We start from the raw sequence: 47,475 nt of genomic DNA on the forward strand, positions 1-47,475 counted from the left end.
CGAGCGCCTCCGCCACTTCGCCGCCCAGTCCGGCGATGACACCCTCCAGCCCGCCCCCCTCCTGCTCCGCCTCGCCGAGCAACGCTCCTCCTTCGCCTCCCTCGATGCAAAGGCCCAGGAGGCGTGAGCGCCGCCCCGGTGTTCGATCCCGCGGCCGCTGGCTGGTCGCTCCGTCCCCCAGCTGGGTTCTCTGGCCATACCGGCCCGCTCTGGATGCGGGCCGAGGGGGATGGCTGGGCTTATGGCGTGCTGACCGACGCCCACCACGCCAACGGGCACGGCATGATCCATGGGGGCATGATCATGACCCTGCTCGACAACTCGCTGGGCATGACAGTCTGGCGTGCCGTCGCGCCGCGGCGCTGCGTCACCATGCAACTCAACACGCATTTCCTTTCCGCCGCCCTGCCGGGGGAGTTCCTGGAGGCGCGGGGTGAGGTCGTGCGCCTGGCCAACTCGGTCGTCTTCGTCCGTGGTACCGTCACGGTTGGCGAGCGCATGGTCGCCACCGCGGACGGAATCTGGAAGATCCTGTCCGCCAAGGCTGGCACGCCGCAGAGTGATCCGGCCTGACAGGCCGCCCGGTCGCACCCGGTGCCGGAAGGCTCCGCATATCGCAGCCTTCCGTCCGAGGCGGGTTTTCAGCGGATCGGCGTGCCGCCGCTGTTCGGATCGGCCTCCTGCTCCCGTCGCGCCTCCTCCACATCCTCCTTCGAGACGACCCCAAGGGTGTGCAGGTCCGGGTCGCCTCCATCGGCGGCTTCGACATGACTCTTGATGCTGCGCAGCGCGCTGGCGGCATTGGTCGTGGGGTCGTTCGGGCTCTCATCCCCGTGCGGCTCATCCCTCTCCTCGGCGCTTCCGGCAAAGGTGAGGGAGAGGTCAGCCACGTCGCCCTTGCCGATCACCGCCATCTCCCCGGCGGGGGAGGCCGTCCAGCGAATGATGCGGGCGCCCGGATCGGCGCTCAGCCCGGGATCGGGCAGTCCATCCGCCTCATGGCGGAGATGGGCGAACCAGTGGCGGGCATTTCCCGGTTCCGACAGCCAGGCGAAGAGGCGGTCCGGGCTGGCGTGAACGGTGATCCTGGTGTGCATGGGTCCCTCCGGGTCTGCCACCCTATCGCCCGGCGGAGGGCCGGGTTTCGCAAAGGCCCAGCCAGGAAGAGAACGAGGCGCCTGTTATCCACCGTGGAACGTCCAGGGTCTTGATCACGCCCGGCAAGGATGGGCATTGCTGTGAGGGTCCGGCTTGCGGCCGGACCGCTGACGACGAGGTGAAGGTGAACCACCCCGCGACTGGCCCCGGCGTGCAGCGTCCTGTCTGGCGGATGCCCACATGGCCGTGACACCCGGGCCTGCTTCCGGACCTGATCATGGCTCCTCCCTGGCGGAGCTGCGCCGGCTTGCCGGCCCCCTTTTCGGAGCCATCGAGCGCTCCGGCATGGCCATGGTGGTCACCGACCCGCGGCGGGAAGACAATCCCATCGTCTATGCCAATGCGGCCTTCACCCGGCTGACTGGCTACCTGGCCGAGGAGGCGATCGGGCGTAACTGCCGCTTCCTCCAGGGGCCAGATGCCGACAAGGCCACCATCGCCACCCTCTCCGCAGCGATCAGGGCTGGCCAGCCTGTCGAGGTGGAGATCCTGAACCGCCGGCGTGACGGCGTGGCCTTCTGGAATGCCCTGACCATCACGCCCGTCGCCGATGGCGCGACGCCCATCTTCTTCCTGGGAACCCAGGCCGATGTGACGGCGGCCCGGCAGGCACCGGCGGCGGAGGCCGCGCTGCGCGCCCGCCGGGACGAACTGGGCGAGGTAAATGAGCGCCTGCGCCACACCCTCTCCAGCTCCGGTTTCGTGGCTGCCTGGGACTGGGACGTGGCGATGCGCAGGATCACCGGCGACGCCCGTTTCGCTGCCCTCTACGGCATCAGCCCGGAGGAGGCGGCGCGTGGCATCGCGCCCAGCGTTTTCTTCTCCATTATCCATCCGGAGGACCGGCCCCGCATCCGCCTGGCCGTCGGTGCCATCCTTCGCGGCGCGGATCTCTTCTCGAAGGAGTACCGCGTCCTCCTGCCCGGCGGCGCCATCCGCTGGGTCCAGGCGCGCGGCCGCTGCTATGCGGACGAGCTGGGCCGGCCGGAGCGGTTCCTCGGTACGCTGGTGGACATCACCGACCAGAAGCGGGTGGAGGAGCGGCTCCGCATCGCCCAGACCGCGGGTGGTATCGGCACCTTCGAATATGTCGCCGGCTACGCCACCGTTTCCGTCTCCACCCAATTCTGCCAGCTGCTCGGCCTCCAGCCCGCCGCCGACCTGCCGGTGCGCACCGTTAACGCAGTGGTGCAGGAGGGCGACCCCTACATCATCGACGTGGCGGCCCTGCCAGCCGCCGGCACGGTGTCCCAGGCCGAGTTCCGGATCACACGGCCCGACACGGGCGAGACGCGCTGGCTGAAGCGACGCGGCGAATATCTGCGTGATACGGAAACGGCCGATCTGCGGCTCAGCGGCGTGATCTACGACATCACCGCCACCAAGCGGACCGAGGAGCGCCTCCGCACCCTGAATGACCGGCTGGAGGCGGAGGTGGCCGAGCGCACGGCAGACCGCAACCGCCTCTGGCGCCTCTCTGCCGATATCATGCTCGTCCTACGCCTCGACGGCACGATCGCCGCGGTGAACCCGGCCTGGACCACGCTGCTCGGCTGGGCGGAGGAGGAGCTGGTCGGGCGGCGCGTCCTGGATTTCGTCCACCCCGAGGATGTCGAAGGCGGGCACCAGCGGCTGGCACTGCTGAGGAGCGGCGGTTCGCTGGACCGCTCGGAGGACCGCTATCGCCACAAGGATGGCAGCTATCGCTGGATCAGCTGGTCCGCCAGCCCCGGCGAAGGGCTGATCAGCGCCGTCGGCCGGGACGTGACCGCGGAGCGCGAGCAGGCCGAGATCCTGCGCCAGACCGAGGAGGCGTTGCGGCAATCGCAGAAGATGGAGGCGGTCGGGCAGCTTACTGGCGGCATCGCCCACGACTTCAACAACCTGCTCACCGGGATCGTCGGCAGCCTGGAGCTGCTGCGCACCCGCGTGGCACAGGGGCGCCTGGCGCAGGTGGAGCGCTACATCACCGCTGCCGAAGGCGCCGCCAACCGCGCCGCCGCGCTGACGCACCGCCTGCTCGCCTTCTCCCGCCGGCAGACTCTCGATCCGAAGCCGACCCAGCCCAACCGGCTGATCCAGGGCATGGAGGATCTGATCCAGCGCACCATGGGGCCGGCAATTCATGTGGATACGGTGCTTGCGGCCGATCTCTGGCCGACCCTTTGCGATCCGAACCAGCTCGAGAATGCGCTGCTGAATCTCTGCATCAATGCGCGGGACGCCATGCCCGAAGGCGGCCGCCTGACCATCGAGACGGCCAATTCCTGGGTCGACGACCGGGCGGCACGGGAGCGGGACATGCAGCCCGGCCAGTATGTCGCGATCTGTGTCACCGATACTGGTACGGGCATGCCGCCCGAGGTGGTGGCACGCGCCTTTGACCCCTTCTTCACCACCAAGCCGATCGGCCAGGGCACCGGCCTTGGCCTGTCCATGATCTACGGCTTTGCCCGCCAGTCTGGTGGCCATGTCCGCATCCGTTCCGAGGTCGGGCAGGGGACGACCATGCGCCTCTACCTACCCCGTCACTGGGGTGAGGCGGAGGAGCCCGACGGGGCTGAAGGTAGCGCCGAGGCGCTGCGCGCCCGCGAGGGTGAGACGGTTCTGGTGGTGGATGACGAGCCGACCGTGCGGATGCTCGTCACCGAGGTATTGGAGGAGCTGGGCTATGCCGCGATCGAGGCGGCGGACGGCCCCGCTGCCCTGAGAATCCTGCGTACCGGCGCACGCATCGACCTGATGATCACCGATGTGGGCCTGCCCGGCGGCATGAATGGCCGCCAGGTGGCCGATGCGGCACGGCAGGCGCGACCAGGGCTGAGGGTATTGTTCATCACCGGTTATGCCGAGAACGCCGCCATCGGCAGCGGCGATCTGGAGCCTGGCATGCATGTGCTGACCAAGCCCTTCGCGATGGAGGTCCTGGCGGCCCGCGTCAAAGCGATCTTCGAGGGCGGCTGAACCCGCAGCCGGACCGGTTGCCGCGGCACCGCACCGCTGCCGCGCGGCCGGGCGTGGCCTTCGGCTATGGTGGCTGACAACGCCGAAGCTGGACGGGTCATGAAATGACCGACACCTCCGCCGCATCCACGCCTTTATCCCTTGTTAAGATTAGGGCGCGATTTCCAAGTGGAGCGGCATCGCCCGGCATGGCGGTGGCTCCGGGCAAGGTGGAAGCATGTCGCTCTCGAAGATGTTCAACGCCGCGTCCAGCCGCGTGGCGCATGCCACGGGCCGGCCGATAACCTTCGTGATCTGCGTTGGCGTCGTGCTCGTCTGGGCCATTTCCGGCCCCTTCTTTGGCTTTTCCGACACTTGGCAGCTCATTATCAACACCGGCACGACCATCGTGACCTTCCTGATGGTCTTCCTGATCCAGAATACCCAGAACCGGGATGGCGCCGCCATTCAGGCCAAGCTGGACGAGCTCATCCGCACCAGCGCCGCCGGTAATGCCTTCATTGGCATCGAGCATCTGACCGAGGAGGAGCTGGACGAGATCCGCAGCACCTGCGAGCAGCGTGCCCGCATGGCGGAGGCTGCCGATTCCGCCGAGGACCAGGCCAACCGCCGCGCTGCCCGGGCCGCGGACCTCGCCACCCGCTGAATTTTCCGGGGCGAACGCCCTGCGCATACCGCGCGGCGGTCCGTCCCATGCGCTTGACGCGTGGTATGCGGGGCGCGACCTCCGCCCGCATGTCGTGCCCCCGTCCGATCCAGGTCCTTCTCGGCGCCGCCATCCTGTTGGGCACCTTCGCGCCCGCCCGCGCACAGGGCGCCGCCGAGGACTGGACCGCCTGCCGCCGCGCCATCGCCGCCGTGGAGCCTGGCTCCGGAATTCCGCCCGGGCTTCTTGGTGCCATCGGCCTGGTCGAGGCTGGCCGAGCGGCCCCCAATGGCCGCCCGGAGCCCTGGCCCTGGACCTGGAATGCCGAGGGTGAGGGCCATACCGCCCCAACCAAGGCCGCCGCCATTGCGGCCGTCGCCGCCCTCCAGGCCCGCGGGATCCGCTCCATCGACATTGGCTGCATGCAGGTGAATCTGTTTCACCATCCCGACGCCTTCGCCAACCTCGACCAGGCCTTCGATCCCCAGGCCAATGTCCGTTACGCCGCCCGCTTCCTGACTCGCCTGCGCGCCGCCGCGCCTGATTGGGGCGAGGCCATCGGCCGGTATCATTCCGGCGAGCCCGAGCGTGGTGCTGCCTATAATCGCCGCGTCGCCCTGGCCCGCCTTGGTGCCGCCTGGGGCCGGGGCGGGACTGTACCGCTGCCGCCTATGCGCAGCCTGGCCGGGCTCTGTGCCCCCGGCCGCCAGCCCGCCCTGCTGATCGGCGGCCCGGCCGATGCCCGGCGCTTCATGCGGCCCGGAGTGAAGCGCCCGGTGCCTGTGCCACGGTCGACGCGGCCGCGGATGGCCTGCCTGCGGCGGTGAGGATGCCCGGATGGCCGCGGGGTGGCGCAGCCTCCCGGGATCAGTCGCACGAGGCTTGCCGCCTCATTCCCAGGACCACCGCTCCCGCCAGCAGCAGCCAGGCCAGCCGCGCCCCGTAGCGGTCGTGCGGCCCGCTCAGGGCTCCCGTGGCAAAGGCGTTGGCGAGAATGGCGATCCCGATTCCCACCGCCACGCCCAGCACCAGCCGGTCCCGCCACCCCAGCCAGGCGAGCAGCGCCAGCGCCACGGCCCCCAGCACCAGTGCCGGCGCCTGCACCCAGAGAAAGGGCGCGACCAGCACCGGCAACTTCCCCTGCCAATGCGCGCCCGCCTGGAAGCGCGCGGTCTCGGCAGGGCCGAAGGCCTGGATCATCGGCAGTACGCCCTCGCCGATATTGTGCCGGCCCAGCGTGTCCCCCACGCGGTTCGCAATTAGCTGCTCCAGCGTGTCCCGCACCGCCTGCCAAGCCACGGTGAGGGGTTCGCGCCGGATCGTCTCGCCGATGATGGCCGATGCCTCCGGAGCCAGCCTCATGCCGCCGAAGGACCGGGGACGGCCGGTTTCGTCCTGGTTCACGGGGCTGGTAGGCTCCCAGAGGAAGATGTCGCTCGGCAGCAGCTCGGGCGGGCAGGGGCGCATTGTGCAGGCCCGGGGACCGTAGGGCTCCAGCCGGCCCTTGAAGGCACAGAGCGCCCAGCCGGCCTCGGGGCAGCGGGCCTCGATGGTGCGGATCGCGGGGCCGTTCGCCACCATCCGCGCCAGCAGGAAGGTCGAGCCATAAGGCGAAAGCGCGAGTCGCCCGTGGCCAACGAAATTCGTTGCCAGCAGTAGGAGGACGGCCCCGGCCAGCGGCACCGCCACGCGCACAGCCCCGCGCCATCCGGCCAGCAGCGCCACCAGGATCAACGCGCCGAACATCGGAAGGTGGGACAGATGCGCCGCCGTTCCGATCGCCCCCAGCAGGAAGAGCCAGATCGACTCACCCCGCGACAGCGAGCTCCAGCCGAAGCCCAGCAGCAACGCGCAGAGGACCACTGCCGGCGTGAGCACGTCCGGCATGACCAGCGCGACGGAGAAGGGTGCCGCCGTCAGCGCGGCCACCACGGCGCAGAGCAGCAGGTGCCGCCCCGGCCCGGCGCCGCCGCCGAAGGCGCGCAGCGCCAGCCAGAGCAGGTGGGACAGCATCACGCCCTGGGCGATCACCACGGGCCAGAGTGTGCGGTGCCAGTGGAAGGGGAAGATCAGTGGCCCGTAGATCCAGGGCTTGTCCCAGATCATCAGCGGCCCGAGGGTCTGGTTCAGGAAGGCCGCGGTGTCGCTGAACAGCAGCGGATAACCGGCCAGGAAGGCCGGCCAAGCCAGCAACAGCCCACCCGCCAGAACCGGCAGGACAGCCCTCAACCGGCTGCGTCCCACCCCTGCGTCCGGGCCTCATCCTCCGCACGCGCCTCGACCCAGCGCTCGGCGCCGCCGGCAAACTCCTCGCGCTTCCAGAAGGGCGCGCCTGTCTTCAGCCAGTCGATCAGGAAGGCGCAGGCCTCCAGCGCGGCCACACGGTGGCGGCTGGCGGCCAGCACCAGCACGATTCCCTCGCCCGGCAGGATGCGGCCGACACGGTGGATCACCGTGCAGCCCGTCAGCGGCCAGCGTTCGCAGGCCTGTTCGGCGATACGGGTGATCGCGCGCTCGGTCATGCCGGGATAGTGCTCGAGCACCAGCGCATCCAACCCGTCATCGGCGCGGCAGAGGCCGATGAAGCTGGCGACGCCGCCCACATCCACCCGCCCGGCGGAAAGCGCCGCCGTCTCGGCCGCTACGTCGAAACCGGCCTCCTGAACGCGGATGGTGGGCGCGATGTTCATCCCGCCCTCAGCCACCGGTTACCGGAGGGAAGAAGGCCACCTCGTCGCCGGGAGCGACGGGATGGTCAGGGCCGCAGAATTCCTGGTTCACCGCCATCCGCACCTGGGCAGGGTCAGCGAAAGCGGCGGCATGGCCAGGCGAGCGGGTCGCCAGCCAGCGCACCAGTCCGCCCATGTCGCGCACCTCCGGCGGCGGCGAGACGGATTCCTCACCCGTTCCGACACGCTGCCGCAGCCAGGCGAAATAGAGGATCTTCATCTGGGCGTCGGCACCGTCTGCACACTGCCATCCGGCCCGATCAGCGTCGTGGTGTTGCCATCACGAATCGCCGTGCCCGTGCCAATGCCAGGCTGCGTGTAGGTCTGGATATTGCCGGCCCCGCCGGTGATCGTCGCGGGCGGCCCGCCCGGCACGGGCATAACCTGCCCCTCGACCCGCGGCGGAGGCGGATAGGCGGGCTCGCCGCGCGGCACGCCCGCGCGCGGCACGGGGGGCGGCTCGAGCGGCGGCAGCGCCTCCGAGCTGCCCCGGCGGCGCGGGGTGACCGTGCCGGGCGCCGGGGCACGCGGATTCGGTGCGGCCTGGGGCGGCACGTCGGGGCCGGGCTGGAACGTGTCCCGCAGCCGCGGCTGCGGCGCCGGGCCGCGCTCCTGCCGGGCCCGCTCCAGCGCCTCGGAGGGCGCGCGCTCCTGCGGGGGCACGATCGCGGCATCCGGGTTCTGCAGCGTGGCGCGCGGCGCCTCCTCGGCCGGCCAGACATTGCCGGGCTCGGGGGCCAGCACCTCGGGCTCGGTGGAGGTGCCCATGACGCGCTGCACGGTCAGGCTGTCCGGCACGCCGATTGGATCCCTGCGGCCGAAGGGCGCGATGTCGATGTCGCCGCAGCTCACCAGCAACAGGGCGAGCGGCAGGCCGGCCAGCAGCCCCGGTCGAAGGCGGTCCATCCTGAAGTCCTCTTTCGCTCAGCCTGCCCTTGAGCAGGCCTGACGTGATTCGCAATCCGCTGCGGCGCAGGATGCGCCAGTCAGCCCTCTTTTTGCTACCCGGCCTGCTCGCCGGCCTGATCGCCTCGACGCAACCCATCCTCAGCCGCCGCATGCCGCATGCCAGCTGTCATGTAGTCCCAGCCCGTCCAAAGTGTCAGGACCGCCGCCACCCAGAGCCCGGCCTCGCCGAGCCAGGACACCGGCAGGAAGCCCAACCCGATGACCGAGGCGCCGCTATCCCCCGCGATGATGGTGCCGATCGAGCCCATCTGGAATCCAGTCTTCCACTTGGCCAGCCGGGTGACCGGCAGCCCGATGCGCAGCCCCGCCAGGTATTCCCGCAGGCCGGAGACTAAAATTTCGCGCAACAGAACAACAATGGCCGGCAGCAGGCCCCAGGGCGAGAGGCGGCCCATCCCCGCCAGCAGCATCAGCGCCGCGCCGACCAGCAACTTGTCCGCGATGGGGTCCAGCATGCGCCCGAAAGCGGTCAGCACGCCGCGTTCCCGCGCGATCTTGCCGTCGAAATAGTCGGTGATCGCCGCCGCCGAGAAGACGGCGCAGGACAGGATATCCCCCACAGGGCTGCGGAGGAACATCAGCCCGACCAGCAGCGGGATGGCCGCGATGCGGGAGAGCGTCAACAGGTTCGGCAGGTCGGTGGGCATCCGAGGCTCCTTGTCGGCACCCCTAGCCCAGAACGGCGCGAGGGGAAACGCGGGCCCTGATCAACCCTCCACCTCATGCCCTGCCGCATCGGCGGCCAGGGGAGCGGTGAGCGCCTGCGCCCCCTCCTGCGTTTCGTCCTGCGTTCCGCCTTCATCCGGGGCTTCGGCAATCGCGTCCACCGCGGCGGCCTTCGCCCGCCTTCCCCCACGCGGCCGCACCGGCTCCAGCGGGCCGGTGGTGCCGGGGTGGAAATGCTCATAGACGCGCTTCGCGACGGCAGGGCCGATTCCCGGACAGTTCCGGAGGTCCTCCAGCGCCGCGTTCCGCACCCCGCGCGCCGAGCCGAAATGGTTCAGCAGCGCCCGCTTGATCGCGGTGCCGACGCCGGGGATCTCGTCCAGCTCGCTCTTCACCAGGGACTTGGACCGGCCGGCGCGGTGGGTGGTGATGGCGAATCGATGCGCCTCGTCCCGCAGCCGTTGCAGGTAGTAGAGCACGGGGTCGCGCGGCGGCAGTTGGATCGGGTCATGGCCGATCCGGTGGAACCATTCCCGCCCGGCATCCCGGTCCGGTCCCTTGGCGACGGCCACCAGCGGCACGTCGTGGATGCCCATTTCGGTCAGGATCTCCCGCGCGGCATTGAGCTGGCCGATGCCGCCATCGATCAGTACGAGGTCAGGCCATGTGCCGCTCTCGCGCTCCGGGTCCTCTTTCAGGGCGCGGCCGAATCGGCGCTCGAACACCTCCCGCATCATCGCGAAGTCGTCGCCGCCGCGTGGACCGCCGGTGGATTTCAGCGCGGTGCGGCCAGCTGCATCATGCGCCAATGCCGTCACATCCTCTTGCGCCAGGGGCTCGGTGCCGGTGGCGTCTGCTGGGGCCGGGCCGTGGTCGGCGCCCTTGCGTCCCTTCGGCGCGATCGCCCCTTCACCCCGGATCGAGAACTTCCGGTAGGCGTTCTTGATGAAGCCGGAGGGGCCAGCCACGACCATCACGCCATAGGCATTGGTGCCCTGGATATGGCTGTTATCGTAGATCTCGATCCGCTCGGGCACGGAGGGCAGGTCAAAGAGCTGCGCCACGCCCTGCAGCAGCTCGCCCTGCGCGGCGCCCTCGGCCAGTTTCCGTTCCAGCGCCTCCCGCGCGTTGGTCTGGGCATGCTCCACCGCCGCGCGCTTGTCTCCGCGCCTGGGGTGGTGGACCTCCACCTTGCGGTCGGCCTTGATCGCAAGTGCCTCGGCCACCAGCGCCGCTTCCGGCAAATCGTGGGAGACGAGCACGAGGGGCGGGGGCGGCAGATCGTCATAAAGCTGGCCCAGGAAGGCGGTGATCACCTCCGCCGGCTCCGCATCCGCCCGGATACCCGAGAGGAAGAAGGGCCGGTTGCCGTTGTTGCGCCCGCCGCGGAAGAAAAAGACCTGCACGCAGGCCTGGCCCGCCGCCTGGTGCAGCGCGACGACATCGGCGTCGCCCACATTCTCCATGTTGATGCGGTCGCGGCCCTGCACATGGGTCAGGCCGCGGATGCGGTCCCGGATCGCCGCCGCCCGCTCGAATTCCAGCCGCTCCGCGGCCTCCTCCATCTCCCGCGCGAGGCGCTTCTGGATGGAGGGCGTCTCGCCGGAGAGGAATTGCGTCGCCTCGCGTACCAGCTCCGCATAGTCCTCCTGCGAGACGCGGCCGACGCAGGGGGCGGAGCAGCGGCGGATCTGGTGCAGCAGGCAGGGGCGGGAGCGGCTGTCGAACACCGTGTCCCGGCAGGAGCGCAGCAAGAAGACGCGCTGGAGCGCCGTGAGAGTCTGGTTCACCGCCCAGGCGCTGGCGAAGGGGCCCCAGTAGGAAGCGCCTTTGCGCCGCTCCCCCCGGTGCTTGGCGATCTGTGGATAAGGATGATCTTCCGTGATCACCAGCCACGGATAGGACTTATCATCGCGCAGGACGATGTTGTAGCGCGGCCGCAGCCGCTTGATCAGATTCGCCTCCAGCAGCAGCGCTTCGGCCTCGGAGGCGGTGGTGATCACCTCCAGATGCCGGGTCTCGAAGACCATGCGCTTCAGCCGGTCAGGCAGCTTATGGACCTGGGTATAGGCGTAGACGCGCTTCCGCAGGCTCCGTGCCTTGCCGACATAGAGTGCGTCCCCCTTGGCATCGAGCATCCGATAGACGCCCGGTGAGTAGGGAAGGGTGGCCAGCGCCGTCTCGATCACCTCGCGCCCCTCCATGGGGGGCAGGGGGGTCGTCTGCTCGTTGGAAAAGGCCATCAGGCTTGTTTCCGCTGGGTTTCTCGATGGCCCTCCGGGGTTGTCCCCGGAAGCTGTGGATAAGCTTGTGGAAAGGAACGCGCCACACTGCGCCGAGTACAGGCCCGCAAGGCTTCGCAACGCGCCTGCCCAATTCTTAGGCAAGAAACTAAGTTATTGTTTTCCAAACCCTTTGCCCGGCCTCTGGCTTTCATGCTTCGTTCACATTGACCTTCGGGCCGCATTCCGCAAACCCGGCGAGGCCGGCCGTTACGTCGGGGGATGAAGTTTCTCACTTCAGTGCGACAGGTGTTGACAAAGTCAGAATTGTTGCAGGCTTGCGTCAGCCGCGCCGTCGCTCCACGCTGACTCCGACTGCTCCGACATCCGCTACGATGTCCGGCTTCTCCACGGTCACCCGCACCGCCTCCACCCGCTCATCCTCCAGACAGGCGACGGCGATTCGCTCGGCCAGGGTTTCGGCCAGCTTGGTATGGCCGGCAGTCGCCACCGCCCGCGCGCGGTTGGCCACGGCGCCGTAATCCACCACGCGCTCCAGCCGGTCCGGCCCGACACCCGAGGGGGCGGCGTCGTCGCGCACCAGCAACTCGATTCCGATCACCACCCGCTGCGGCGCCTGCTCCTTCGGATAGATGCCGAGCCGTGCCTGCACCGTCAGGTCCCGCACGAAAACCCGGCGCAAGCCGCGCACCGCGTCCGGAACATAGGTCGTCATTCCTCGGGTTCCCCATGGTCGCGCGCCGGGGACCATTGCAGGTGCTGCCCCCCGTCGAGCGCGATCATCTGCCCGGTCATTGCTGGCAGTGAAAGGATGGCCAGCACCGTCTGCACCACCTCCTCAGGGCTCGACCCGCGGCGGAGCGGCGTGCTCTCGCATTGCGCATGGAACTGCGCCTCGCTCTGGCGCGCGCTGGGCAGGGTGGGGCCGGGGCCGATCCCGTTCACCCGGATGCGCGGCGCGAGGGCCAGGGCCAGGGACTGCGTCATCGCCCAGAGCCCGGCCTTGGAAATGGTGTAGCTAACGAAATGTGGCGTCAGCGACAGCACGCGCTGGTCCAGCATGTTCACCACCGCGCCCTCGGCTCCATCGGGAAGGGCGAGGGCCATGGCCTGGGTCAGCACGAAGGGCGCGCGGAGATTCGGCTCCAGATGCATGTCCCAACTCTCGCGGGTCGCGTCGTCCCATTCGTCGCGTTCGAAGCGGGAGGCGTTGTTCACCAGCACGCCGATCGGCCCCAGCTTCGCCGTCGCGTCGGGGATCAGCGCCTCCACCTCCGCCTCCCGCGCCAGATCGGCGCGCAGCGCCACGGCGTTCCGGCCCATGGCACGGATTGCCTCCACGACCTCGTCCGCCTCCGCCGCGCTGTGCCCATGATGCACGGCCACGTCGAAGCCTGCCTCTGCCAGGCCAAGCGCGATGGCACGGCCAATTCGTTTCGCGGCGCCTGTGACGAGGGCCGCCCGGGGGATGCTGGGAGCGATTTTCATGAGCGGCCTGAAATAGGGGCGGAGCTGGCCGGGCGGGAGGGGGGATCGGGGCGGTCGATGCCCGGCCCCCGGGGTCGCTCCACCCCGGACGAAGCCGCCGGCGCTGCGGGAAGTCGTTTCGTCAGCCGGTGCGGTGCGATGGTCAAGGGCGAAGCTGGTCCGGATTGTGCCGATACCATGCCTGAATCGGTTGGGGTTCCAGTTGCCCAGGCAGGGCGGCGGTGTCATCGGGGAAATATGGGCGACACGCAGCGCAACATCGGCACGGGCCAGACCCGTAGCGACCTGTCCCAGACGGGACTGGCGGGGAAACGCGCCTTGGTCACCGGCCACCGGAGCGGCATCGGCGCAGCTATCGTGGCCGTGCTGGAGTCCTCGGGTGTCAGGGTGGAGGGGCTCGATCGCCCCGAGCATGACCTGCTCGACATTCCCGCCATCGCCCCCGCTGTGGAGGCCGCTGTCGCGCGGCTGGGTGGGCTGGAGCTGGTGGTGAACAATGCCGGCGACACGATCCTCGGCACTCTGCTCGACACGCCGCTCGCCGAGGCGGAACGCATCATGCGGATCAACTGGCTGGCGCCCTTCGCGGTGATGCAGGCGGCCTTGCCGCATCTGCTGAAGCGGGGCGGGGCGGTGGTGAACATCGCCTCCGACCAGGCGCTGATCGGCAAGCCGGCCTCGGCCGCCTATGGCGCATCCAAGGCTGCGCTGGCGCAGATGACGCGCTCCGCCGCCCTCGACTTCGCGACGCAGGGCATCCGCTTCAACGCGGTGGCCCCGGGCAGCACGGATACTCCGATGCTGCGCGCCGTGATCGCCGACCTCGCCGCCCGTAACCCCGATCGCGTGCCGGGGGACGCCGCCTACACCGCGGCCGTGCCCCAACACCGCTTCGCCCATCCAAAGGAGATCGCTGCCGTGGTCGCCTTCCTTCTCTCTGACCATGCGAGCTTCGTCACGGGCGTCGTGATGCCCGTCGATGGTGGAACGACTGCAGCATGAGCGCGATTCTGATCACCGGCGGCACGCGCGGCATCGGCCTGGCCTGCGCGCGCGTCCTGGCCAAGCAGCAGCACGAGATCATCGTTGCCGCCCGCGGCGCGCCGGATGAGATCCTGCCGGATGGCGTGCGTCACATTCCCTGCGACGTAACCGACCCGACCTCCGTCCGTACCCTGTTCGGCGCGGCCGGGCCCATCCGGGCTGTCATCCTGGCGGCAGGCAGCGCGGGTGGCGATCCAGCCACGCCGGATGAGGGCTTCTGGCGCCGCATCATGTCCGTGAACCTCGACGGCGCCTGGCGCTGCGCGGAGGCAGCCGCCTCTCGCCTGCCGGATGGGGAAGGGCGGATCATCTTCCTCGCCTCCGTCCTCGGCCTGCGGGCCGTGCCGGACCAGGTCGCCTATACCGCGGCCAAGCACGGTGTGATCGGGCTGATGCGGGCGATGGCACTGCGCCTTGCCCCGCGCGGGATCATGGTGAACGCCCTCTGCCCGGGCTGGGTGGATACGGCGATGGCCCGGTCCCGTTGGAACGAGTTGGGCATCACGGCGGAGGATGCCGCGGCTGGCACCCCCACCCGGCGCATCACCACAGCCGATGAGGTGGCGCGCACGGCGGCCTTCCTCCTTTCCCCCGCTGGGTCGAACATCACCGGGCAGGCTCTGGCGTTGGACGGCGGCGCCGCCCTGTAAGGAATCTTCGCGGCTCGCTTGCGCAGGAAGGGCCTGCTCCGGCGCAACGGAGCAGGCCCTTTTCAATACGGTCTGTTCAGGTTTCGGGCCAGATGGCGATCACACGGCGATCACTGGGAGCCGGAGCCGCCCTGGCCGGACGGGTTCGCGATGCCGGGCTCGCCGGCCTGCGGGTTCGGTGGAGCCCCGGCCATGGTGCTCGGGGCGGCAGGGACAGCGGCGGCCCCGGGCGAGCCGGCACCCCGATCAACCGTTACGCCCTGCGGATTCTGCGGCGTTGGGGCGGTGGTCACGGCGCCCGGGGCACCGGGGGACTGGGCGAGCGCCGGGCCGCCGATCAGGCCGGCTGCGAGAGCAAGTGGAAGTCCAAGTTTCCTCATCATGCATTGCTCCTCTGGCTGCGTGCTCTGCCAACGCGGCTTTCTGGGGAGCGGTTACGCCCTGTAAAGGATCCTTAACCCAGCCCCGCTCATCCCTCATTGGTTTCCCTGACCTGCTGTGATCGCAGCTTGGCCATGATTGCTTGACAGGCCGGGCTGGCAGGGACGAGGGTGCGCCCTTCACCAGGGGTGTCCCGACAAGGGGCTGAGATACGGCTGGCTTCGGCAGCGCCGTGACCCGATGAACCTGATCCAGTTCATGCTGGCGTAGGGACGGTGCGGATGCCTGCGGCCCCTCATGGGCTGGCTGTCATGGCCTTGGCGGGTGATCCATTTCCTCCTTCGCATTGGGGCTGGATCGCTGCCGCGAAGGGAGCTCCGGCTCATGCCTCTTGATACTCCGCAGGTCACCACTGCACCGCTGCCGGCCTCAAGGAAGGTGTTCCGGCCAGGCCAGCTGCATCCGGCCATCCGCGTGCCCATGCGCGAGATCACGCTGCACCCGAGCGCTGGCGAGCCGCCGGTCATGGTCTATGACTCTTCCGGCCCCTATACCGATCCGGACGCCGACATCTCCATTGACCGCGGCCTGCCCCGTATCCGTACGGGCTGGATCGAGGCGCGTGGCGATGTCGAGGTCCATGAGGGGCGCGAGGTTCGCCCCGAGGACAACGGCAATGTCTCCGCCGACCACCTCACCCCGGCCTTCCCGGTTCGTCACCGCCCGCTGAAAGCCAAGCCTGGCAAGGCGGTCACGCAGCTTGCCTATGCCCGCGCCGGCATCATCACGCCGGAGATGGAATATGTCGCCATCCGAGAGAATCTCGGCCGCGCGCAGGTGAAGGCGGCGCTGGAGCGCGACGGCGAGGATTTCGGTGCCTCCATCCCCGATTTCGTCACGCCGGAATTCGTGCGGGATGAGGTGGCACGTGGCCGTGCCATCATCCCCGCCAACATCAACCACCCGGAACTTGAGCCGATGGCGATCGGCCGCAACTTCCTGGTGAAGATCAACGCCAATATCGGCAACTCCGCCGTCACCTCCTCCATGGCGGAGGAGGTGGAAAAGATGGTCTGGGCCATCCGCTGGGGCGCGGACACGGTGATGGACCTCTCCACCGGCCGCAACATCCACAACATCCGCGACTGGATCATCCGCAACGCGCCCGTGCCCATCGGCACCGTGCCGCTCTACCAGGCGCTGGAGAAGGTCGGCGGCATCGCGGAGAACCTGACCTGGGAGGTGTTCCGCGATACGCTGATCGAGCAGGCCGAGCAGGGCGTCGACTATTTCACCATCCATGCCGGCGTGCGCCTCGCCCATGTGCCGCTTACCGCGGGCCGCGTGACAGGCATCGTCTCACGCGGCGGTTCCATCATGGCGAAGTGGTGCCTGCACCATCACCGCGAGAGCTTCCTCTACGAGCATTTCGAAGAGATCTGCGACATCTGCCGCGCCTATGACGTGTCCTTCTCGCTTGGCGACGGGCTGCGCCCCGGCTCTATCGCCGATGCGAATGACGCGGCGCAGTTCGCGGAGCTGGAGACGCTGGGCGAGCTGACGAAGATCGCCTGGGCGAAGGACTGTCAGGTCATGATCGAGGGGCCGGGCCATGTGCCCATGCACAAGATCAAGGCCAATATGGACAAGCAGCTCAAGCTCTGCGGCGAAGCGCCCTTCTACACCCTCGGGCCGCTGACCACCGACATCGCGCCGGGCTACGACCACATCACCTCGGGCATCGGCGCTGCGATGATTGGTTGGTTCGGCACGGCGATGCTCTGCTATGTCACGCCGAAAGAGCATCTCGGCCTGCCCGACCGCAACGATGTGAAAGTGGGGGTGATCACCTACAAGATCGCGGCCCATGCCGCCGATCTCGCCAAGGGCCATCCCGCCGCGCGTATTCGCGACGACGCGCTCTCCCGCGCACGCTTCGAGTTCCGCTGGGAGGATCAGTTCAATCTCTCGCTGGATCCCGATACCGCGCGCAGCTTCCACGACGAGACGTTGCCGAAGGAGGCGCACAAGGTCGCGCATTTCTGCTCCATGTGCGGGCCGAAATTCTGCTCCATGCGGATCTCCCATGACATCCGTGCCGAGGCGCAGAAGGAGGGCATGGAGGCCATGGCGAAGAAGTACCGCGAAGGCGGCAGTCTCTACATGCCGGTGAACCCGGGCGAATAGGGCAGTGACGGGGAGGGCGGCCGCGAGACGGCCGCCCTTGCGCCCCGGCACGCCCTCCGCTTCCTTCCCGGCCAGAGGTCACGTCCGGGACTCCCCAACCCATGCGCCTGCCGCGCCGCTCGCTATTGGCCGCTTTCGCGGCGCCGTTGCTTGTTCCCTCGCTTGCCTGGGCCCAGGGCAGCATCCCGCCTGGCTGGCCCGACCGGCCCTTGCGCCTCATCCTGCCCTACACGCCTGGCGGCGGCACGGACGCGGTGGCCCGCGCCCTGGGCGCGCATCTCACCAACGCGCTTGGCCAGCCGGTCGTGGTGGAGAACCGCCCGGGGGCTGGCGGCAATCTCGCCACCGAGCTGGTTGCGGGCGCGCGCCCGGATGGGCTGACCCTGCTCATGGGCAATCAGGGCCCGATTTCGGTGAACCCCACGCTGTTCGGCCGGAACCTGAAGGTGAACCCGCTGACCGCCCTGGACCCGGTCGCAATGGTAGCCGAGACGCCGCTGGTTCTCGTGGTCGGCCCCGCTACCCGGTCGGGTAGCCTCGCGGAGCTGATCGCGGAGGCGCGGGCGAAGAGGGGGCAGATGAACTATGCCTCCCCCGGCAATGGTGCGGCGGGGCATCTGGCCATGGCACTCCTCCTCCAGCAGGCCGGGGTGGAAGCGACCCATGTTCCCTTCCGCGGCGCCGCCCCGGGGCTGACGGATGTGGCTGCCGGGCATGTCGCCGCCATGATCAGCACGCTGCCTTCCGTGGCCGGGCTGGTGCAGGGCGGCGCACTGCGTGCGCTGGCCGTGACCGGAGACCGCCGTGTGGAATCCCTGCCGGATGTTCCGACCGTGGCCGAAACGCTGCCGGGTTACCGCGTCACCGCCTGGTACGGGATCCTGGTTCCCCATGGCACGCCGGAGCCGATCCGGGCCCGGCTGGAAGCCGCGATCCTCGAGGGCCTGGAGAGACCGGAACTGCTGGCCAGCCTCCGCCGCGAGGGGGCAGTTCCGTATCCGATGACCGCCCAGGTCTTTGGGCGCTTCATCGCGGCGGAGCACGACCGCTGGGCGCCGGTGATCCGGGCGGCGGGCATCACGGCCGACTGACACCATCCGTCGCGGGCATGCCGGCGAGGATTTTTGCATCGCAGCACGCGTAGAATGCCCCTCCTGCACCCCAAAAAAGTTCAGTCTGCCAACTGCGACAAACCCTTAGCGCCCATTGATCAAACGGCACTTTCAGTACAGTTCTGCATCGTAATTCGTGAATTAATGCGATTCTCAAAGTTGCGAGGGGTCAGGAAACCGGGCTAGACCGGCCGCCGATGGACGGGACCACCACTGCACCGGCCGCTGCGCCCGCCGTAACGGCGGACCCTTCGGAAGGGCCACTCCCTCTTTACCGCGCCCGCGTGGCCGCGGGGGCGCTGCGCGCCGACCCCGCCCAGGCCCGCGCGGCCGAGACGCTGCAGGATCTCTGGCGCCGTCTGCGTGGCTATGACCCGCGCCCTGAGCCAACGAAGGAGGAGCCTGGCCTTTTCGCCCGCTTCTTCCGCCGCAAGCCGGTGGACGAGCAGCCGGACGGCCCGCCTCTTGGCCTCTACCTCGTCGGCGAGGTCGGGCGCGGCAAGTCCATGCTGATGGACCTCTTCTTCGAAACGGCGGATGTGCCGCGCAAGAAGCGCGAACACTTCCACGCCTTCATGCAGAAGTGCCACCGCCGCATCCACGAGTACCGCAAGGCCCACGGCGACGCTTCGGACCCGATCCCGCCGCTGGCCGACAGCATCGTGGCCGAGGCCGCGCTGCTCTGCTTCGACGAGTTCCAGGTCCATGACATCACCGATGCCATGATCCTGGGCCGCCTCTTCGAGGCGCTCTTTGCCCGGGGCGTGGTGGTGGTGGCCACCTCCAACACGGCCCCGGCCGATCTCTTCAAGGGCAAGCCGGGCCGCGACGCCTTCCTGCCCTTCATCGCCATGATCCAGAAGCGGCTGGAGGTTCTGCACCTCGCATCCCTTCAGGATTATCGGCGCGACCGCATCCGGGGGCTGCCGACCTGGCACAGCCCGGTGAACGGCCGCGCCGAGCGCGCGCTCGACGCGGCTTTCCTCGAGCTCTCGGGTGTTGCCCATGGCACGCCCTGCTCCCTGACGGTGCTCGGCCGCAAGGTCGAGGTGCCGCAGGCCCATCGTGGCGTCGCCCGCGCGGATTTCGAGACGCTCTGTGGAGCGTTCCTCGGCGCGGCGGACTACCTCGCCATTGCCACCCATTTCCACACGCTCGTGCTGGACGGCGTGCCGCGGCTGGGCCCGGAGAACTTCGACCGGGCCCGTCGCTTCGTGACGCTCATCGACACGCTCTATGAGCACCGTTGCAAGCTGGTCGTCTCGGCCGAGGCCGAGCCCGACCAGCTCTACGAGAAAGGGGAGGGAGCGGCCATGTTCCAGCGCACCGCCTCCCGCCTCATGGAAATGCAGAGTCAGGATTATCTGGCCCTGCCGCATCTGACGTAACGCGTTCCGGCACCGGAATTGCTTGGCATAGCCTGAGGGGGCAGGTGCCAGGCGTCAGTTCCGGTCCGGACATTTGGGGGAGATTCACATGCTGCGTTCCCTGGCTATCGCCGCTGCGGCGATCGTCGCGCTTGGCGCCGCTCAGCCTTCCGAGGCCGCCAGCACCCGCCGTACGGAGGCGCGTTCCGCCGGAAAGGCCACCCGTGCGGTCGCCCGCCCGGTGGCCAGCCGCGCTGAGCCGAGCCGCCGCGTGGTGGCGGGCACTCCGGCCCGGGCCCGCGCCACGGCGCGCGTGGCCTCCCGCGGCGGCCGTTCCCAGGCCCGCGTCGCCAGCCGCCGCCAGGTGGCGGTCCAGAGCGGCCGCTCCAATATCCGCCTGGTAAGCCTGTTCTCCGGCTCCGCCCATGCCTCCACCCTGTCCGCCCGTGGCGGCAAGGTCGGCAAGGCCGCGCGCGCGCAGCGAAGCCAGGGCCGCATGGGCGTCTGGCATGCCGGCCTGCCCGCCGCCGATGGCGAGCAGATGGATTGCCCCTCCGGCACCATGGCGGTGCTGGCCCGCGGGCATTCCGACACTTTCCGCTGCATGCCCATGTGATTCGGATACGATCGGGACCGGCCGCGCCGGCTCCCTGATCGGATGAGAAGGGGCGGGATGCCAGGGGGGCGTCCCGCCCCTTTTCCATTCGGGGCGGGGCCCCGCCTTGCCGGGTCCTTCATCCGGGGCTAATCCACCCGCGTCCAGTTCGCAGTTGCCGCACGGCACCGCCAAGACGTCCCCATAAAGGCTCACAGGCAAGGACTCCCCCATGGCCCGCAACAAGATCGCGCTCATTGGCGCCGGCAACATCGGCGGCACGCTCGCCCACCTGATCGGCCTCAAGGAGCTCGGCGACGTCGTGCTCTTCGACGTCTTCGGTGGCGTGGCTGCCGGCAAGGCGCTGGACATCATGCAGTCCAGCCCGGTCGATGACTTCGACAGCAACATGACCGGCGGTTCTGATTACGCCGCGATCGAGGGCGCGGACGTGGTCATCGTCACCGCCGGCTTCCCGCGCATGCCCGGCATGAGCCGCGACGACCTGCTGACCAAGAATGCCGGCGTGATGGGCCAGGTGGCCGAGGGCATCAAGAAGTACGCCCCGAACGCCTTCGTCATCTGCATCACCAACCCGCTCGACGTCATGGTCTGGGCGCTGCAGCAGAAGTCCGGCCTGCCCGCGAACAAGGTGGTGGGCATGGCGGGCGTGCTCGACTCCGCCCGCTTCCGCCTCTTCCTGGCGCAGGAGTTCAACGTCTCGGTGGAGGACGTGACAGCCTTCGTGCTGGGCGGCCATGGCGACACCATGGTGCCGCTGACCCGCTACTCCACCGTCGCCGGCGTCCCCGTGCCCGACCTGATCAAGATGGGCTGGACCACCCAGGAGCGGATCGACGCGATCGTGCAGCGCACCGCCAATGGCGGCGGCGAAATCGTGAAGCTGCTGGAGAAGGGCTCGGCCTTCTACGCTCCGGCTGCCTCGGCCATCGCGATGGCCGAGTCCTACCTGAAGGACAAGAAGCGCGTCCTGCCCTGCGCCGTGATGCTGAACGGCGAGTATGGCCAGAAGGACTTCTATGTCGGCGTGCCCGTGGTGATCGGCGCCGGCGGCGTGGAGCGCGTTGTCGAGGTCGAGTTCCTGCCCGAGGAGAAGGCCGCCTTCGAGAAGTCCTGCGACGCGGTGAAGAAGCTCGTCGAGGACTTCAAGAAGCTCGGTGTTTGAGACCAATGGGCCAGGAGTGATCCTGGCCCTTTCCGCATCAGGAAAGCGGTGACCGAATGAACATCCATGAATACCAGGGCAAGGAGCTGCTGAAGCGCTACGGCGTTGCAGTGCTCGACGGCTATGTGGCGAAGACCCCCGAGGAGGCTGAGGCGGCGGCGAAGAAGCTTCCCGGCCCTGTCGTGGTGGTGAAGAGCCAGATCCATGCGGGCGGCCGCGGCGCAGGCCGCTTCAAGGACGATCCGAACGGCAAGGGTGGCGTGCGCGTCGTCAAGCCCGAGGCCGCCAAGGAAGCCGCCGCCGCCATGATCGGCCACACGCTGGTCACGAAGCAGACGGGCCCCGAGGGCAAGGTCGTCAATCAGGTCTATGTTGAGGCTGGCTGCGACATCAAGCGCGAGCTGTACCTCTCTCTTCTGGTGGACCGCGAGACCTCGCGCATCACCATCATGGCGTCCACCGAGGGCGGCATGGAGATCGAGGAGGTCGCCGAGCACAACCCCGAGAAGATCCTGAAGGTCGCGGTCGACCCGGCCGCCGGCATTTCCGGCTGGCACGCCCGCAAGCTTGCCTTCGGGCTGGGCCTGGAAGGCAAGCAGGTCGGCGTGTTCACGAAGTTCGTGACGGCGATGTACAACGCCTTCACCGACCTCGACATGGCGATCGTCGAGATCAACCCGCTGGTCGTGACCGGCGCCGGTGAGATCATCGCGCTCGACGCCAAGGTGTCCTTCGACGACAACGCGCTGTTCCGCCACAAGGACCTCGAGGCCCTTCGCGACGACAGCGAGATGGACCCGAAGGAGCTGGACGCGGTCAAGAACGACCTGAACTACGTCGCGCTCGACGGCGAGATCGGCTGCATGGTGAACGGCGCCGGCCTGGCGATGGCCACCATGGACATCATCAAGCTCTACGGCTCCTCGCCCGCGAACTTCCTCGATGTCGGCGGCACCGCGAATGCGGCGCGCGTGACCGAGGCCTTCCGGATCATCACGTCCGACTCCAATGTGAAGGCGATCCTGGTCAACATCTTCGGCGGTATCGCCAAGTGCGACATGATCGCCGAAGGCATCGTAGCGGCGAGCAAGAACCTCTCCCTCTCGGTCCCGCTGGTGGTTCGCCTTGAGGGCACGAATGTCGAGCTCGGCAAGAAGATCCTCGCCGAGTCCGGCCTCGCCATCATCCCCGCGGACAACCTGGCCGACGCCGCCCAAAAGGTGGTCGATGCCGTGAAGAAGGCCGCCTGAACCATGGCGATCCTCGTCGACAAGCACACCAAGGTCATGACCCAGGGCTTCACCGGAGCCCAGGGCACCTTCCACGCCGAGCAGGGCATCGCCTACGGCACCAACTATGTCGGTGGCGTGACCCCCGGTAAGGGTGGCCAGACCCACCTGAACCTGCCGGTCTTCGACACGGTTGAGGAATGCGTCGAGAAGACGGGCGCCGATGCCTCCGTCATCTACGTGCCGCCGCCCTTTGCGGCCGACTCCATTCTGGAGGCAATCGCGGCCGAGGTCCCGCTCATCATCTGCATCACCGAGGGTATCCCGGTGCTGGACATGGTGAAGGTCAAGCGCGCCCTCTCCGGCAGCAAGTCTCGCCTGATCGGGCCGAACTGCCCGGGCGTGATCACGCCGGAAGCCTGCAAGATCGGCATCATGCCCGGCCACATCCACAAGCGCGGCTCGGTCGGCATCGTGTCCCGCTCGGGCACGCTGACCTATGAGGCGGTGGCGCAGACCACGGCGGCCGGCCTCGGCCAGACCACCTGCGTCGGCATCGGCGGCGACCCGGTGAAGGGCACGGACTTCCAGGAAGTGCTGGAGATGTTCCTGGCTGACCCCGAGACCAAGCAGATCGTCATGATCGGCGAGATCGGCGGCCAGTCCGAGATCATCGCGGCCGAGTTCCTGGGCCGCGAAAACAAGCCGGGCTCCAAGAACTACAAGCCCGTGGTCGGCTTCATCGCCGGTGCGACCGCCCCTCCGGGCCGCCGCATGGGCCATGCCGGCGCCGTCATCTCCGGCGGCAAGGATACGGCCGAGGCGAAAATGGACGCCATGCGCTCCGCGGGCATCCATGTGGCCGACAGCCCGGCTGCATTGGGCTCGACCATGGTAAAGGCCATCGCGGCCTGATCATCCGCCCCTGGGTGGATTGAAGAATACGGCACGCCGCCGGGGCCTCCCCGGCGGCGTGTTGCATTTTGTGTTGCGTCGCAGCATCAAACGGGCCAGAAGGGGAGCGATGAACGGCACCTCCTCGTCGCGGATCACTCCGCCCTGACGCATGGCGTCGCGGCCCAGCCGCGGCATCCGGCCCTGTGCGGCCGCCCATCGTCCTGCCTGTTCAATGCCCGGCGCCTCTGCGTCCCCCGGACCCGTGCCGGGCGTGGCACCTGCTTGCTGAAAGTCTTTCCATGACCGCTGCCCGACGCGCACTCTCCGAGTGGTCGCCCAACATCACGCGTGACCTCCTGGCTGGTACCGTCGTCGCCTTGGCCCTGATTCCGGAGGCGATCGCTTTCTCGATCATCGCCGGCGTTGACCCAAAGGTCGGCCTCTACGCCTCTTTCTGCATCGCCGTGATCTCCGCCTTCGCCGGCGGCCGTCCGGCCATGATCTCGGCGGCCACCGGCGCCATGGCCCTGGTCATGGTGGATCTCGTGCGCCAGCACGGGCTGGACTACCTGCTTGCCGCCACCCTGCTCACCGGCGTGATCCAGATTGCCGCCGGCTATCTGCGCCTGGGCGACCTGATGCGCTTCGTCTCCGGCTCGGTCATCACCGGCTTCGTCAACGCGCTGGCCATCCTGATCTTCATGGCGCAGCTGCCTGAATTCGTCGGCGCCGGCCCGGTCTTCTACGCCATGGTCGCGGGCGGCCTGGCCATTATCTTCCTGCTGCCGCGCCTGACCACCGCGATCCCGTCCCCGCTGGTCACCATCGTGGTCGGGACGGCGCTGGCCATGGGGCTGGGCCTGGATCTCCGGACAGTCGGCGATATGGGCCAACTGCCCACCGAACTGCCCAGCTTTCTTCTCCCGAACGTGCCGCTGACCCTCGATACGCTCTGGACCCTGCTTCCCTACTCCCTGACCCTCGCCACGGTCGGGCTGCTGGAATCCATGATGACCGCCTCCATCGTGGATGAGATGACGGACACGACCAGCGACAAGAACCGCGAATGCCGGGGGCAGGGCATCGCCAACATCGTCGCGGGCCTGTTCGGCGGTATGGCCGGCTGCGCCATGATCGGCCAATCCGTGATCAACGTGACCTCCGGCGGGCGCGGGCGCCTTTCCACCCTCTGGGCGGGGCTTTTTCTGCTCTTCCTCATCCTCGTGCTGGCGGAATGGGTGCGGCAGATTCCCATGGCGGCGCTGGTGGCCGTGATGATCATGGTCTCCATCAAGACCTTCCGCTGGTCCTCGCTCACCGCCCTCCGCACCAACCCACGCCATTCCAGCATCGTGATGGTGGCAACCGTCGCGGTGGTGGTGGCCACCCATAACCTGGCCCAGGGCGTGCTGGTGGGCGTGCTGCTCAGCGGCATCTTCTTTGCCCACAAGGTCACCCGCGCCTTCTCCGTCACCTCCTCACTGGACGAGGCCGGCACCACCCGCACCTACCGGGTCACCGGCCAGATCTTCTTCGCCACGGCCAATGCCTTCCACGACGCATTCGACTTCCGCGAGGGGGTGGAGCGCGTGGTGATCAATGTCAGCGCAGCCCATTTCTGGGACATCACGGCGATTGGCGCGCTGGACCGGGTGGTGCTGAAGCTGCGCCATAACGGGGTGGAGGTGGATGTAGAGGGCCTCAACGCCGCCTCCGCCACCATGGTGGAGCGCCTCGGCACCCATCACCGCGAGGGTGCCGCCCTGACCGTCGGGCACTGACGGCCCGGTTAGGTCAACAACCCTGACGCTCGCACATGGGAGGGATGTGTGGGCGTGCTATCCGTCGGCGTTCGCGTTGCGTTAGAATGACAGCCTAAGCAACATTATTGCGGACGTTGGCGCGATGACCATGGAAATCAGCTTCACCCGGACGCAGACGCCGCTGTCGCGCCCCGACGATTCCTCCCTTTCCTTCGGTAAGGTTCTGACGGACCACATGTTCGTCATGAACTACGAGGAGGGGCGAGGCTGGCATGACCCGCGGGTCGTTCCCTACGGTTCCTTCCCGATGGATCCGGCGACCTCGGTCCTGCATTACGGCCAGGCCGTGTTCGACGGTCTGAAGGCCTTCCGCCAGGCGGATGGCTCCATCAAGCTCTTCCGCGCGCAGCGCCATGCGGCCCGCCTGAACAAGTCCTGCCGCGCCCTCTGCATCCCGGAGATGGATGAGGATCTCATCCGCCGCTCCTTCGAGGCGATTGTCTCGGCCGACCATGAGTGGGTGCCCCGCGCCCCCGGCACCTCGCTCTATATCCGCCCGACGGTGGTCGCGACGGAGGTGATGCTCGGCGTCCACCCGGCCTCGCGCTACACCTATTTCGTCATCTGCTCCCCGGTCGGCTCCTACTACAAGGAGGGCGTGAAGCCGGTCCGCATCCTGGCGACCGACACCCATGTCCGCGCCGTGCAGGGTGGCCTGGGCGAGGCGAAGACGGCGGCCAACTACGCCGCTTCCCTTTCCGCCCAGCAGGAGGCGGAGCGGCTCGGCTACACCCAGGTGCTCTGGCTGGATGGCGTCGAGCGCAAGTGGATCGACGAGGTCGGCACCATGAACATCATGATGAAGATCGGCGACGAGGTGATCACCCCGCCGCTCGCCGGCACCATCCTCGATGGCGTGACGCGCAACTCGACCCTGACACTGATGCGCGACTGGGGCCTGAAGGTCTCCGAGCGGAAGATCTCGATCGATGAGGTGATGCAGGCGGGCCGCGACGGCACGCTGCAGGAGATGTGGGGCACCGGCACCGCCGCCGTCGTCTCCCCGGTTGGCGAGCTCGGCTACAAGGGTGAAACCATCAAGATTGGCGATGGCCAGACCGGCCCGCTGACCCAGAAGCTCTATGACTCCATTGTCGCCATCCAGTATGGCCGGGCCCCCGACCCGCATGGCTGGATGACCGATGTGAAGGTCCCGGTCGCGGCCTGAGCCCGGCCAGTCGCCGGCCCGGGTGCCTGCGCCGGGCCGCGATCCCTCTTCGGCCGTGGATGAGGCTGGTCTAGGCTCGCCTCATGCGCCTTCAGCACCTTCAGCCCGGCCGGCCTTCGGCTCTGCTCGCGGCGGCGGTCATGGCCCTGGTTTCCGGCGCGGCACAGGCGCAGGACGCGCCACCGCCCGGACAGCCGCCCGCCACCGAACCGCCCGCTTCGGGGGCGCAGGCCGGCCCGCCGTCCCAGCCCGCCGCCGCTCCGGCCGCGGCGCCCACGGCGCCGGCGGCTCCGGCGGCGCGCGAGGAACTTCCGCGCGAGGCCTCCCAGCGCATCGTCGGGCGGGAAGTCACCGGGCCCTCCGGCGAGGTGGTTGGCCGGATCGTCAATGTATTGCTGGACGATAACGGCCAGCCCCGGGCCGCCGTGCTGGACTATGGCGGCTTCCTCGGCGTCGGCCGCCGCCGGGTGGCCGTCGCCTGGCGGACACTGCGCTTCTCGCCCGAGACTGTCCGGCTCGACTTCACCCGGGACCAGATGCGTGCCTTCCCCGACTACAAGGAGGGTGACACGGTCGTCGTGGCCGCGCCGCCGGAGCCTCCGCCGGCATCCTCCACGGCCACCCCGCCGGCCCCCGAACCCGCGCAACCCTCCGCGGGGCCGGGCGCCGCACCCGCGCAGGCAGACTAAGGCCAGGGTCACGTGAGAGGTCGGAGTGGTCGGGGCCTCGACTGGCTGAACTTCTTCATGGCCAATGTTCAGACCGGTTTCGGCCCTTTCATCGCCGTCTATTTGACGGCCCAGGCCTGGACCGAACTGGAAATCGGCCTCGTCCTCAGCCTCGGCACCTTCGTCACCATGGTGATGCAGGTTCCGGCCGGCGCGCTGGTCGATTCCACCCCGAACAAGCGCTTCGCCGCCGCGGCGGCCCTGATCGCCATCGCCATCTCGGCGCTGCTCCTGGCCCTGATGCCGGAATTCCTGCCGGTCATGCTTTCAGAGGTGCTGCACGGCTTCGCCTCCTGCGTGCTCGGCCCCTCCATCGCGGCCATTAGCCTGGCACTGGTCGGCCGCAGGGCCCTCGGCGAGCGCCTCGGCCGCAACGCGCGCTACGCCGCGGTGGGAAGCGGGGTCGCCGCGGGGCTGCTCGGTGCAGCCGGCACCTGGCTGTCGGGTGCCTCCGTCTTCTGGCTGACCGCCGCGCTCTGCCTACCCAGCCTCATCGCGCTCGCGGCCATCCGCCCCGGCGATCTCCATCCTCCGGAACCCAAGGAGCGGGAAGGGGGCGCGCTCCGGGGCCTGGGTGTTCTGTTGCGGAACCGGGGGGTGGCGATCTTCGCCCTCTGCTGCGGCCTTTTCACGCTCTCCAACGCCGCCATGCTGCCCCTGGCCGGCACGCAGGTGACGCGCAATGCGGGGGAGGAGGCGAATCTTATCATCGCCGCCTGCATCATCGCGCCGCAGCTCATCATGGCGCTCATCGCCCCCTGGGTCGGGCGACTGGCTGAGCGGCGCGGGCGGCGCATCGCGCTGCTGCTCGGCTTCGCCGCCCTGCCGGTGCGCGGGTTGTTGCTGATGCTGGTGGAGGGACCGGCCTGGCTCATCCTGGTGCAGGCGCTGGATGGGCTGAGCGCGGCCGGGCTCGGCGTCCTGCTGCCCCTGCTGGCGGCGGACCTCACGCGCGGTACCAACCGCTTCAACCTGTGCATCGGCATCTTTGGCCTGGCGATCGGCATTGGCGGCACGCTCAGCACCACCCTGGCGGGCCTGGCCACGGATTGGTTCGGGCCGGCCGCCGCTTTCGCCATGTTGGCCGGGGTTGGGCTGCTCTCCGTGCTGGTGGTCTGGGCGGCGATGCCGGAAACCCGGCCTGCCGGGGAGGCGATGCGGGCCTGAGCCGGGCGGAAAGCCTTGCCCCCGGCCCCCACCCCCGCTACATCCCGCCCGCGCCGGCACCCCTGGAGGCCGGCGAGCTTTCGCGCGCCTGCACGGCAGCACGAAAAGATTCAACCCAACGTGCGAAGGAATGACGGCAATGGTCCAGACCATCCGGATCGAGGCCGCGGCGCGCGAGCGGGCCGGTAAGGGGGCGGCGCGCGCGACCCGGCGTGGGGGCATGGTCCCCGCAGTGATCTATGGGGCGAAGCAGGAGGCGATCCTTCTCTCTCTCGACCCGCGTGACGTGATGAAGGAGCTGCATAAGGGCGGTTGGCAGTCCCACCTGTATGAGGTGGCCGTGGCCGATGCCGCGCCGGTTCGCTGCCTGATGCGCGACGTGCAGTTCCACCCGGTTTCGGACCAGCCGATCCATGTGGACTTCCAGCGCCTCGCCGCTGGTCAGAAGATCCGTGTGCGCGTGCCGGTCGTGCTGCTCGGCGAAGACGTCTCCCCCGGCATCAAGGCCGGCGGCGTTCCGAACCTGGTCCGCCGTGACCTCGAGGTGCTGGCTGACCCGGACAACGTGCCGGAGCGCTTCGAGGTCGATGTCTCCTCCGCCGGCATCGGCGACACGCTCCGCTGGTCCGCGGTGAAGGACGCCCAGGGCGCTACCCCGACCATCGCCCGCGACTTCGTGGTGGTGACCATCGCCCCGCCGGTCGTGGTCGAGGAGGTCGTTGTGGCCCCGGCCGCGCCGGAGCCCGCCAAGGGCAAGGGTGGCAAGGCTGCCCCGACCGCGGCGGCTGCCAAGAAGAAGTAAGGGAGAAAGGCCGGGGAACGGAAGCACCGCTTCCGCCGGACCCTGGCCCCCTTTCTGTTTCTGTCTGTTTGGGGCGCGCACGCGGAAGCGGCGCGCCCCATCCATTGATGGGGTCATGGGATGCTTCTGTGGGTGGGGCTGGGAAATCCGGGCGCGGAGCATGCGAGGCAGCGCCACAATATCGGCTTCATGGCCGTGGAGCGCATCGCCTCCCGCCATCGCTTCAGCCCCTGGCGCAACCGCTTCAAAGGCGAGATCTCCGAAGGCCAGATCGCCGGCCAGCGTATCATCCTGCTGAAGCCCCAGACCTATATGAATGACAGCGGCAGCTCGGTTCAGCCGGCGACCGCCTTCCACAAGATTCCGGTGGGCGATGTCACGGCCTTCCATGACGAGCTGGACCTCGCCCCGGGCAAGGTGCGGGTGAAGAAGGGCGGCGGCGCCGCCGGCCATAACGGCCTTCGCGACATGCAGCGTGCCTTCGGCAGCCCCGATTTCCAGCGTGTCCGCCTCGGCATCGGCCATCCCGGCCACAAGGACCGCGTCCATGGCCATGTGCTCGGCAATTTCGCCAAGGTGGATGCCGAATGGCTCGACAAGCTGCTCGACTCGGTCGCCGACGCCGCACCGCTGCTGGCCGAGGGCAAGCCCGAGGATTTCATGACCAGGGTGGCCCTGCTCACGCAGAGCTAGCCTCCGCCCGACCCCCGGCGTAAGCCACCCCCGAAACCCCCTAGACGCACGGAATACCCGCCAGATGGGCTTCAACTGCGGAATCGTGGGCCTGCCCAATGTCGGCAAGTCCACCCTCTTCAACGCGCTCACCCAGACCGCCGCCGCCCAGGCGGCCAATTATCCCTTCTGCACGATCGAGCCGAATGTGGGCCGCGTTGCCGTGCCCGACCCGCGGCTGGACGAGCTGGCGCGCATCGGCAAGTCGATCAAGAAGATCCCGACCAGCCTGGAATTCGTGGACATCGCGGGCCTGGTCCGCGGCGCTTCCCGCGGGGAAGGGCTGGGCAACCAGTTCCTCGCCAATATCCGGGAGGTTGACGCCATCGTCCATGTGCTGCGCTGCTTCGAGGATGGGGACATCACCCATGTCGAGGGCAACGTGGACCCGGTGCGCGACGCCGAGACCGTCGAGACCGAACTGATGCTGGCGGACCTGGACAGCCTGGAGAAGCGCCTGCTTCCCGCTCAGAAAAAGGCGAAGAACGGCGATAAGGAAAGTGCCGCCTTCGTCGCCCTGGCCGAGCCGATCGTCGCCGCCCTCTCCGCCGGCAAGCCTGCCCGCACCGCCGTGCCCAAGGGCGAGGAGGCCGCGGCCGCCCGCCTCCAGCTCATGACGACCAAGCCCGTCCTCTATGTCTGCAATGTCGAGGAAGGCTCGGCCGCCAGCGGCAACGCCCATTCCGCCCGGGTGGTGGAGATGGCGAAGGCCCAGGGCGCCAAGGCCGTCATCGTCTCGGCCGCCATTGAGGCCGAGATCAGCCAGATGCCCGAGGAGGACCGCACGGACTTCCTGGACAGCCTTGGCCTGAAGGACAGCGGCCTGGATCGCATCATCCGCGCCGGCTACGACCTGCTGGGCCTGATCACCTATTTCACCTGCGGCCCCAAGGAATCCCGCGCCTGGACAATCACCAGGGGCACCAAGGCCCCGCAGGCTGCTGCCGTGATCCACAACGACTTCGAGCGCGGCTTCATCGCCTGCGAAACCATCGCCTATGAGGATTATGTCGCGCTCGGCGGCGAGCAGGGGGCGAAGGAAGCCGGCAAGATGCGGGTAGAGGGCAAGGAATACGTCGTGAAGGACGGCGACGTGCTGCTCTTCCGCTTCAACGTGTAAGAGGTGGTCCGGGTGGCCGTTGCTGGCCTGCCTGCTCCTTCGGAATAGAAAAAGGGCCCGGCGATTTCCTCGCCGGGCCCTTTCTGATTTCCGCTTGGAGAACCCAGGCTTAGCGCGGCATCACGCGGCGGTGGCGCGGGTGATGACGGCGGTGGTGCCGGCGGGCAGCCACGTCCTGCGTTACCGAGGTCGCCTCACGGGCGGACTCGACCGAGGTTGTCGCCGTACCCAAGGTTACGGCATGGCTCGCGCCAGATACCGAAACAAATCCGACGAAGAAGAAAGCAGCAAGAAACCAGCGCATTGCGAGCTCACATTTCCCTGTGATGCGAAGATGTTGCCCTATGTTTCGCTCGCTGGCATGTGAATTCCTGGCAAGCTGGCGCGTCCATCGGCCAGGCTCCGCCCCGCCTTGACCCAAGCCCCTGGTTACAGCAGTGGTCCCTGCAACGTAACGAAGGGGAATCGAATGTCCGGCAGTCGCCTCAACATGCTGGCCAGTCAGCTCATCCGCATTCATGGGCGTGTGCACCAGGTCAGGCTGGACGCTGTGGGCGAGGCGAAGGCACCGGGCGCAAACGAGGCTGCGCCGACCCTTTCCGAAGCGCGCGCCTTCGCCCTGGGCGTGAAGCTCCGCCCGATCCTCAACGACCTTGCGCTGGTGCAGCGCGAGCTGAAGGTGATCGGCGACGGGCTCGACCTTCGCGAGCGGATCGCGGTTCGCGTCCCAGCCCATCTCCGCTATCGCGAGGCGCAGTCCGTCGCGAGCGGCCGCCAGCACCATCGCCAGATTTTTCAGCTGCTCTGCGAGATCGTGGACGACCTGGTCGCGATCTGGGGCGGCCGGGGGCCAAGCGAGCGCGAATTGATGGAGGCCGCCGCCGACGCGGTGAAATCCACGCTGGAGTTCCAGCAGGCGCTGACCAGCAAGGCCAACGAGTTCCGCACGGTGCTCGGAAGTTCGAACCGCCTCTCTTCGATTCGGAGCGCACAGACCGTGCAGAACGTCTCCTTCGAAGGGCTGGCCGTGCTGGCCTGGCTGATCGTCTACGCCATCATGCGCCGAAGCCCGATGCGCTGAGGCATCGCGCCGGCCAGGATGCGGCCGGTCGGACCGTTCGGCCCGACCGGCATTGCAAGGCGGGCCTGCCCCTAGGCGTGCCCGGGAATGCTCTGATCCATCGCCAGCGCCGGCACGGCATCCCGGCACCAGCCGACAACGCGGGCGGGCACGCCGGCCACGGTGGCGCAGGGCGGCACATCGGCCAGCACCACGCTGCCCGCGCCTACTTTCGCGCCACGCCCGACCACGATGTTCCCCAGCACCTTCGCGCCGGCTGAGAGCAGCACGCCGTCACGCACCTTCGGGTGCCGGTCGCCGACCTCCTTGCCTGTGCCACCCAGCGTGACACCCTGGAGGATAGACACGTCATTGCCGATCGCCGCCGTCTCGCCGACCACCACACCGGTGGCATGGTCGATGAACACGCCACGGCCGACCGGCACGGCCGGATGGATATCCACCCCGAAGACGAGCGAGCCGCGACTCTGAAGATAAAGGGCCAGATCCTTCCGGCCGGCGCGCCAGAGCCCATGCGCCACGCGGTGCCAGGACAGGGCGTGGAAACCCTTGTAGTGCAGGAAGGGCGAGAGCCAGCCCCGCGCCGCCGGGTCACGCCGGCGCGTGGCGGCGAGGTCCGAGACGGCATCCGCCACCAGGCCCGGCCCGGCCTCGCGAACCAGGTCCTCCAGCCGCTCCGCCGGCATCAGCGCCTCGGCCAGCTTGCGGGCCAGCAGCGCGGCCAGGGCCGGGCCGAGCGCAGTATGACGCAGCACCGCCAGTTCCAGCATCGCGCGCAGCACCGGCTCCGTCTGCGCGGCCGTGGCCGCCTCCGCACGCAGCGCCGTCCAGACCTCGTCCGGGCTGGGGGTCACGTCGAGACCTGATTCAGCGCCCCTCGCCTCCATGTCCATCCGATCCATGGCTCCGCTCCTGGCGCGGACGGCCTGATCTGGCCGGACGCCCCAAACCTGACAATTGCGCCCGATCCGCCCGCCACCCATTCAGGCGCGGCGAATCCGGTCAGCTTCTCCTTACAGAAGGGGGCGAGGGCCGTCCCCACAAGGGACCGCACGTCTGGCCTGTGCCAGGAAGGAGCCTCGGCAGGCACCATCCGCCTGCGGCCTTGCGCCGCCCCGGCTCAGATCGGAAGCCGCACCACCGCGCGCAGCCCGCCCATCGGGCTCTCGGCCAGCAGGATCTCGCCTCCATGGGCCCTGGCGATGTCGCGCGCGATCGCCAGCCCCAGGCCCGTGCCGCCAGCCGAGAAGCTCGCGAAGGGCTTGAAGGCGCTCTCCCGCGCCTCGGCCGGGATGCCCGGCCCGTCATCATCGACCAGCACCTCCGCCCAGTCAGGGGCTGGGCGCACGGTCACGGTCACCCGCGCGGCGTGGCGCCGGGCATTATCCAGCAGGTTGCCGAGGCAGCGCCGCAGCGCATCCGCCCGCAGCGGGAAAGTGAGGGAGGGCGGCGCCTCCACCGTCACCGCCCCGCCATCAGGGGCCGGGCGCGAGGCCACCTCCCGCACCAGGGCAACGAGATCCGTCGGCTGCGGCGCCTCCAGCACATCGCCCCGTGCGAAGGCGAGATAAGAGGCGATCATCCGCTCCATCTCCTCCACATCCTGGGTCATGGCCGCGGCATCCTCCTGCGCGTTCTCCGGCAGCATGGCGAGGCCAAGCCGCAGCCGGGTGAGGGGGGTGCGCAGGTCGTGGCTGATCCCGGCGAGCATCTCCGTCCGCTGGGTGACGAAACGCCGGATATTGGCGCGCATCCCATTGAAGGCGGCGGCGGCCTGCCGCACCTCGGAGGCGCCCTCCGGCTTGATTCCGCCCCTGTCGCGGCCCTTGCCGAAATCCTCGGCAACGGCCGCCAGGCGCCGCAGCGCGCGCACCTGGTTCTTCATGAACAGTGCGGCGACGCTGAACAGCAGCAGCGAGGCGCCCACCATCCAGATGACGAAGACGTAGAGTGTACCGGAGAAAAGGCGTTTCCGCGGCGCCTCCACATGCAGCACGCCTTCGGGCAGGCTGACGCGGATGATCACGCTGCGTGGATCGCTCTGCCAGTCCGTGTCGAAGGGCTTCCGCAGCCGGTCCCGCAGCGCGTCATCCAGATCCTCCTCCAGCGGCAGCAGGGGAAGGCTGGCGGGGCGGGCGATGGGTGGCCCCAGCACCGCGCCGGGTTCGAAGGCCAGGGAGAGATCGAAGCGCCAGGAGGCTTCGCGGAAGATCCAGGCCCGGTTGTCCTGCCCCTGATCGGATTGCATGGGATAACGGGAGAGCAACTCGACCACCATCCCGACATCCCCGGCCACGCCCCCCGCCAGCCGGCGGGAGATCACGTCGAGATGCGTACCGTAGAAGATCCGCAAGGCGATGCCCTGGGTCACCACCAGCGGAATCAGCACGATGAGCAGGGAGCGGGCCAGCAGCCCGCGCGGAACCAGGGGGCGAATGGCGGAGGTGAACAGGTTTCGCCAACGGCGCCGGCGGGTCCATGCGGGCGGGGCGGTGATCGTCTTCGCCTCCGGGGTGCTGGCCGGGGCCACGTCCTGTCCAAGCTCCATCGGACCGGTATCCGGTGCCATAGCGGTCCTCCGCGGGTGATCCGGGCGTGCTGCGCCCCTCATGAACGGCCGGTCCAGGCATGCCGGCGCTGCCCCGGCGCTGGCGCCAGTATCGCAGGCCAGGCCGCCGGTTCCCAGGCATCAGGCTGAACCCAGCCTCAGCTGCTCTGCCTCAACTGCCCGGGCGCAGGACATAGCCCTTGTGTCGCACGGTATGGAGGAAACGCGGCTCGCGCGGGTCCGGCTCGATCTTGCGGCGCAGGCGGGTCACGGTCACGTCCACCGCGCGCTCCCCGGCCTCCGGCGTGCCCATGGCGGCAGCGATCTCCTCGCGCGACAGCACCTCGCCCGCGCGCCGGGCCAGCGCAACGAGCAGGGAGGCCTCGCCACCGGTCAGGCGCGTCACGCCTTCGGGCCCGCGCAGCTCCCCACGCTCCGCGTCGAACCAGCGCAGGCCGAGTTGCACCGGGGGCAGGGGGCCTGCCCCGGCCGGGGCCGCGCGCCGGAGAATCGTGCGGATGCGGAGCGCCAGTTCCCGCGGGTCGAAGGGTTTGGCGAGGTAGTCATCCGCCCCGTGCTCGAAGCCTGCGATGCGGTCGTCGGGCGCGCCGGCGGCGGTCAACATGAGAATGGGTACGTCCTGCCCCGAGCGGCGCAGGCTCTCGCTCAGTGCCAGGCCGGTCTCGCCGGGCATCATCACATCCAGCACCATGAGGTCGAAGGCCATCCCCGCCAGGGCCTGCCGGGCGGCAGCGGCATCGGCCGCCACGCTCACGCGGAAACCCTGCTCCGCCAGATAGCGCTGGAGGAGGCTTCGGAGCCGGGCGTCGTCATCGACGACCAGAAGATGCGCGGCCTCGCTCACGGCGTCTTGCCCTTGGCGGGGCCCGTGGACCCGGCGGGCGGTACCGCGCTCACGGATGGCCGGTCGGTCCCGCCCAGCCGTTCCAGCGCCCGACGTGCCTCCGGCCCCATCAGCCCACGCATGACGTGGCGGAATCCCTCCACCGCCACTGGCCCGGCCTCACGATAGGCCCGCGTCACCGTCTCGCGCTGGCGCTCGAAGAGGCGTCGTTCCAGGGCCTCGCCCGCTGGCGTCAGGGAGAGAAGACGCTGGCGGCGGTCGGCACGGCCCGGCGCCTGGGCGACATAGCCCTGCTCCATCAGAGGCGTCAGCACGCGGGAGAGCGACTGCTTGGTGATGGAGAGGATCGAGAGCAGTTCCCCCACTGTCAGCCCGGGGCGCCGCCCGAGGAAGTGCAGGACGCGGTGATGCGCCCGCCCCATTCCTATTTCGGCCAGGATCGCGTCAGGCCCCGCGGTGAAGTCGCGATAGCCGAAGAAGAGAAGATCCTGGGCCAGACGCAGCTCCTCCTCACGCAGGAAGAGCAGGTTCCGCCCGGCGGCCCCGGTTGCGCCGCCCGCGCGCGCCCGTGTGCCCGTCTCTTCCGGCATGGCTGATCTGCTTCCTTGATTGGTCAGCTTTGTTGACTCAATTGTGCCGGCCATTTTAGTTTTCCGCTTGTGTAAGCAATAAAATTGCTAATTCTGGCAAGATCGTAAAATAAAGAGGAAATATGCCATGATGTCGCCTCCCTTCGATGATCGCGACGGCTGGATCTGGCTCGACGGACGATTCGTCCCTTGGCGCGACGCGAAGCTGCATGTCCTGACACATGGGCTGCATTATGCCAGCGGTGTTTTCGAGGGCGAGCGCGCCTATTCCGGCCATATTTTCAAGCTTCGCGAGCACACGGAACGACTCTTCGCCTCCGCCCGCATCCTCGGCTTCGAGATTCCCTGGACCATGGAGGAGATTGACGCCGCCTGCATCGAGACGATGCGGCGCAACAATCTCGAGGAGGCTTATCTCCGCCCGGTTGCCTGGCGCGGTTCCGAGATGCTGGCGGTCGCCGCCCGGCAGACCCGCATCCATGTGGCCATAGCTGCCTGGGCCTGGCCGAATCTTTTCGGCGCGGGCCGGAGGGACGGGATCACCCTGGGCCTGGCGAAGTAGCGGCGCCCGGCGCCCGACACGGCGCCTACCGCCTCCAAGGCAAGCGGCCTCTATATGATCGGCACCCTCTCCAAGCATGCGGCGGAGGAGGAGGGCTTTGACGACGCATTGATGCTGGACTGGAAGGGCGATGTGGCCGAAGCGACCGGCGCCAACATCTTCTTCGTCTTTGACGGCGAGCTGCACACCCCGACCCCGGTCTGCTTCCTGGACGGCATCACCCGCCGAACGGTGATGGGCCTGGCCCAGCGCAGCCAGATCAAGGTGGTGGAGCGCACCATTGCAGCGGCGGAGATCGGCGGAGCCAGCGAGGTCTTTCTGGCCGGCACCGCCGCGGAGGTGACGCCGGTGCGGCGGATCGGAGAGCATCTCTATACGCCCGGCCGCATCACCGAGACCCTGGCGGACGGATATGGGCGCCTTGTGCGGATGAGCCCTGAGGAGGTCCTGCGGGCCACCTGACCCCCTTTCGCCAACCCAGGCAGATCCGGTCGCGTCCTTCGGCAGGGGGGCGCGGCCGGCGTGCCTTTTTAGACCCCGTGAGATTTCTGTGGGAGTTGTGAAGTTCCATCACATCAACCCGCCTTGCGCCGACCAGTCATGCCAGTAAGACGGGTGACAAGGGGCGCTCGAGACGCCAATTGGAACGCCAGCCCCGTGGGAAACTTTCGAGGGCGAACGGAATGACAGCGGAAACAGGTCCGGAAATTGCGTAACGCGCCATTCATCTGCATGACGCCGCCGCCAGCGACGACCTGCCATAGCGCTGCCCCGATCACCCCTTAATCCCAGCCCGACAGCCGAGAAGCGGAAACCATGCCCGGAGTGGACATCCTAGCCAGCGCGATGACGGGGGCGAATGCCACCTTCCTCGCGGACCTCTATGCTCGTTGGGTGCAGGCGCCGGACAGCGTGGATCCCTCCTTCCAGGAGCTCTTCGCGGCGCTGAACGACGATGCCCGCGCCGTGCTCGAGGACGCCACCGGCGCCTCCTGGGCGCCCCGCCCGCGGGGCGGTTTCGCGCCCGAGCCCGAGGCACCCGCGCCGGCCAAGGGCGGCGCCAAGGCTGACAAGGGCGCGGCCGCCCCGGCCAAGGCCGCCGATGCTGGCGTGACGAAGCAGCAGGTGATCGACTCGCTGCGGGCCCTGATGCTCATCCGCGCCTATCGCGTCCGCGGTCATCTTGAGGCCGACCTGGATCCGCTGGGCTTGCAGAAGAAGAAGCCGCATCCGGAGCTGGATCCGAAGACCTACGGATTCTCCGACGCCGATCTCGACCGGCCGATCTTCATCGACAACGTCCTGGGCCGCGAAACGGCTACGCTCCGCGAGATTCTCTCGATCCTGAAGGCCAGCTATTGCGGCCCGATCGGCGTCGAGTTCATGCATATCCAGGATCCCGAGCAGAAGGCCTTCATCCAGCAGCGCGTCGAGGGCGCGCCCTGGGTCCGCGCCTTCGACAAGGACGCCAAGCGCACCATCCTGCAGCAGCTGACCGAGGCCGAGGGCTTCGAGGCCTATTGCGCCCGCAAGTTCGTCGGCACCAAGCGCTTCGGGCTTGAGGGTGGCGAGTCCACCATCCCTGCGCTCCAGGCCGTGATTTCCGAGGCCGCCAAGGGCGGCGTGAACGAGATCGCCATCGGCATGGCGCATCGCGGCCGCCTGTCCACGCTGGTGAACGTGGTGAAGAAGTCCTTCACGCAGGTCTTCGCTGAGTTCAAGGGCGCCGGCCATCCGGAGGATGTCCAGGGCTCCGGTGACGTGAAGTACCATCTCGGCACCTCGACGGATGTGGAGATCGAGGGCCGCATGGTCCATCTCTCCCTCCAGCCCAACCCGTCGCACCTGGAAGCCGTGGACCCGGTGGTGGCCGGCAAGGTGCGCGCCCGCCAGGACATGGCTGGCGACACCAAGGGCCGGAAGTCCGTCATGGGCATCATGCTGCATGGCGACGCGGCCTTCGCCGGCCAGGGCGTGGTCTATGAGACCATGGCGATGAGCCAGCTCATCGGCTACCGCACCGGCGGCACGGTGCATGTGGTGACCAACAACCAGATCGGTTTCACCACCACCCCCGCCCATGCCTATTCCGGCCTCTACTGCACGGACGTCGCCAAGTCCGTTCAGGCGCCGATCTTCCATGTGAATGGCGACGATCCGGAGGCGGTGGTCTTCTGCTCACGCCTCGCCACCGAGTTCCGCATGAAGTTCGGTGTCGATGTCGTGGTGGACATCGTCTGCTACCGCCGCCATGGCCATAACGAGAGCGACGAGCCGGCCTTCACCCAGCCCCTGATGTATGCCCGCATCAAGGAGACGCCGACGACGCGCACCAAATACGCGCAGAAGTTGGCGGCCGAGGGCACGGTGCCGGAGGCCGAGGCCAAGTCCATGCAGGACGCCTTCTTCGCGAAGATGGATGAGGCCTTCCAGGCCAGCCAGACCTTCAAGCCGAACAAGGCTGATTGGCTGGAGGGCCATTGGACCGGGTTGAAGGCCCCGGGCAATGACGAGCCCGAGACCGATACCGAGACCGCGGTGCAGCCGGAGGTGCTAAAGGAAGTGGGCGCCGCCCTCTCCCGCGTGCCCGGGGACTTCAACGCGAATCCGAAGATCCTCCGCCAGCTCGAGGCCAAGAAGCAGGCCATCGAGACGGGCGAGGGCATCGACTGGGCGACCGGCGAGGCGCTGGCCTTCGGCTCCCTGCTGGTGGAGGGCCATCGCGTCCGCCTGTCCGGTGAGGACGTGCAGCGCGGCACCTTCTCGCAGCGCCATGCCTATCTGGTCGATCAGAAGACCCAGGCCGAATACGTGCCGCTGAACAACATCCGGGATGGGCAGAAGCGCCTGGAGGCCTTCAACTCCCTCCTCTCGGAATTCGGCGTCCTCGGCTTCGATTACGGCTACTCCCTGGCTGATCCGAACACGCTGGTGCTCTGGGAAGGCCAGTTCGGCGACTTCGCCAACGGTGCGCAGGTCATCATCGACCAGTTCATCGCCTCGGCGGAGACGAAGTGGCTGCGCATGTCCGGCCTCGTGATGCTGCTGCCGCATGGATATGAGGGGCAGGGGCCGGAGCACTCCTCCGCGCGCCTGGAGCGCTACCTCCAGCTTTGCGCTGAGCGGAACATGCGGGTCGGCAACCTGACCACGCCGGCCAACTACTTCCACGCGCTGCGCCGCCAGCTGAAGGCGAACTACCGCAAGCCGCTGATCCTGATGACGCCGAAGTCGCTGCTGCGGCACAAGCTGGCGGTTTCCCCACTGGCCGATTTCGGCCCGGGCAGCCACTTCCAGACCGTTCTGCCGGAGACGGACGAGCTGGTGGCGCCCGAGAAGGTCCGGCGCGTCGTGCTCTGCACCGGCAAGGTCTATTACGACCTGCTGCAGGAGCGCCGCGACAAGGGTGTCAAGGACGTGGCCATCATCCGCGTGGAGCAGCTCTATCCCTTCCCGCGGATCACCCTGCCCAAGATCCTGGCCCCCTACAGCAAGGCCGAGGTCGTTTGGTGCCAGGAGGAGCCCGAGAACATGGGCGCCTGGAACTTCCTGGACCGCAAGATCGAGGGCGTGCTGACGGAAATCGGCGGAAAGGCCCGCCGTCCGGGCTTTGTGGGCCGTCCCGCAGCCGCAAGTCCCGCGACGGGGCTTGCCAAGGTCCACGCGCAGCAGCAGGAAGCGCTGGTTCGCCAGGCGCTCGGTTTGGGCTGAGCGGGCTGGGCTGAGGAAAGACCGATGACCGAGATCCTGGTGCCCACGCTGGGCGAGAGCGTCACCACCGCGACTGTGGCACGCTGGCTGAAGAAGGCGGGCGAGTCCGTGGCGGCCGACGAGCCGCTGGTTGAGCTGGAGACCGACAAGGTGACGGTGGAGGTGAACGCCCCCGCCGCCGGCACCATCGAGAGCATCGCGGCCGATGAGGGCGCGGAAGTGGAGGTCGGCGGCCTGCTCGGCACGCTGGGCACCGGCGCCGGTGCCCCGGCGGCCAAGCCCGCCGCGCCGGCTGCCGCCCCGGCGGCCGCGGCCCCGGCCGCGCCGAAGGTGGAGGAGCCGCGCCCGGCCACGGGCCCCGTTTCCCGCCCCGGCGGTGCCGAGTCCCACGCCCCGCTTCCCGCGGCGGCGAAGATGATGTCCGAGAAGGGCATTTCGGCCGAGCAGATCGGCCAGGGCAGCGCCAAGGACGGCCGCATCGCCAAGGGTGACGTGCTGGAGTTCCTCTCCCGCCCGGCTCCTGCCGCCGCGCCCGCGCCGGCCGCCAAGTCGGCCCCCCGCACGCCCGAGGGCGGCGAGGAGCGGGTGAAGATGACCCGCCTGCGCCTGACCATCGCGCGCCGGCTGAAGGAGGCGCAGAACACCGCCGCCATGCTGACCACCTTCAACGAGGTGGACATGACGAATGCGATGGCCCTGCGCGCCGAGTACAAGGACGCCTTCGAGAAGAAGCACGGCGTGAAGCTTGGCTTCATGTCCTTCTTCGTGAAGGCCTGCGTGGCCGCCCTGCAGGAGTTCCCGGCCGTCAATGCCGAAATCTCCGGGGACGAGATCATCTACAAGAACTTCGTCCATATGGGCATCGCGGTGGGCGGCCCATCCGGCCTCGTCGTGCCCGTGCTCCGCAACGTGCAGGACATGTCCTTCGCCGATGTCGAGAAGACGATCGGTGACTTCGGCAAGCGCGTCCGCGCTGGCCAGCTGAAGCTGGAGGAGATGGCGGGCGGCAGCTTCACCATCACCAATGGCGGCATCTATGGCTCGCTGATGTCCACCCCGATCCTGAACCCGCCCCAGTCCGGCATCCTTGGGATGCACGCGATCAAGGAGCGGCCGATGGCGGTGGGCGGCAAGATCGAGATCCGCCCGATGATGTACATCGCCCTGTCCTATGACCACCGGATCGTGGACGGGAAGGAGGCGGTGTCCTTCCTCGTGCGCGTGAAGGAGAGCGTTGAGGACGCGCGGCGCCTGCTGCTCGGCCTCTGATCTCACCGATCAGAACATCGAAGCGCGCCGGAGGGGGGACCCTCCGGCGCGCTTCGCGTTTCGGGGGCGTGACGTCCGGCCGGTTTGGCTTGCGCGTGACCGGAAGATGACCGCAAATATCATTGCAAGTCATTCGCATTAAGGCTCCAACGCGGGGACGGAGGGCCAGGCTTGTTCGGACCCGACAGGATGAACCGCATGACCAAGCCCCGCCGCTGGATTGCCCACCTGGCTGCAGCCGCCGTGCTGCCCTTTCTGGCCATGGCCGCGCCGGCCCAGGCCACGCAATATCCGGTCACCCTGACCGACATGGCGGGGCGGGAGGTGACCATCCCCCGTAAGCCCGAACGGATCGTGCTGCAGGACGGCCGGAACATCGCCATCCTCGCGATGCTGGACCGCGAGGACCCCTTCGCCCGCATCGTCACCTGGAACAACATTCCCAGCCGCGCCGACACTTCCACCTGGAACGTCCTGCGGACCGTCTGGCCGAAAGCTGCCTCGGTCCCCGATATGGGCTTCGGCGACAACGGCCAGGTGAATGCCGAGCAGGTCATCGCCTCCCGTCCGCAGCTCGTAATCGCCGAGCGCCGCGCCATGGGCGCGCTGAAGGAGGCGGGGGTGGACCAGCGCCTCGCCCAGCTCAACATCCCGCTCGTCTTCGTGGACACCTATTTCGACCCGCTGCCGAATGCCGTCCGCTCTGTCGAGGTCCTTGGCCAGGCGCTGGATCGTGAGGCCGAGGCCGCCGAATACGCCAGTTTCGCCCGCGAGCACATCGCGCGTGTTGAGAGCGGGGTCGCCGCCGCCGGCACTCGCCCCAATGTCTTCGTGGAGAGCCGGGCTGGCTTTGCCGGACCGGAGCATTGCTGCGCCACCCAGGGCCGCATCGGCTGGGGCGTGCTGGTGGAGGCCGCTGGCGGCCACAATCTCGGCTCCGACCTGGTGCCCGGCATGGGCGGCGATGTCTCCATGGAGACCGTCATCGCCCGCAAGCCGGACATCTATATTATGACTGGCGAGCGTTGGAGCAGCCGCGGTGCGGTTCCTATTCCCTTCGGCCATGGCGCCGACCCGCAGGTGATCTCCGCCGCCCTTGGCCGGCTGGAGACCCGTCCGGGCTTTGACCGGATCGCGGCGGCTCAGAACGGCCGTGTCTTCGGCGTCTGGCACCAGTTCTACAATCACACCTGGAACATCGTGGGACTGGAGGCCATGGCGAAGGCGATCCATCCCGAGCAGTTCGGGGATCTAAACCCGGACGAGACCTTCCGGACCATCATCGCGCGCTTCACCCGTATTCCGGCCACCGAGACCGTTCTTTTCAGCCCCGCGCCCCGCATCGGCGGCTAGTGGACCGGTGGATCAGGGAATGAACACGGCTGAACTGATCAGGCCAGCGCCGCTGCCCGCAGCGGCGCTGGCAGAGGGCGTGCCGGCGGAGGGCACGGCGGTCCGCGATTACCGCCGCTCCGTCGCATGGCGCAGCGTGCTGCTGGCCTTGTTGCTGTTGGCGGGCTTTGCCGCGCTGCTGGCCGATCTCGTGGTCGGTTCCGGCACTCTCACGGTGCGGGAGGTGATCGACGGCCTGCTCTCCCCTTTCACCGTCGATCCGACGGTGCGGGTGGTGCTGTGGGAATTGCGCATGCCCATCACCTTCACAGCGGCACTGGCGGGGATCGGGCTCGCCCTGGCGGGCTCGCTGATGCAGACCGTGCTGAACAATCCGCTCGCGGAGCCCTTCACCCTTGGCATCTCCTCTGCCGCCGGCTTCGGCGCGGCCCTGGCGATGGTTTTCGGCACCTCCGTCCTGGGCGCCGCGGCGGATTGGCTGCCGGCGGAGCTTTTCATCTCGGTCAACGCCTTCGTCTTTGCCCTGGCGACCGTGGTCTTTGTCACCCTTCTTGCCCGGCGCGCGGGCATGGGGGTGGAAACGGTCACGCTGCTCGGCATCGCCGTGCATTTCACCTTCTCCGCCCTGCTGGCCGTTGCGCAGTACATGGCGGACCAGAACCAGCTTCAGTCCCTTGTCTTCTGGCTGCTTGGTTCGCTGCTGAAGGCCACCTGGATGAAGGTGACGATCAACGCGATCATCGTCGCGCTCATCCTTCCGCTTCTCCTCGCCCGGGCCTGGGCGCTGACCGCGCTGCGCGGCTTCGGTGACGGCGCCGTGGTGCTGGGCATCCGGGTGGAGCGCCTGCGCTTCACCATGTTGGTGGCCGCGGCGCTGCTGGCGGCCTCGGCCACCGCCACTATTGGCGTGGTGGGCTTTGTCGGGCTGGTGGCGCCGCATATGGCGCGAATGCTGGTGGGGGAAGACCAGCGTTTCTCCCTGGCCGTCACCGCGGCCTGCGGGCTGCTGGTTCTGACTCTGGCTTCGCTGGTCAGCAAGCTGATCATCCCCGGTGCGGTGCTGCCGATCGGCATGGTCACCTCGCTGCTCGGCCTGCCCTTCTTCCTGGCGCAGATCCTTCACAGCCGGCGGAGGGCTGCGGCATGAGCCTGCTGCGCATCGAGGATCTGCATGTCCGGATCGGCCGGCACGAAGCGGTGCGTGGCGTCTCCTGCATGGTGGGGGCGGGGGAATGCCTGGCCGTGCTCGGCCGCAATGGCGCAGGCAAGACCTCCCTGGTCCGTGGGCTGGCCGGGCTGCTGCCGGCTCGTGGCCGTATCCTGCTGGATGGCAGCGACATCGCCCGGGCCGGCCCCGCTGAGCGCAGTCGGCTGATCGGCTATGTCGCCCAGGGCGTGGCGCAGCTTTCCGCCCAGCTCACCGTCTTCGACCTGCTGCTGCTGGCACAGAATGGCGGCCAGTTCGCCTGGGCCGCACCGCCCGAGAGCCTGCGGCGCGCGCAGGAGATGATCGACCTGCTCGGCCTCCAGCCACTGGCGCGGCGCACCCCCGGCGAGATGTCGGGCGGCCAGCGCCAGATGGTCGCGCTGGCCCTGGCCCTGGTCCGCCGCCCGCGTATCCTGCTGCTGGACGAGCCGACCTCGGCCCTGGACCTCGCCAACCAGCTCCACTTGCTGGAATTGGTGCGGGAGCACACCCGGCTCGCCGGCATGGCGACGGTCATGGTGCTGCACGACCTCAACCTCGCCACCCGCTACGCCGATGCCGTGCTGATGCTGGAAGGCGGCGCGCCCGCCTTCGCCGGCCCGGTGGAGGAAGCGCTGACCCGCGAGCGGCTGGCCAGGATCTACGGGGTGGACTGCCACATCATGGACGTTGAGGGCGGGCACCGCGCCATCTACCCGCTCTCCCGGCTGCAAGGGGCCGCCTGAGGCAGCTCAACGCGGCCGGAGCGGCACCAGGATCTCTGTCAGCCACTCCGAGGGCGGCAGGACACGCGGGTTGTTCAACGACTCGTCCATGGGCGGGAAATCGTCGGGCTCCTCGCCGCTTCCGGGCAGCCAATCCCGGTAGAGCACGTCATAGCCTCGACCCAGCTCCGCATAGGGGCCCTTGAAGCGTAGCGCGGCCACGCGGAGGGCCGGCAACTCCACGATCTGCACCAGCCCTTCGCCCTGAACCCCAGCCGGCACGGTCAGGGTTGCCTCGGAGCGCCAGTCCGCCATCGGCACGCTGTACGGATCGTCGAAATAGCGGCCAAAGAAGCGCGTCTCAGGCCCAACCAGGCCACGTGGCTTGGCCCAGGCCAGCAGCTGGTCGAAGGCTCCGGAAATCCGGCTGTAGTCGCCTCGATGCGAAACCACCGCCAGCCTCAACGGGGGAAGGTCGCGGATGGTCACCTCGTTCATGCTCATGGGGGAGTCCTTCGTTCCGCCACCAGGGTGCCGCAGCACGGCGCCGAGCCCTCCACGGGCCCGGTAGGCCGCGGGCGGAACGCCATGCGCCGCCCGGAAGGCCCGGGTGAAGCTTGCCGCGCCCGAATAGCCGGCCTTCCGTGCCACCTGCTCCACCGGCTCCGCTCCTGTCACCAGCGCGGCGGCGGCGCCGATCAGGCGCATTCGGGTCAGCGTCCCGGCCGGGGTTTCCCCTGCGACCATCCGGTAGATCCGGTGGAAGTGGCAAGGCGAGAAGGCGGCGGCCGAGGCCAGTTCCTCCAGCGAAGGGGGACGGTCGAGGTCGCGGGCCAGCAGGGCCATGCTGCGGGCGATACGGGTGCCGTAATCCAGGCGGGTGGCGGGCTTCAGGGCCATCCGGCCTCCGTGATGCGGCAGGGACAACCCTGCCACGACCCCACTTGATCGCGCTTGCGCACTTCAAGGGAAGCGCTGGGGCTGCTACCTCGCGCACCGAAGATCATTCCAGGAATTGCCGCCCATGCCAGAATCCTTCGACCTCATTGTCATCGGCTCCGGCCCCGGCGGCTATGTCTGCGCCATCCGGGCCGCCCAGCTCGGCATGAAGGTGGCCTGCGTCGAGAAACGCGAGACCCTGGGCGGGACCTGCCTGAATATCGGCTGCATCCCCTCCAAGGCCCTTCTCCAGTCCTCCGAGAATTTTGAGGAGATCGCCCATAAGTTCGCCGATCACGGCATCAATGTGGAGGGCGTGAAGCTCGACCTGGCCCGCATGCAGGCACGCAAGGGCGAGGTGGTCTCGGCCAATGTGAAGGGCGTCGAGTTCCTCTTCCGCAAGAACAAGGTCACCTGGCTCAAGGGCGCCGGCAAGATCACGGCCCCGGGCAAAGTCGAGGTGGCCGGCACGACCTATGAGACGAAGAACATCGTCATCGCCACGGGCAGCGAGAGCGTTCCGCTTCGCGGCGTCGAGGTGGACGAGAAGGTGATCGTCACCTCCACGGGCGCTCTGGAGCTCCCGGCCGTGCCGAAGCACCTCGTTGTCATCGGCGGCGGCGTGATCGGGCTGGAGCTGGGCAGCGTGTGGCGCCGCCTGGGTGCCGAGGTGACGGTGATCGAGTTCCTCGACCGCCTGCTGCCGGGCATGGACAACGAGGTCGCCAAGCAGTTCGAGCGGATCCTCGGCAAGCAGGGCTTCAAGTTCAAGCTGGGCCACAAGGTCACGGGTGCCACCAAGACGGACAAGGGCGTCACCCTCTCCGTCGAGCCCGCTAAGGGTGGCGAGGTCCAGTCAATCGAGGCGGATGTGGTGCTCGTCGCCATTGGCCGCCGCCCCTATGTGGAGGGCCTTGGCCTCGACACCGTGGGCGTGGCGCTGGACGAGCGTGGCCGGGTGAAGACCGACGCCCACTTCGCCACCAATGTGCCGGGCATCTATGCGATCGGCGACGTGATCGCTGGCGCCATGCTCGCCCACAAGGCCGAGGATGAGGGCGTCGCGATCGCCGAGATCCTGGCGGGCCAGCATGGCCATGTGAATTACGGCGCCATCCCCGGCATCGTGTACACTTGGCCCGAAGTTGCCGCCGTTGGCGCGACGGAGGAGGAGCTGAAGGCCGCGGGCACCGCCTATAAGGTCGGCAAGTTCCCCTTCACGGCCAATGGCCGCGCCCGCGCCATGGGCGACACGGACGGTTTTGTGAAGATCCTGGCGGACAAGGCCACCGACCGCGCGCTGGGCGCCCATATCCTGGGCCCAGATGCCGGCCACCTGATCGCCGAGATGGTGACCGCCATCGAGTTCGGCGCCAGTGCCGAGGATGTGGCCCGGATCTGCCATGCCCACCCGACGCTGAGCGAGTCCGTGAAGGAAGCCGCCCTGGCCGTGGATGGCCGTCCGATTCATATCTGATCTGACAGGACCGTGGGGGGGGGGGGGGTGGGGGGGGGGGGGGGGGGGGGGCGGGGGGGGGGGGGGGGGGGGGGGGCGGGGGGGGGGGGGGGTGTGCGCGGCGCGGGCGGGGGGGCGG

General features: G+C 68.5%; 42 protein-coding genes, 1 pseudogene and 1 riboswitch. Of the genes and pseudogenes, 28 read left to right on the forward strand and 15 right to left on the reverse strand.

Annotated elements, in window-relative coordinates:
* The first annotated feature begins 123 nt into the window (after window positions 1-123).
* Window positions 124-573 carry a PaaI family thioesterase gene (locus ACO1BU_RS20100; protein WP_424137749.1) on the forward strand — a complete coding sequence of 150 codons (450 nt, stop codon included), beginning with the start codon at window positions 124-126 and terminating at the stop codon, window positions 571-573.
* A gap of 68 nt (window positions 574-641) precedes the next feature.
* Here ACO1BU_RS20100 and ACO1BU_RS20105 read toward each other — a convergent pair whose 3' ends face one another.
* Window positions 642-1,097, reverse strand: coding sequence for a hypothetical protein (locus ACO1BU_RS20105; RefSeq protein WP_424137750.1), 456 nt, complete (start codon window positions 1,095-1,097; stop codon window positions 642-644).
* A gap of 241 nt (window positions 1,098-1,338) precedes the next feature.
* On the opposite strand from ACO1BU_RS20105, the gene ACO1BU_RS20110 reads away from it, so the two are divergent.
* The 3 genes from ACO1BU_RS20110 to ACO1BU_RS20120 all read left to right on the forward strand — a co-directional run bounded on the left by ACO1BU_RS20110 (window position 1,339) and on the right by ACO1BU_RS20120 (window position 5,595).
* Window positions 1,339-4,122 (forward strand): hybrid sensor histidine kinase/response regulator, encoded by a 2,784-nt coding sequence (locus ACO1BU_RS20110; protein WP_424137751.1) that lies wholly within the window; start codon window positions 1,339-1,341, stop codon window positions 4,120-4,122.
* Between the two features lie 217 nt (window positions 4,123-4,339).
* Complete coding sequence (locus ACO1BU_RS20115; protein ID WP_424137752.1) at window positions 4,340-4,768, forward strand: low affinity iron permease family protein; 429 nt, start codon at window positions 4,340-4,342, stop codon at window positions 4,766-4,768.
* 89 nt (window positions 4,769-4,857) lie between these two features.
* Entirely contained in the window at window positions 4,858-5,595 is a 738-nt protein-coding gene (locus ACO1BU_RS20120; protein ID WP_424137753.1) for a transglycosylase SLT domain-containing protein, read from the forward strand.
* Between the two features lie 40 nt (window positions 5,596-5,635).
* Here ACO1BU_RS20120 and ACO1BU_RS20125 read toward each other — a convergent pair whose 3' ends face one another.
* From ACO1BU_RS20125 to ACO1BU_RS20160, 8 genes are all read right to left on the reverse strand, one after another.
* On the reverse strand, window positions 5,636-6,997 hold the full coding sequence (locus ACO1BU_RS20125) for a hypothetical protein (protein WP_424137754.1): 1,362 nt from the start codon (window positions 6,995-6,997) through the stop codon (window positions 5,636-5,638).
* Window positions 6,994-7,458: a molybdenum cofactor biosynthesis protein MoaE gene (locus ACO1BU_RS20130; RefSeq protein ID WP_424137755.1), complete on the reverse strand. Its 465-nt coding sequence runs from the start codon at window positions 7,456-7,458 to the stop codon at window positions 6,994-6,996. The genes ACO1BU_RS20125 and ACO1BU_RS20130 overlap by 4 nt, the downstream gene beginning before the upstream one ends.
* Before the next feature lie 7 nt (window positions 7,459-7,465).
* On the reverse strand, window positions 7,466-7,717 hold the full coding sequence (gene moaD / locus ACO1BU_RS20135; RefSeq protein ID WP_424137756.1) for a molybdopterin converting factor subunit 1: 252 nt from the start codon (window positions 7,715-7,717) through the stop codon (window positions 7,466-7,468).
* Window positions 7,714-8,403, reverse strand: coding sequence for a hypothetical protein (locus ACO1BU_RS20140; RefSeq protein WP_424137757.1), 690 nt, complete (start codon window positions 8,401-8,403; stop codon window positions 7,714-7,716). Before ACO1BU_RS20140 ends, moaD begins: the two co-directional genes overlap by 4 nt.
* 95 nt (window positions 8,404-8,498) lie before the next feature.
* Window positions 8,499-9,113 (reverse strand): CDP-diacylglycerol--glycerol-3-phosphate 3-phosphatidyltransferase, encoded by a 615-nt coding sequence (gene pgsA / locus ACO1BU_RS20145; protein ID WP_424137758.1) that lies wholly within the window; start codon window positions 9,111-9,113, stop codon window positions 8,499-8,501.
* Window positions 9,114-9,173: 60 nt separating this feature from the next.
* The gene (uvrC, locus tag ACO1BU_RS20150; protein WP_424137759.1) at window positions 9,174-11,375 is read right to left on the reverse strand and encodes an excinuclease ABC subunit UvrC; all 2,202 of its coding nucleotides are present in this window, start codon (window positions 11,373-11,375) and stop codon (window positions 9,174-9,176) included.
* Between the two features lie 322 nt (window positions 11,376-11,697).
* Window positions 11,698-12,090: a dihydroneopterin aldolase gene (locus ACO1BU_RS20155; protein WP_424137760.1), complete on the reverse strand. Its 393-nt coding sequence runs from the start codon at window positions 12,088-12,090 to the stop codon at window positions 11,698-11,700.
* On the reverse strand, window positions 12,087-12,863 hold the full coding sequence (locus ACO1BU_RS20160) for an SDR family oxidoreductase (protein ID WP_424137761.1): 777 nt from the start codon (window positions 12,861-12,863) through the stop codon (window positions 12,087-12,089). Before ACO1BU_RS20160 ends, ACO1BU_RS20155 begins: the two co-directional genes overlap by 4 nt.
* A gap of 237 nt (window positions 12,864-13,100) precedes the next feature.
* On the opposite strand from ACO1BU_RS20160, the gene ACO1BU_RS20165 reads away from it, so the two are divergent.
* Together ACO1BU_RS20165 and ACO1BU_RS20170 are read left to right on the forward strand one after the other, a co-directional pair.
* On the forward strand, window positions 13,101-13,865 hold the full coding sequence (locus ACO1BU_RS20165) for an SDR family NAD(P)-dependent oxidoreductase (RefSeq protein WP_424137762.1): 765 nt from the start codon (window positions 13,101-13,103) through the stop codon (window positions 13,863-13,865).
* A complete protein-coding gene (locus tag ACO1BU_RS20170; RefSeq protein WP_424137763.1) occupies window positions 13,862-14,557 on the forward strand; it encodes an SDR family NAD(P)-dependent oxidoreductase in 696 nt (231 codons plus the stop codon). The genes ACO1BU_RS20165 and ACO1BU_RS20170 overlap by 4 nt, the downstream gene beginning before the upstream one ends.
* A gap of 110 nt (window positions 14,558-14,667) precedes the next feature.
* Here the strand turns inward: ACO1BU_RS20170 and ACO1BU_RS20175 are convergent, their stop codons facing one another.
* Window positions 14,668-14,940: a hypothetical protein gene (locus tag ACO1BU_RS20175; protein WP_424137764.1), complete on the reverse strand. Its 273-nt coding sequence runs from the start codon at window positions 14,938-14,940 to the stop codon at window positions 14,668-14,670.
* Window positions 14,941-15,112: 172 nt separating this feature from the next.
* A riboswitch (TPP riboswitch) is annotated at window positions 15,113-15,229 on the forward strand.
* Window positions 15,230-15,322: 93 nt separating this feature from the next.
* Here ACO1BU_RS20175 and thiC point away from each other — a divergent pair.
* The 15 genes from thiC (at window position 15,323) to ACO1BU_RS20250 (ending at window position 32,132) form a co-directional block, all read left to right on the forward strand.
* Entirely contained in the window at window positions 15,323-17,125 is a 1,803-nt protein-coding gene (thiC, locus tag ACO1BU_RS20180; RefSeq protein ID WP_424137765.1) for a phosphomethylpyrimidine synthase ThiC, read from the forward strand.
* Between the two features lie 101 nt (window positions 17,126-17,226).
* Window positions 17,227-18,216, forward strand: a complete 990-nt coding sequence (locus ACO1BU_RS20185; RefSeq protein ID WP_424137766.1) for a Bug family tripartite tricarboxylate transporter substrate binding protein — start codon at window positions 17,227-17,229, stop codon at window positions 18,214-18,216.
* Window positions 18,217-18,434: 218 nt separating this feature from the next.
* Complete coding sequence (zapE, locus tag ACO1BU_RS20190) at window positions 18,435-19,625, forward strand: cell division protein ZapE (RefSeq protein WP_424137767.1); 1,191 nt, start codon at window positions 18,435-18,437, stop codon at window positions 19,623-19,625.
* Between the two features lie 88 nt (window positions 19,626-19,713).
* Window positions 19,714-20,220 carry a hypothetical protein gene (locus tag ACO1BU_RS20195; RefSeq protein ID WP_424137768.1) on the forward strand — a complete coding sequence of 169 codons (507 nt, stop codon included), beginning with the start codon at window positions 19,714-19,716 and terminating at the stop codon, window positions 20,218-20,220.
* A 211-nt stretch (window positions 20,221-20,431) separates the two neighbouring features.
* Window positions 20,432-21,385: a malate dehydrogenase gene (gene mdh / locus ACO1BU_RS20200; RefSeq protein ID WP_424137769.1), complete on the forward strand. Its 954-nt coding sequence runs from the start codon at window positions 20,432-20,434 to the stop codon at window positions 21,383-21,385.
* Between the two features lie 56 nt (window positions 21,386-21,441).
* Entirely contained in the window at window positions 21,442-22,635 is a 1,194-nt protein-coding gene (gene sucC, locus ACO1BU_RS20205) for an ADP-forming succinate--CoA ligase subunit beta (protein WP_424137770.1), read from the forward strand.
* Between the two features lie 3 nt (window positions 22,636-22,638).
* On the forward strand, window positions 22,639-23,529 hold the full coding sequence (gene sucD / locus ACO1BU_RS20210) for a succinate--CoA ligase subunit alpha (protein ID WP_424137771.1): 891 nt from the start codon (window positions 22,639-22,641) through the stop codon (window positions 23,527-23,529).
* Window positions 23,530-23,810: 281 nt separating this feature from the next.
* Window positions 23,811-25,292: a SulP family inorganic anion transporter gene (locus ACO1BU_RS20215; RefSeq protein ID WP_424137772.1), complete on the forward strand. Its 1,482-nt coding sequence runs from the start codon at window positions 23,811-23,813 to the stop codon at window positions 25,290-25,292.
* 124 nt (window positions 25,293-25,416) lie between these two features.
* A complete protein-coding gene (locus ACO1BU_RS20220) occupies window positions 25,417-26,502 on the forward strand; it encodes a branched-chain amino acid aminotransferase (protein ID WP_424137773.1) in 1,086 nt (361 codons plus the stop codon).
* A gap of 83 nt (window positions 26,503-26,585) precedes the next feature.
* On the forward strand, window positions 26,586-27,191 hold the full coding sequence (locus ACO1BU_RS20225; RefSeq protein WP_424137774.1) for a PRC-barrel domain-containing protein: 606 nt from the start codon (window positions 26,586-26,588) through the stop codon (window positions 27,189-27,191).
* A gap of 57 nt (window positions 27,192-27,248) precedes the next feature.
* Window positions 27,249-28,397, forward strand: a complete 1,149-nt coding sequence (locus ACO1BU_RS20230) for an MFS transporter (RefSeq protein ID WP_424137775.1) — start codon at window positions 27,249-27,251, stop codon at window positions 28,395-28,397.
* Between the two features lie 139 nt (window positions 28,398-28,536).
* Window positions 28,537-29,199: a 50S ribosomal protein L25/general stress protein Ctc gene (locus ACO1BU_RS20235; protein WP_424137776.1), complete on the forward strand. Its 663-nt coding sequence runs from the start codon at window positions 28,537-28,539 to the stop codon at window positions 29,197-29,199.
* A gap of 120 nt (window positions 29,200-29,319) precedes the next feature.
* Window positions 29,320-29,892 (forward strand): aminoacyl-tRNA hydrolase, encoded by a 573-nt coding sequence (gene pth / locus ACO1BU_RS20240; RefSeq protein WP_424137777.1) that lies wholly within the window; start codon window positions 29,320-29,322, stop codon window positions 29,890-29,892.
* A gap of 64 nt (window positions 29,893-29,956) precedes the next feature.
* On the forward strand, window positions 29,957-31,051 hold the full coding sequence (ychF, locus tag ACO1BU_RS20245; protein WP_424137778.1) for a redox-regulated ATPase YchF: 1,095 nt from the start codon (window positions 29,957-29,959) through the stop codon (window positions 31,049-31,051).
* A gap of 469 nt (window positions 31,052-31,520) precedes the next feature.
* Window positions 31,521-32,132, forward strand: a complete 612-nt coding sequence (locus ACO1BU_RS20250) for a hypothetical protein (RefSeq protein WP_424137779.1) — start codon at window positions 31,521-31,523, stop codon at window positions 32,130-32,132.
* A 71-nt stretch (window positions 32,133-32,203) separates the two neighbouring features.
* Here the strand turns inward: ACO1BU_RS20250 and cysE are convergent, their stop codons facing one another.
* From cysE to ACO1BU_RS20270, 4 genes are all read right to left on the reverse strand, one after another.
* The gene (gene cysE, locus ACO1BU_RS20255; protein ID WP_481133227.1) at window positions 32,204-33,034 is read right to left on the reverse strand and encodes a serine O-acetyltransferase; all 831 of its coding nucleotides are present in this window, start codon (window positions 33,032-33,034) and stop codon (window positions 32,204-32,206) included.
* Between the two features lie 218 nt (window positions 33,035-33,252).
* On the reverse strand, window positions 33,253-34,701 hold the full coding sequence (locus ACO1BU_RS20260) for an ATP-binding protein (protein ID WP_424137780.1): 1,449 nt from the start codon (window positions 34,699-34,701) through the stop codon (window positions 33,253-33,255).
* Between the two features lie 151 nt (window positions 34,702-34,852).
* Window positions 34,853-35,545 carry a response regulator gene (locus ACO1BU_RS20265; protein WP_424137781.1) on the reverse strand — a complete coding sequence of 231 codons (693 nt, stop codon included), beginning with the start codon at window positions 35,543-35,545 and terminating at the stop codon, window positions 34,853-34,855.
* Complete coding sequence (locus tag ACO1BU_RS20270; RefSeq protein ID WP_424137782.1) at window positions 35,542-36,135, reverse strand: MarR family winged helix-turn-helix transcriptional regulator; 594 nt, start codon at window positions 36,133-36,135, stop codon at window positions 35,542-35,544. Before ACO1BU_RS20270 ends, ACO1BU_RS20265 begins: the two co-directional genes overlap by 4 nt.
* 130 nt (window positions 36,136-36,265) lie before the next feature.
* Here ACO1BU_RS20270 and ACO1BU_RS20275 point away from each other — a divergent pair.
* From ACO1BU_RS20275 to ACO1BU_RS20300, 6 genes and pseudogenes are all read left to right on the forward strand, one after another.
* Window positions 36,266-37,159, forward strand: a pseudogene (locus ACO1BU_RS20275) (branched-chain amino acid aminotransferase).
* A gap of 354 nt (window positions 37,160-37,513) precedes the next feature.
* Complete coding sequence (locus tag ACO1BU_RS20280; protein ID WP_424137783.1) at window positions 37,514-40,408, forward strand: 2-oxoglutarate dehydrogenase E1 component; 2,895 nt, start codon at window positions 37,514-37,516, stop codon at window positions 40,406-40,408.
* A 24-nt stretch (window positions 40,409-40,432) separates the two neighbouring features.
* A complete protein-coding gene (gene odhB, locus ACO1BU_RS20285; protein WP_424137784.1) occupies window positions 40,433-41,677 on the forward strand; it encodes a 2-oxoglutarate dehydrogenase complex dihydrolipoyllysine-residue succinyltransferase in 1,245 nt (414 codons plus the stop codon).
* A gap of 198 nt (window positions 41,678-41,875) precedes the next feature.
* Complete coding sequence (locus ACO1BU_RS20290; protein WP_424137785.1) at window positions 41,876-43,030, forward strand: ABC transporter substrate-binding protein; 1,155 nt, start codon at window positions 41,876-41,878, stop codon at window positions 43,028-43,030.
* 19 nt (window positions 43,031-43,049) lie between these two features.
* Window positions 43,050-44,177, forward strand: a complete 1,128-nt coding sequence (locus ACO1BU_RS20295; protein ID WP_424137786.1) for a FecCD family ABC transporter permease — start codon at window positions 43,050-43,052, stop codon at window positions 44,175-44,177.
* Window positions 44,174-44,962, forward strand: coding sequence for an ABC transporter ATP-binding protein (locus ACO1BU_RS20300; protein WP_424137787.1), 789 nt, complete (start codon window positions 44,174-44,176; stop codon window positions 44,960-44,962). Before ACO1BU_RS20295 ends, ACO1BU_RS20300 begins: the two co-directional genes overlap by 4 nt.
* A gap of 6 nt (window positions 44,963-44,968) precedes the next feature.
* On the opposite strand, the gene ACO1BU_RS20305 is transcribed toward ACO1BU_RS20300, so the two are convergent.
* Window positions 44,969-45,841, reverse strand: a complete 873-nt coding sequence (locus ACO1BU_RS20305; RefSeq protein WP_424137788.1) for an AraC family transcriptional regulator — start codon at window positions 45,839-45,841, stop codon at window positions 44,969-44,971.
* Window positions 45,842-45,965: 124 nt separating this feature from the next.
* Between ACO1BU_RS20305 and lpdA the strand changes: the two genes are divergently transcribed.
* A complete protein-coding gene (lpdA, locus tag ACO1BU_RS20310; protein ID WP_424137789.1) occupies window positions 45,966-47,357 on the forward strand; it encodes a dihydrolipoyl dehydrogenase in 1,392 nt (463 codons plus the stop codon).
* Window positions 47,358-47,475: the final 118 nt, after the last annotated feature.

Origin of the sequence: Roseomonas chloroacetimidivorans (genome assembly GCF_049629625.1) — a bacterium.
Taxonomy (GTDB): Bacteria; Pseudomonadota; Alphaproteobacteria; order Acetobacterales; family Acetobacteraceae; genus Roseomonas; species Roseomonas chloroacetimidivorans.

Coding starts and splice junctions, on each gene's coding strand:
- mdh (WP_424137769.1), top strand. CDS start 20,432: ATGGCCCGCAACAAGATCGCGCTCATTGGCGCCGGCAACATCGGCGGC.
- ACO1BU_RS20185 (WP_424137766.1), top strand. CDS start 17,227: ATGCGCCTGCCGCGCCGCTCGCTATTGGCCGCTTTCGCGGCGCCGTTG.
- ACO1BU_RS20235 (WP_424137776.1), top strand. CDS start 28,537: ATGGTCCAGACCATCCGGATCGAGGCCGCGGCGCGCGAGCGGGCCGGT.
- ACO1BU_RS20250 (WP_424137779.1), top strand. CDS start 31,521: ATGTCCGGCAGTCGCCTCAACATGCTGGCCAGTCAGCTCATCCGCATT.
- ACO1BU_RS20170 (WP_424137763.1), top strand. CDS start 13,862: ATGAGCGCGATTCTGATCACCGGCGGCACGCGCGGCATCGGCCTGGCC.
- ychF (WP_424137778.1), top strand. CDS start 29,957: ATGGGCTTCAACTGCGGAATCGTGGGCCTGCCCAATGTCGGCAAGTCC.
- ACO1BU_RS20130 (WP_424137755.1), bottom strand. CDS start 7,458: ATGAACATCGCGCCCACCATCCGCGTTCAGGAGGCCGGTTTCGACGTA.
- ACO1BU_RS20225 (WP_424137774.1), top strand. CDS start 26,586: ATGCGCCTTCAGCACCTTCAGCCCGGCCGGCCTTCGGCTCTGCTCGCG.
- ACO1BU_RS20110 (WP_424137751.1), top strand. CDS start 1,339: ATGGCCGTGACACCCGGGCCTGCTTCCGGACCTGATCATGGCTCCTCC.
- cysE (WP_481133227.1), bottom strand. CDS start 33,034: ATGGATCGGATGGACATGGAGGCGAGGGGCGCTGAATCAGGTCTCGAC.
- ACO1BU_RS20105 (WP_424137750.1), bottom strand. CDS start 1,097: ATGCACACCAGGATCACCGTTCACGCCAGCCCGGACCGCCTCTTCGCC.
- ACO1BU_RS20305 (WP_424137788.1), bottom strand. CDS start 45,841: ATGGCCCTGAAGCCCGCCACCCGCCTGGATTACGGCACCCGTATCGCC.
- ACO1BU_RS20280 (WP_424137783.1), top strand. CDS start 37,514: ATGCCCGGAGTGGACATCCTAGCCAGCGCGATGACGGGGGCGAATGCC.
- ACO1BU_RS20120 (WP_424137753.1), top strand. CDS start 4,858: ATGTCGTGCCCCCGTCCGATCCAGGTCCTTCTCGGCGCCGCCATCCTG.
- ACO1BU_RS20160 (WP_424137761.1), bottom strand. CDS start 12,863: ATGAAAATCGCTCCCAGCATCCCCCGGGCGGCCCTCGTCACAGGCGCC.
- ACO1BU_RS20300 (WP_424137787.1), top strand. CDS start 44,174: ATGAGCCTGCTGCGCATCGAGGATCTGCATGTCCGGATCGGCCGGCAC.
- ACO1BU_RS20260 (WP_424137780.1), bottom strand. CDS start 34,701: ATGGCACCGGATACCGGTCCGATGGAGCTTGGACAGGACGTGGCCCCG.
- pgsA (WP_424137758.1), bottom strand. CDS start 9,113: ATGCCCACCGACCTGCCGAACCTGTTGACGCTCTCCCGCATCGCGGCC.
- ACO1BU_RS20295 (WP_424137786.1), top strand. CDS start 43,050: ATGAACACGGCTGAACTGATCAGGCCAGCGCCGCTGCCCGCAGCGGCG.
- sucD (WP_424137771.1), top strand. CDS start 22,639: ATGGCGATCCTCGTCGACAAGCACACCAAGGTCATGACCCAGGGCTTC.
- ACO1BU_RS20165 (WP_424137762.1), top strand. CDS start 13,101: ATGGGCGACACGCAGCGCAACATCGGCACGGGCCAGACCCGTAGCGAC.
- zapE (WP_424137767.1), top strand. CDS start 18,435: ATGGACGGGACCACCACTGCACCGGCCGCTGCGCCCGCCGTAACGGCG.
- ACO1BU_RS20155 (WP_424137760.1), bottom strand. CDS start 12,090: ATGACGACCTATGTTCCGGACGCGGTGCGCGGCTTGCGCCGGGTTTTC.
- ACO1BU_RS20215 (WP_424137772.1), top strand. CDS start 23,811: ATGACCGCTGCCCGACGCGCACTCTCCGAGTGGTCGCCCAACATCACG.
- odhB (WP_424137784.1), top strand. CDS start 40,433: ATGACCGAGATCCTGGTGCCCACGCTGGGCGAGAGCGTCACCACCGCG.
- ACO1BU_RS20140 (WP_424137757.1), bottom strand. CDS start 8,403: ATGGACCGCCTTCGACCGGGGCTGCTGGCCGGCCTGCCGCTCGCCCTG.
- uvrC (WP_424137759.1), bottom strand. CDS start 11,375: ATGGCCTTTTCCAACGAGCAGACGACCCCCCTGCCCCCCATGGAGGGG.
- ACO1BU_RS20115 (WP_424137752.1), top strand. CDS start 4,340: ATGTCGCTCTCGAAGATGTTCAACGCCGCGTCCAGCCGCGTGGCGCAT.
- ACO1BU_RS20175 (WP_424137764.1), bottom strand. CDS start 14,940: ATGATGAGGAAACTTGGACTTCCACTTGCTCTCGCAGCCGGCCTGATC.
- thiC (WP_424137765.1), top strand. CDS start 15,323: ATGCCTCTTGATACTCCGCAGGTCACCACTGCACCGCTGCCGGCCTCA.
- ACO1BU_RS20195 (WP_424137768.1), top strand. CDS start 19,714: ATGCTGCGTTCCCTGGCTATCGCCGCTGCGGCGATCGTCGCGCTTGGC.
- sucC (WP_424137770.1), top strand. CDS start 21,442: ATGAACATCCATGAATACCAGGGCAAGGAGCTGCTGAAGCGCTACGGC.
- lpdA (WP_424137789.1), top strand. CDS start 45,966: ATGCCAGAATCCTTCGACCTCATTGTCATCGGCTCCGGCCCCGGCGGC.
- ACO1BU_RS20220 (WP_424137773.1), top strand. CDS start 25,417: ATGACCATGGAAATCAGCTTCACCCGGACGCAGACGCCGCTGTCGCGC.
- pth (WP_424137777.1), top strand. CDS start 29,320: ATGCTTCTGTGGGTGGGGCTGGGAAATCCGGGCGCGGAGCATGCGAGG.
- ACO1BU_RS20290 (WP_424137785.1), top strand. CDS start 41,876: ATGACCAAGCCCCGCCGCTGGATTGCCCACCTGGCTGCAGCCGCCGTG.
- ACO1BU_RS20230 (WP_424137775.1), top strand. CDS start 27,249: ATGGCCAATGTTCAGACCGGTTTCGGCCCTTTCATCGCCGTCTATTTG.
- ACO1BU_RS20270 (WP_424137782.1), bottom strand. CDS start 36,135: ATGCCGGAAGAGACGGGCACACGGGCGCGCGCGGGCGGCGCAACCGGG.
- moaD (WP_424137756.1), bottom strand. CDS start 7,717: ATGAAGATCCTCTATTTCGCCTGGCTGCGGCAGCGTGTCGGAACGGGT.